The 41,470-nt window shown below is 58.9% G+C and carries 38 protein-coding genes and 4 pseudogenes; 12 read left to right on the top strand and 30 right to left on the bottom strand.

Annotated features, from left to right (window positions below; translation table 11 throughout):
* Window positions 1-765, bottom strand: a 765-nt coding sequence (locus RHIBUN_RS34145; RefSeq protein ID WP_280949586.1) for an AarF/UbiB family protein, incomplete at its 3' end; no start/stop codon positions are given.
* Window positions 762-917 carry an AarF/UbiB family protein gene (locus RHIBUN_RS37950; RefSeq protein ID WP_280949585.1) on the bottom strand — a complete coding sequence of 52 codons (156 nt, stop codon included), beginning with the start codon at window positions 915-917 and terminating at the stop codon, window positions 762-764. The genes RHIBUN_RS37950 and RHIBUN_RS34145, both read right to left, overlap by 4 nt.
* 23 nt (window positions 918-940) lie before the next feature.
* Between RHIBUN_RS37950 and RHIBUN_RS37620 the strand changes: the two genes are divergently transcribed.
* A complete protein-coding gene (locus tag RHIBUN_RS37620) occupies window positions 941-1,573 on the top strand; it encodes a hypothetical protein (protein ID WP_245271738.1) in 633 nt (210 codons plus the stop codon).
* 400 nt (window positions 1,574-1,973) lie between these two features.
* Here RHIBUN_RS37620 and RHIBUN_RS0127765 read toward each other — a convergent pair whose 3' ends face one another.
* Complete coding sequence (locus tag RHIBUN_RS0127765; protein WP_025662085.1) at window positions 1,974-2,807, bottom strand: universal stress protein; 834 nt, start codon at window positions 2,805-2,807, stop codon at window positions 1,974-1,976.
* 374 nt (window positions 2,808-3,181) lie between these two features.
* On the opposite strand from RHIBUN_RS0127765, the gene RHIBUN_RS0127760 reads away from it, so the two are divergent.
* Entirely contained in the window at window positions 3,182-3,877 is a 696-nt protein-coding gene (locus tag RHIBUN_RS0127760) for a VIT family protein (protein WP_025662084.1), read from the top strand.
* Window positions 3,878-4,062: 185 nt separating this feature from the next.
* On the opposite strand, the gene RHIBUN_RS0127755 is transcribed toward RHIBUN_RS0127760, so the two are convergent.
* The 5 genes from RHIBUN_RS0127755 to RHIBUN_RS0127735 form a co-directional block, all read right to left on the bottom strand.
* Window positions 4,063-4,452 carry a DUF302 domain-containing protein gene (locus RHIBUN_RS0127755; protein WP_025662083.1) on the bottom strand — a complete coding sequence of 130 codons (390 nt, stop codon included), beginning with the start codon at window positions 4,450-4,452 and terminating at the stop codon, window positions 4,063-4,065.
* A 269-nt stretch (window positions 4,453-4,721) separates the two neighbouring features.
* A complete protein-coding gene (locus tag RHIBUN_RS0127750; RefSeq protein WP_037217738.1) occupies window positions 4,722-5,642 on the bottom strand; it encodes an FAD:protein FMN transferase in 921 nt (306 codons plus the stop codon).
* 1 nt (window position 5,643) lies between these two features.
* Window positions 5,644-7,842: a PepSY domain-containing protein gene (locus tag RHIBUN_RS0127745; RefSeq protein WP_025662081.1), complete on the bottom strand. Its 2,199-nt coding sequence runs from the start codon at window positions 7,840-7,842 to the stop codon at window positions 5,644-5,646.
* Window positions 7,843-7,860: 18 nt separating this feature from the next.
* Window positions 7,861-8,331 carry a DUF2271 domain-containing protein gene (locus RHIBUN_RS0127740; RefSeq protein ID WP_025662080.1) on the bottom strand — a complete coding sequence of 157 codons (471 nt, stop codon included), beginning with the start codon at window positions 8,329-8,331 and terminating at the stop codon, window positions 7,861-7,863.
* A 35-nt stretch (window positions 8,332-8,366) separates the two neighbouring features.
* A complete protein-coding gene (locus RHIBUN_RS0127735) occupies window positions 8,367-8,681 on the bottom strand; it encodes a hypothetical protein (protein WP_025662079.1) in 315 nt (104 codons plus the stop codon).
* Between the two features lie 156 nt (window positions 8,682-8,837).
* Between RHIBUN_RS0127735 and RHIBUN_RS0127730 the strand changes: the two genes are divergently transcribed.
* Window positions 8,838-9,497: a response regulator transcription factor gene (locus RHIBUN_RS0127730; protein WP_025662078.1), complete on the top strand. Its 660-nt coding sequence runs from the start codon at window positions 8,838-8,840 to the stop codon at window positions 9,495-9,497.
* Window positions 9,494-10,858 carry an ATP-binding protein gene (locus RHIBUN_RS0127725; protein WP_025662077.1) on the top strand — a complete coding sequence of 455 codons (1,365 nt, stop codon included), beginning with the start codon at window positions 9,494-9,496 and terminating at the stop codon, window positions 10,856-10,858. Before RHIBUN_RS0127730 ends, RHIBUN_RS0127725 begins: the two co-directional genes overlap by 4 nt.
* 132 nt (window positions 10,859-10,990) lie before the next feature.
* Here the strand turns inward: RHIBUN_RS0127725 and RHIBUN_RS0127720 are convergent, their stop codons facing one another.
* On the bottom strand, window positions 10,991-12,313 hold the full coding sequence (locus tag RHIBUN_RS0127720; protein ID WP_025662076.1) for an NRAMP family divalent metal transporter: 1,323 nt from the start codon (window positions 12,311-12,313) through the stop codon (window positions 10,991-10,993).
* Between the two features lie 164 nt (window positions 12,314-12,477).
* Here RHIBUN_RS0127720 and RHIBUN_RS35830 point away from each other — a divergent pair.
* Window positions 12,478-12,801: pseudogene (locus RHIBUN_RS35830) on the top strand (ISNCY family transposase); the annotation flags it as partial.
* A 423-nt stretch (window positions 12,802-13,224) separates the two neighbouring features.
* On the opposite strand, the gene RHIBUN_RS37615 reads toward RHIBUN_RS35830, so the two are convergent.
* The gene (locus tag RHIBUN_RS37615) at window positions 13,225-13,446 is read right to left on the bottom strand and encodes a hypothetical protein (RefSeq protein ID WP_245271737.1); all 222 of its coding nucleotides are present in this window, start codon (window positions 13,444-13,446) and stop codon (window positions 13,225-13,227) included.
* Window positions 13,447-13,524: 78 nt separating this feature from the next.
* Here RHIBUN_RS37615 and RHIBUN_RS37610 point away from each other — a divergent pair.
* Window positions 13,525-13,755: pseudogene (locus RHIBUN_RS37610) on the top strand (IS110 family transposase); the annotation flags it as partial.
* A 402-nt stretch (window positions 13,756-14,157) separates the two neighbouring features.
* Here RHIBUN_RS37610 and RHIBUN_RS0127695 read toward each other — a convergent pair.
* The 6 genes and pseudogenes from RHIBUN_RS0127695 to RHIBUN_RS0127665 all read right to left on the bottom strand — a co-directional run bounded on the left by RHIBUN_RS0127695 (window position 14,158) and on the right by RHIBUN_RS0127665 (window position 18,486).
* Window positions 14,158-14,640, bottom strand: coding sequence for a CBS domain-containing protein (locus RHIBUN_RS0127695; RefSeq protein WP_025662072.1), 483 nt, complete (start codon window positions 14,638-14,640; stop codon window positions 14,158-14,160).
* A gap of 252 nt (window positions 14,641-14,892) precedes the next feature.
* Window positions 14,893-15,135, bottom strand: a pseudogene (locus tag RHIBUN_RS37605) (IS110 family transposase); the annotation flags it as partial.
* 188 nt (window positions 15,136-15,323) lie between these two features.
* The gene (locus RHIBUN_RS38070; protein ID WP_348626003.1) at window positions 15,324-15,602 is read right to left on the bottom strand and encodes a sodium-independent anion transporter; all 279 of its coding nucleotides are present in this window, start codon (window positions 15,600-15,602) and stop codon (window positions 15,324-15,326) included.
* A gap of 518 nt (window positions 15,603-16,120) precedes the next feature.
* Window positions 16,121-16,513 carry a sulfocyanin-like copper-binding protein gene (locus RHIBUN_RS34130; protein ID WP_084659837.1) on the bottom strand — a complete coding sequence of 131 codons (393 nt, stop codon included), beginning with the start codon at window positions 16,511-16,513 and terminating at the stop codon, window positions 16,121-16,123.
* 204 nt (window positions 16,514-16,717) lie between these two features.
* Window positions 16,718-17,167 carry a DUF2267 domain-containing protein gene (locus tag RHIBUN_RS0127670; protein ID WP_025662067.1) on the bottom strand — a complete coding sequence of 150 codons (450 nt, stop codon included), beginning with the start codon at window positions 17,165-17,167 and terminating at the stop codon, window positions 16,718-16,720.
* Window positions 17,168-17,220: 53 nt separating this feature from the next.
* Entirely contained in the window at window positions 17,221-18,486 is a 1,266-nt protein-coding gene (locus tag RHIBUN_RS0127665; protein WP_245271736.1) for a DUF2254 domain-containing protein, read from the bottom strand.
* Window positions 18,487-19,129: 643 nt separating this feature from the next.
* On the opposite strand from RHIBUN_RS0127665, the gene RHIBUN_RS0127660 reads away from it, so the two are divergent.
* Window positions 19,130-20,047 carry a hypothetical protein gene (locus RHIBUN_RS0127660; RefSeq protein ID WP_156932762.1) on the top strand — a complete coding sequence of 306 codons (918 nt, stop codon included), beginning with the start codon at window positions 19,130-19,132 and terminating at the stop codon, window positions 20,045-20,047.
* A gap of 53 nt (window positions 20,048-20,100) precedes the next feature.
* Here the strand turns inward: RHIBUN_RS0127660 and RHIBUN_RS0127655 are convergent, their stop codons facing one another.
* From RHIBUN_RS0127655 to ftsH, 7 genes are all read right to left on the bottom strand, one after another.
* Window positions 20,101-22,476, bottom strand: coding sequence for a phosphoketolase family protein (locus RHIBUN_RS0127655; protein ID WP_025662064.1), 2,376 nt, complete (start codon window positions 22,474-22,476; stop codon window positions 20,101-20,103).
* Window positions 22,461-23,669, bottom strand: a complete 1,209-nt coding sequence (locus RHIBUN_RS0127650; RefSeq protein ID WP_025662063.1) for an acetate/propionate family kinase — start codon at window positions 23,667-23,669, stop codon at window positions 22,461-22,463. Before RHIBUN_RS0127650 ends, RHIBUN_RS0127655 begins: the two co-directional genes overlap by 16 nt.
* Window positions 23,670-23,692: 23 nt before the next feature.
* Window positions 23,693-23,983, bottom strand: coding sequence for a hypothetical protein (locus RHIBUN_RS0127645; protein ID WP_025662062.1), 291 nt, complete (start codon window positions 23,981-23,983; stop codon window positions 23,693-23,695).
* On the bottom strand, window positions 23,970-25,595 hold the full coding sequence (locus tag RHIBUN_RS0127640; RefSeq protein WP_025662061.1) for an MBL fold metallo-hydrolase: 1,626 nt from the start codon (window positions 25,593-25,595) through the stop codon (window positions 23,970-23,972). Before RHIBUN_RS0127640 ends, RHIBUN_RS0127645 begins: the two co-directional genes overlap by 14 nt.
* A gap of 90 nt (window positions 25,596-25,685) precedes the next feature.
* Entirely contained in the window at window positions 25,686-26,408 is a 723-nt protein-coding gene (locus RHIBUN_RS0127635) for a CBS domain-containing protein (RefSeq protein ID WP_025662060.1), read from the bottom strand.
* 109 nt (window positions 26,409-26,517) lie between these two features.
* Window positions 26,518-27,537 (bottom strand): lysylphosphatidylglycerol synthase transmembrane domain-containing protein, encoded by a 1,020-nt coding sequence (locus RHIBUN_RS0127630; protein WP_037217735.1) that lies wholly within the window; start codon window positions 27,535-27,537, stop codon window positions 26,518-26,520.
* Window positions 27,530-29,371, bottom strand: coding sequence for an ATP-dependent zinc metalloprotease FtsH (ftsH, locus tag RHIBUN_RS0127625; protein WP_025662058.1), 1,842 nt, complete (start codon window positions 29,369-29,371; stop codon window positions 27,530-27,532). Before ftsH ends, RHIBUN_RS0127630 begins: the two co-directional genes overlap by 8 nt.
* Window positions 29,372-29,566: 195 nt before the next feature.
* Here ftsH and RHIBUN_RS0127620 point away from each other — a divergent pair, with 195 nt between their 5' ends.
* Both RHIBUN_RS0127620 and RHIBUN_RS0127615 read left to right on the top strand, forming a co-directional pair.
* Window positions 29,567-30,004 carry a universal stress protein gene (locus RHIBUN_RS0127620; protein WP_025662057.1) on the top strand — a complete coding sequence of 146 codons (438 nt, stop codon included), beginning with the start codon at window positions 29,567-29,569 and terminating at the stop codon, window positions 30,002-30,004.
* 38 nt (window positions 30,005-30,042) lie between these two features.
* Window positions 30,043-30,426, top strand: coding sequence for a hypothetical protein (locus RHIBUN_RS0127615; RefSeq protein WP_025662056.1), 384 nt, complete (start codon window positions 30,043-30,045; stop codon window positions 30,424-30,426).
* 61 nt (window positions 30,427-30,487) lie between these two features.
* On the opposite strand, the gene RHIBUN_RS0127610 is transcribed toward RHIBUN_RS0127615, so the two are convergent.
* The 5 genes from RHIBUN_RS0127610 to RHIBUN_RS0127590 form a co-directional block, all read right to left on the bottom strand.
* The gene (locus RHIBUN_RS0127610; protein WP_025662055.1) at window positions 30,488-31,429 is read right to left on the bottom strand and encodes a hypothetical protein; all 942 of its coding nucleotides are present in this window, start codon (window positions 31,427-31,429) and stop codon (window positions 30,488-30,490) included.
* 182 nt (window positions 31,430-31,611) lie between these two features.
* Window positions 31,612-34,236, bottom strand: coding sequence for a magnesium-translocating P-type ATPase (gene mgtA, locus RHIBUN_RS0127605; protein ID WP_025662054.1), 2,625 nt, complete (start codon window positions 34,234-34,236; stop codon window positions 31,612-31,614).
* A 44-nt stretch (window positions 34,237-34,280) separates the two neighbouring features.
* Window positions 34,281-34,592 (bottom strand): DUF5335 family protein, encoded by a 312-nt coding sequence (locus RHIBUN_RS0127600; protein WP_025662053.1) that lies wholly within the window; start codon window positions 34,590-34,592, stop codon window positions 34,281-34,283.
* A 79-nt stretch (window positions 34,593-34,671) separates the two neighbouring features.
* Window positions 34,672-35,037: an SPW repeat protein gene (locus tag RHIBUN_RS34125; RefSeq protein WP_025662052.1), complete on the bottom strand. Its 366-nt coding sequence runs from the start codon at window positions 35,035-35,037 to the stop codon at window positions 34,672-34,674.
* A gap of 392 nt (window positions 35,038-35,429) precedes the next feature.
* Window positions 35,430-35,954, bottom strand: a complete 525-nt coding sequence (locus tag RHIBUN_RS0127590) for an Hsp20/alpha crystallin family protein (RefSeq protein ID WP_025662051.1) — start codon at window positions 35,952-35,954, stop codon at window positions 35,430-35,432.
* Window positions 35,955-36,407: 453 nt separating this feature from the next.
* Between RHIBUN_RS0127590 and RHIBUN_RS0127580 the strand changes: the two genes are divergently transcribed.
* The gene (locus RHIBUN_RS0127580) at window positions 36,408-36,752 is read left to right on the top strand and encodes an ATPase inhibitor subunit zeta (RefSeq protein ID WP_025662050.1); all 345 of its coding nucleotides are present in this window, start codon (window positions 36,408-36,410) and stop codon (window positions 36,750-36,752) included.
* Between the two features lie 368 nt (window positions 36,753-37,120).
* Window positions 37,121-39,508: a phosphoenolpyruvate synthase gene (gene ppsA, locus RHIBUN_RS0127575; RefSeq protein ID WP_025662049.1), complete on the top strand. Its 2,388-nt coding sequence runs from the start codon at window positions 37,121-37,123 to the stop codon at window positions 39,506-39,508.
* A 365-nt stretch (window positions 39,509-39,873) separates the two neighbouring features.
* On the opposite strand, the gene RHIBUN_RS37600 is transcribed toward ppsA, so the two are convergent.
* A complete protein-coding gene (locus RHIBUN_RS37600) occupies window positions 39,874-40,350 on the bottom strand; it encodes a hypothetical protein (RefSeq protein WP_245271735.1) in 477 nt (158 codons plus the stop codon).
* Here RHIBUN_RS37600 and RHIBUN_RS37595 point away from each other — a divergent pair.
* Complete coding sequence (locus RHIBUN_RS37595) at window positions 40,344-40,508, top strand: hypothetical protein (RefSeq protein ID WP_245271734.1); 165 nt, start codon at window positions 40,344-40,346, stop codon at window positions 40,506-40,508. The two genes, RHIBUN_RS37600 and RHIBUN_RS37595, sit on opposite strands and share 7 nt — an antisense overlap.
* Before the next feature lie 444 nt (window positions 40,509-40,952).
* On the opposite strand, the pseudogene RHIBUN_RS34120 reads toward RHIBUN_RS37595, so the two are convergent.
* Window positions 40,953-41,470, bottom strand: a pseudogene (locus RHIBUN_RS34120) (AarF/ABC1/UbiB kinase family protein); the annotation flags it as partial.

Raw genomic sequence — 41,470 nt, 5'->3', positions numbered from 1 at the left:
AGGATCGAGGATGCGCACGGTGTGTTCGGCGAGAAACATCGCCCGCATTAGAATGAGAAGGTCAAGCGGGACAAAGACATTCTGCGCCTGTCCGAGCCGCGTCACTCGCAGGAAAGCTTCGGCCAGGGACCAGTCCTTGAGCGGCAGTGCGGTATAGTCGCCAATGATCTCCACAAGGCCGCGGCGAAACTCGCTTCGGTCCAGGTCTCCCCCCAGGATGCCAAGATCTATTGCGGCCTCAAGGAGCCAGTCGGCGTCCTGGCGAACGAAGGCCAAAGCAAAGGCGGCAAGCTTGCGGCGCATGGCCTTGTCAAGAAATCCGACGATCCCGAAATCGTGGAGGCAGAGCCGCCCGTCTTCAGTGATAAGGATGTTTCCCGGATGAGGGTCGCCGTGAAAGACGCCCAATACGAAAATTTGATGCAGATAGGCGTCGACGAAGTTTGCTGCGAGGCGAGGACCGGCCGATTTCAAAGATGCGTCGTCGATCCGCAGCCCGCTGCTCCGCTGCTGTACGATCACGGTCTCTGCGACCAGGTCGTCGACCACATCTGGAATTTCGAGCGCCGGCCAATCGGCGAAGGCCGCCACGAAGTGCCTGACGCTTCTTGCCTCGCGGCAAAAATCAATCTCCTTCAGGAGGTTGGTCCATATCTCCGTGATGATGCGCAGCGGCTGGTAGTGGCGCAGGCGCGGCATGATCACCGTAGCCACGCGCGCCAGCCAGAAGAGTGAACGCATGTCCTGATTGACCTGGCGTTTCAGGCCAGGCCGGCGAACCTTGACGATGACGCTTCGTCCGTCGTGCAGGTGTGCGGCGTGCGCTGCGCGACGGACGCCGCTGCAAGTGGCGTTTCCTCGAACTCTGCAAACAACTCCGCTAGGGATTTGCCGAGGCCGTGCTCGATTTCTAGCACGGCGACGAGAGGAGAATGCCCTGATGATCACTGCATTGCTGCGTCCGGCCACGCTTGCCACTTTTGTTGCTGTCGCCAGCACCGTCGGCGCCGCCGCACAAACGACCGCGGTCGATCCGCATCATCCCAATCCGACGCTCGCCTGGGCGACGCCACCTTCCGGAATTCAAGGAATGTCATGGCAAGGCGGGCAGCGGAAGGCCCAAAAACATGGATCCGACGGCGCCGGCCCACAGACTTTGATCCTGATCAAAGAACTCTGTCATTGTTCGCCTAGAATTCAATCGTTCTGGATCAGCGCCGTTGCTGGATGTCACAAGAGCGCTTGGCTCGTCCAAGTTAGACGGGGCAGTCGGCGGCAGGAGGTTGTTAACATGTCCGTCAGATTTCTCACCGCGTTTCTCAAATCCTCCGGCGAAAACGGCATCGTGATGCTCGAAAGCGGGGGCGAGCAAAAGACGGTGCTGGTCGATCGAAAGGCTCTGATGGCGCTTGGATCGCCGCCACGCGCGGATGAAACACGTCTCCAGGAAAACGTGCAGACATTGTGCGATATCGCGGAGGCGAAGCTTCTGCACCCGGTCACTATGGGGCGGTCCATCCGGATTAGTGAGGCCGACGTGACTGATTGGAAGCGGCGGCACCATTTGCGCTGACATCCCAACGCCTATCTTTCGAAGATGTTATGGGCGCATATTTGCCCGTGCCAATAGGACGGCGAGACAGTGCCCGAGGAAGTCCAATTATTCATACCTCTGGCCGTTGCCGCCTGTGGCGGAATTCGGCACGACCTATTGCAGCCGCCGCACCCCCGCGATCAATTTCGCTTGAGGGGCGACGTAACCCGGCGTTGTACAGACGTCGCGCGCAATCTCGACGAACCATTTTGCGAGAGGGCTGTCGAGACATGCGGTGGGTTCAAGCCGGTTCCCGATCGCGACTTTCCATACGCGAGGTCATATGAGGCTAGGTTTGGGACCACTCCGATCATTCGGACCACCCATTCAGGCGTAGATGCGTTGGCGGCAATGGCGGAGAAGAAATCGTCACAGTTCGTCAATGTGACATGAGGACAGGTAAAAGAGGTTCGTGCAAGACGCCATCGGTTGCTCCTCCAAGGACAAAATCCCGCAACCTCGAGTGCCCAAATCCTCCCATCACCAGAATATCGGCGCCAAGTTCCAACGCGGCCTGCTGAATGCTGAGGCCGATGGATGACGAGGTGAACCGAGCTACCGTGGCGCTGGCATTGACACCGCCCGAAACCAAGATCTCAGCAAGATGCGCCCCGGTCGTCTCCGGCAGCGGCTTTTCGCCCGTCAGAGACAACACCGAGACACGCCGGGCCATGCGAATGAGCGGCCTTGCATCGTTGACCGCCCGAGCGGCTGCTCGGCTTCCGTCCCAGGCAATAACCAAATGGTCGATTGGGCCTGCAAGGGTCTTGTGGGGAAAGATGATGGCCGGCCGGCCGGAGCCGAATATCACCGCTTCTGCAATGGTACGGGTATCCGGAACGTCCGGGATACATTCGAGAATAGTCAGATCGAAAAACCGTGCTTCGGCGGCCGCCGTCTCGTGCAGTAGAGGCAAGCTGATTTTGACTGTTCGGCAAAATAATCCGATCTTGGCATTCGCTCCGAGGTTGGTCGCCGCTTCAACCAGTTTTGCGGCGCGATTTCCGCTCAAAGCTTCGGCCTGCTCGATCATCTTCGGGGTATCCAGCAGCAACGACGACCATTCCTTGGGAATGTGCGGGATCGCGACTCTTAATGCGCATACGTGAAGATTTGCGCCACAGTACCCCGCAAACGCTACAGCGTTGGAAATGATCAATTCAGAACTTGAATCGGGATAGGTCGCTAGCGGAAGAAAATACTGTGCCTTCATGTCCTACTGCACCTCTCGGAGACCGCAACTTTTATAATTATCTATCTGTTTTCGCAGCTCGGCATTGATGTAACGCAATTGCGCGAATGCGGAAGAAGCCGACAGGAAGTTCGCACAGGCTGCCTTTTGACTGGAAGTCTTCGTAAGTTGATTGTAGTCAAATCCTTGATGGCCGAGGTCCAGTATTGAATTCGGGAGGACGAGCCTTTGACAATGGGAGCGCGAAGTGAATCAACCACGGCCGAAACCGCGGGGATGCAGCCCAGACTCGCACGCACGCCAAGCTTGGCGCACGCCGTGCTCGTGATCGACATTATGCTCTTCCGTTAATCTCGCACTCATCACGTCAAATCGGCTTTGTCTTGGAGACACTCATGGGCAGACTGCATTCCGAACATCACCTGATCTCCCGCATCGGCTGGCTCCGGGCAGCCGTCCTCGGCGCAAACGACGGAATCGTCTCGACGGCGAGCCTGATCATGGGCGTCGCCACCGCGTCGGCGGAACCGTCACAGATCCTGGTGGCGGGCGTCGCGGGTCTGGCCGCGGGCGCGATGTCGATGGCGGCCGGCGAATATGTGTCGGTGAGTTCGCAGGCGGATACTGAGGAAGCCGATCTTGCGCGGGAGCGAATGGAGTTGGAGACGCAGCCCGAAGCGGAGCTCGAGGAACTGACGCAAATCTATGTCAAACGCGGTCTCACCCAAGAGCTGGCCAGGCAAGTCGCGACCCAACTGACCCGTGATGATGCTCTCGACGCGCATTCGCGCGATGAACTCGGTATTGTTGATCACACGGCGGCCCGGCCCGTTCAGGCAGCGCTGACGTCGGCTGCCACGTTCGCGGTAGGGGCCGCATTGCCCCTTCTTACGGTCGTCCTTTCACCCGCCTCGATGCTCATCTACACCGTTGCAGCCGCTTCTTTGGCCTTCCTCGCGCTGCTGGGCGCAATCGGTGCGAAAGCGGGCGGCGCGAACGTCTGGCGAGCCACCACCCGCGTCACTTTCTGGGGTGCCTTCGCCATGGCATTGACGGCTGGAATCGGTGCGCTGGTTGGCACTGCGGTCTGAGAGGCGGCCTCAACCCACTGTACCTTTCTGCACGCCTGGCTTGTCGGACGAAGTGAGCTTCTTCCGATGCTGCGGTTCTCGTCGCGCAATGAACGAGAGGCCGATCCAAGTTCGCTGCTCGGCGCAGGCTGTTTGGATCCACAATCAGAACGGCTTGGGAAAGCCGGCTCTCGCAATATCCGATGTCAAACCTCCGCCACCGCGTCGGCGAGCATCGAGCGGACCTTGCCTGCCAGAAGGCTCAGCCTTTCATTGTCGATCGAGTGCATTGACGCAACCGGATCGATGGCGCTCACCACGATATCGCCGCCACCGACGTCGCGCACGATGACATTGCACGGCAGCATGGCTCCGATCTTCGGTTCCAGTTTCATCGCCTCGAACGCCATGTGCGGATTGCAGGCTCCGAGGATGAGGTAGTCGTCGATGTCGACCTCGATTTTCTTCTTCATGGTTGCCTTGACATCGATCTCCGTCAGAACACCGAAACCGTGCCTGGAAAGAGCGGATTTCGTCCTGCGGACGGCATCGTCGAAACTGGTTGCCGACAAGGTTCTATCCAGCGTGTAGGTCATACGATATCTCCTTTGGCAGTTGGACGTCTCAACATAGACTTTCCGCATCTCTCCTTGAGCCGTTATCCTCGCCGAGCATGGAACTGTTTTTTAGGATACGATGAATGCCGGGTTCAAACGTTGCGATGGATCAAACCACAAGCCGCAATGCCGAAGAAATGCTGAGGATCGAGCCGCCCGACCCGAGAGCAAGGGTTCTTTCAGTGCGATCGGCTCATTTCAGGGCTCATAACCGTTAAGCTTTTGAGCTGGCTGTTTCGCGGCGCCGATCAGCGCGCAAACAGGCCGCATCCGATCCCTTTCGACTGGCCGTGCTCGATGAAGAGAACCGGCAGACCAAACGTTTCGGCGAGCGCAAGACCACGTTCTTCGCCAAGAACCATCATCGCCGTCGCCCAGGCGTCGGCGCTCATACAATCGCAGGCGATCACAGTAGCGGACGCGGGCGGATGCCTGAGCGGCATGCCGAGGTGCGGGTCTATGGTGTGCGACAGACGGCGGCCGCCGACATCGATCCAGTGCCGGTAGTCGCCGGATGTCGCAACGGCGGTATCTTCTAGCACGAGGACGGAATGCGCGGCACGCGTTTCCAGGCTTGGCATTTCGACGGCGACGGTCCAGCCGCGACCGTCGGGCTGTGTGCCGAGCGCTCGCAGTTCGCCGTCGATGGCGAACAGACCGGCTTCGATACCGTGCTGGCGCGCAGCCCGGGTCAGTTGATCGACGCCATAACCCTTAGCGATGCCATTGAGATCGAAGCACATATCTGAGTGCTTGCGGGCGCGTCCGGCGGCCTTGTCTAGCTCCAGAACATCATGGGCCGGGCTGCGTCTCGCTAGACGTGCGGCCTTGATCCGGTCCTCGCTTGCGTCCGCCGGGCCGAAACCCCAGGCGGAGACGGCGTCACCCAGGCCGATATCGAAGGCGCCGCCCGAAGCTTGACCGATTTCAAGACCCGTTCCCAGCACAGTAAGCAGACTTTCAGGCATAAAAACCCATTCACCGGGCTTTGCGGCGTTCAAGCGGTTGAGGTCGCTTTCAGGCCGCCAGGTGGACATTTGTTCGTCGACTTCCGTCGCGGCGTCGGCCATCGCCTTGCGGGCGCGTTGGACATCGAAATCCGATGGCATGTGAAAGAGGGCTGACCAGCGCGTGCCCATAGTCGGGCCGTTCATCGCGTAGCGCGTCATGTCAGTACACGTCCTCGGCATAGCGACCATTGGCTTTCAGGAGCGCGAGGTTGAAACCCTGTGGCGCGAGAATGTCGGCGAGCACGGTTGCAACAGCCTCCGCCATGTCCCTACTCCCGCAGATGAGAACCTGACCGCCCGCAGCGATAAGCTTGCCGATATGCTCGGCATCCTTGCACAGGATATCCTGCACATAGGCCGGGTTCGCGGTTCGCGAGAAAGCGGTCGAGACCGAGGTCAGCCGGCCGTCCTTGTTCCAGTTGGAAAGTTCCTCCGCGTAGAGTGCATCGCTAGCTGGATGGCGGGTTCCGAAATAGAGATGCATGGGACGGCATCCCCGGTTTCCGCGGGCAAAGCCGGCTAGCGGACCGATCCCCGCGCCGGCGCAGATGAGGATGACGGGCTTGCGTCCGCGCGCCGGACGGAACGCTGGGTTTGGACGCACGAAGGCCGCAATAGTCGCGCCCGGTTCCAGCGCGGTGAGTTGGTTGGAGCAAAGCCCTCCCACTTGCTTGCGGACACAGATTTCCAGAAAGCCATCTTTCATACCGGAAGCAAGCGAGTAGAATCGCGGCAGATCCGAGCCTTGCGGCACGATGCCGACCAGGTCTCCGGCCTCAAATCGCGAGAAGCCGTTGCCCGTCAGACGCTGCCAAAGCGATATCTTAGGAAGGGCAAAGCGCAGGATGGCGGTTGGCGCCTGTACGCTTGCTCCATAATCGCGGCGAGATATGACCGGCAATCTCCAGGTCTTCGGAGCGGTCGGTTGGTGGTTCAGCTCGAAAACGAGGCCAAGCGTTTCAGCCAGGCGCCGCCCCCAGCGGGCGAAATCCTGCGGCGATTGTCGATCTACCGTGTCGAAGGGGCTAAGGACGGCCCAGCCCTTGTCCTCAGCGATCCTCGCGATCTCGGTGGCGAAACCGCAGAAGGCTGGGAAGCTGCGATCGCCGAAACCGAGCACGGCGAGCGGCAGGCCGGGCATTGCCGGCACGCGCTCGAAGCGTTCGACGAATTCCTTGGAGGCTGCAGGCGCCATCCCATCGCCATAGGTGGCGGCGAACAGAATGACACGCCGCGCCTTCGGCCAGTGGGCCGGCTCGAAATTGGACATCGGGCCGACATGAACGCAAAGACCCTGTGCGGAAAGAGCAGTCTGCAGCGTATTGGCGAAGCCCCAGGTCGTTCCGTTCTCACTGCCGACTAGCAGGATCGTATCGGCCTCGTCGGCGGCAACCGAGGCTGCCTTGGGGTTGCGGCGCCTCCTCAGCCAGACAATCAGGCCCGTCCAGCCCAGGACGGGCACCGCAAGCGCAGAGAACCCGAGGATGAGCCCAAGCCACGCCACGCCGCGCCCGGTGTGCAGCATGGTGATGAGGCGCGTGAGCTTGTCGACCCGGCCCGCGTCAGACCAAGCCAGCAGCGCACCGTTGCCCTGGTCGATGTAAGCTTCTCCTCCTGTTATCTTGAGTGTGAAAACGTCCGTTGAGTCGCCCGTGGCAGGGAAGTTAAGCGAGAGCAGGTCATCGACCATAGTCTCTTGAAGCAGGGCGACAGAGGTAAGGGCCACGCCGGTCTTGCCGCTGACGTTGGCCGGGAAGGCCGGCGCATTCGCGCCTTCCGGCAATAGCCCGAAAACAGCAGCCGTCATCCAGAACGCGGTGAGCGCGGAGAGGACGAGGCCGGGCAGGGCAAGGCGTGAGACGACGGCGTGTAAGCGTCCATCGCCGTAGCCGCGAACGGATGTCAGGACGGACCGCCAGCCGCCGGCGCGCCGCGCCATCAGCAACAGCCCGGAGATTGCAAGGGCAAGCACAACCGCTGCACTGCCAGCAGTTATGAAGCGTCCGGGATCGTCCAAGAAAAGCGAACGATGAAGATTGATCAACCAACGCTCCAGCTCCGAGGTGCCGGCGCTGCCGACCGGCTGGCCAGTGGCAGGGTCGATGACAGCGGAGGCGGGTTGGTCGCCTTCGTAGTAGTAGGCGGTGATCCGCCCAGACGGCGCGCGCCTGATCTGTTCGACCGTAGGTTCTGACGCCTGGACTCGCATGGCGAGTTCCGCGACGCTGATACGCTGCGCCGCAGGTGTGGTGAGCGCCTCTGCGGCTGGGAAGATCGAGAGTGCGGCGCCGCTCAGCGCGACGACGGTGAGAAGGACGGTAGCGATCAGTCCGAAGCAGCGGTGGAGCGAGCGACTCATAACAGGCGTCCCTTCTCCTCAACGCACGTAGGTGAAGGCGGCGATGTAGCGCGTACCTTTCACGTTCTGGCCCGAGCCGCCCGACGTCAGCGGCACCACGATCTCATTCGGACTGTCGCGCATGTCCTCCACGGCGGAATCGATGTGAAGCTGATAGCCGGCATCGAACAGCGTATCGGCAAGGTCGACCGTGACCTTAAGCGAACGACCCGCCCCAACGCTGGCGCCCGTAATGCCGTTGATCTCGCCGATGTCACCGCCGGTGGCACGGTACCAGCCGCCGAGATGCTCGTAGTATCTAGTCTTGCCGCCCGCCATCCAGAGACTGCCGACATACTTGCCTTGCGCATCGGTGACGTAATAGGCAACGTAGGCGCCATCGCCGCCGTAGCTGCGCATGTTGGTGGTGAAGGTCACCTCGCGGGCCATGGCCAGGCCGGGAACGGTAAGAGCCGTTGTGACAGCAAGCAGGGCAATGAAGGACTTCATTCTCATCGATCGTCTCCTTGGTCGGACTTGGCGGTTCAGTTCGTCTGGGCGCGCGGCTTGGAGCCAGGCGTGAACAGGCCGTTGCTAGGCGGGGTGGCGTTCTGCTGCTGCAAGACGCCGCCTCGACCGCAGGAATTTTCATCCTCGTCTTCGCAGTCGTCGGCGGCGTAGCGGCCATTGTCGTCGTGACGGAGGCGATGTTCCTGGTGATCATCGTCCTCGTTCTCTTGATACCCGGCCAGTATGGCCCCAGCGGTCTTCGCTGCGGGGAACGGCATCGCGAGAGTGCCGAGGGGGGCGAGAAAGCCTATCCCGGCGCACGCGGCCAGAAGAAGTTTGCGGTATGTCATAAGTGATCTCCAGTTGGGCATCTGACGGGGATTTCGGGCTGATCAATTGCGTCCTAAGCTGACCGCCACCTGACAATTGGCGCGACACCGCTTCAGGTTCCCGTAAGCTGGCGGGTGGACTAAGGGGCCAAAGAGAGGCAGAGAGGAAAGATTGCGATGCGGGTTCTGCTGATCGAGGACGATACGGCGCTTGGTGCGGCCATTCGCGACCAGATCGCCGCCGATGGGCATTCCGTCGATTGGGTCAACCGGCTCGACCAGGCAGGCGATGCGATCGTTGCGGCTGCCTATGATCTGGTGCTGCTCGATCTGATGCTGCCCGATGGGCTCGGCGTTCCCTTCCTGAAGGGATTGCGCGGGCGGGGCGACGTGACGCCGGTTATGATCCTGACAGCGCTCGATCAGGTCTCTGACCGTATTGCCGGACTGAACGCCGGCGCTGATGATTACATGGTGAAGCCCTTCGACCTTGCAGAACTATCGGCCCGCATCGGATCGGTGGCGCGCCGTTATGCCGGCAACCCAAATCCGAACATCACGCTCGGTCCTCTCGCCGTTGATCTCGCTGCCAGAAGCGTCGCGTTGAATGGCAAGCCCGTTGCTCTTACGGCGCGAGAATGGGTCCTGTTTGAGGCCTTTCTGCAACGTCCCGCCCAGCTCCTATCGAAGGCACAGCTCGAGGAGCGGCTCTATTCGTTCGATACGGAAATCGACAGCAACGCGATCGAGGTCCATGTCAGCCGGTTGCGCAAGAAACTCGGCGCTCATGTGATCGAGACCGAACGCGGCCTCGGTTATCGGCTGGGGCAACCGTGAAGGCCGGCGCTTCGCTTCAGACGCGCCTGGCACTTGCCATTGGGCTTTCGGTAACGCTTCTGTGGTTGGCGGCGGCAGCGGTCACGGCGCACCGCCTTGGCGGGGAAATGCAAGAGGTGTTCGACGACGGGCTGAAGGCCACTGCACTGCGCGTTTTGCCAATTGCCCGGCACGACCTGCATGAAGGCGACGGACGTGGCGATCCTGTCGAACATGATGGGAACGAGGACGGCGACGATGGCGCGAGGCGCATCGGCCGCGAGGCGCGATATGGCGAGGACGTAACTTTTGTCGTGCGCGACCGCAACGGTAAGGTTCTTCTCGCCTCCGCAGGTGCGGATGCCTCCATCTTTCCGCCGTTTGTCAAGCCCGGTTTTCTGCGCACCGAAACGCACCAACTCTATTACGATGCTAGCGTCGATGGCGGCCTGACGATTGCCGTTGCCGAACCGCTCGATCGTCGCACGGAGCTTTCCCGCAAGATGCTGCTGGGGCTTCTGCTGCCGTTGATCGTGATGATCCCATTCAGTCTTCTCGCAATCGTTCTGGCGGTGCGCCGTTCCTTGCGCCCTGTACGCTTGCTTCGACAAGAGCTTGCCCGCCGCGGTGCGCAGGACCTGTCGCCCCTGCCAGATGGCGGTCTGCCAAGCGAGCTTCGCCCGATCTCGGCGGGCGTCAATCAGTTGCTGGACCGTCTGACGGCGGCGTTCGATGCCGAGCGCGCCTTTGCAGCGAACGCAGCGCACGAGCTGCGCACGCCGGTTGCAGGCGCGATCGCGCAGGCTCAGCGCATTCGGACTGAAACCGGCGAGGAATTAACGGGCCAGCGGGCAACGGAGATAGAGACCACGCTGAAGCGACTGATGCGCACGTCGGAAAAGTTGATGCAACTCGCCCGAGCTGAGGGAGGACGGCTGCAAACTGATGAGCCTTCCGATCTGAGACCCGTCCTGGAGATGATAGTTGAGGGTTTCACGCGGACTGGAGAGGGACGGATCTTGCTGACCCTTCCCGAAGAACCGGTTCTTTCCAGGTTAGACCCCGACGCCGTTGGCATTCTGTTTCGAAACCTGATTGAGAATGCGCTGAAACACGGAGCCCAGAATGGTCTAGTTGAGGTTACGTTGCAGGCAGATGGCTTACTTTGCGTCGCCAATGACGGCGCGGTCCTGCCCGCCGATGCCACGGAGAGGCTGGCGAAGCGGTTCGAGCGCGGTAGAGGGACGGTCGGCGGTAGCGGCCTGGGGTTCTCCATCGTAAAGGCCATCGCCGACCGCACGGGCATGAGTTTGAAAGTCGTTTCCCCGAGGCCGCTCAAGAATGAAGGCATACAGGTTCAGGTAAAGCTGCCTCTCACCTGACGCGCGCGAGAACCAACAAAGAGAGACGAATAGAAGATCTACCAACCCCTGATTGGGTTTCGAGCTCCTGGAGGAAGTGAAGACGATTGTTGCGATGATGGTTCACAAACGCGCGTTTCCATGATCGCAGATCTAGCTCAGGATGAACATCGTGATGGCTGCGGCCGCCATGCACGTGGTGGCGAACCATCCCATTACGCGCAATCCAAATGAGGCGGCGAACTGCCCCATTTCGTCCTTGCGGGAAACCACTATCATCATTGCGACCATCAGCGGTACGGAGATCACACCGTTGAGGACTGCGCTCCAGAACAGCGCCCGTATGGGGTCGAGGTTCGAATAGTCCACCGCGAGGCCTATGAGGGTGGCGAGACTGATCACAGTATAGAATCCGACTGCCTCCCGCGGCTTGTGCTCGAGCCCGATTGCCCAGCCGCGGGACTCACATACGGCATAGGCCGCCGAGCCCGCCAGGACTGGAACAGCAAGCAGACCGGTGCCGATAATGCCTAGGCTGAACAGCGCGAACGCTAGATCGCCAGCAATCGGCCGTAGCGCCTCGGCGGCGTCGGCGGAGGTCTCAATCTCGATCCGGCCATGCAAGGTGACCGCGGTCGTCAAGATGATGAAGAAGGCGACAAGGTTGGCGAAAGCCATGCCGATATGTGTATCCCAGCGGATGCGACTGAGTTGGACGGGCGCTTGCTCAGGATGGTTGATGAGCGGATCGGTCGTCGGGTCGGCCTCGTCGTCCTCCACCTCCTCTGACGCCTGCCAGAAGAGGAGATAGGGGCTGATTGTGGTGCCGAAGACCGCCACGACCATGGTCACTGTCTCTCCCGTCAGGTCGAGGTGCGGCGTGACCGTCTGTAGGGCAACTTCGAGCCAGTTGATCTCCACGGTAAGGACGACGCCAACATAGGTAAAGAGCACCAAAGTCAGCCACTTCAGATAGCGGACGTAGCGGTGATAGGGTAAGAGAACTTGAAGGGTCAGTGACGCGACGGCGAACAGCAGTGTAAAGAGATGGCGCCCCCACCCAAGCACGAGTTCCCCCGCAGCACCCATGGCGGCGAGATCGGCGCCGATGTTGATGGTGTTGGCAATAAACAAGAGCGCCACGAGGCCAGTCACGGCCCAGGAGGGAAAGATCCGGCGCATGTTGGCGGCAAGGCCATGCCCGGTGACGCGGCCGATCCTGGCGCTGATCATCTGCATCGTGGACATCAGTGGATAGAGAAAGAACATCATCCAGAGCATATTGGCCCCGAACTGGGTGCCGGCCTGCGAGTAGGTGGCTATGCCGCTCGGATCATCGTCGGCCGCCCCGGTGATTAGTCCAGGCCCCAATTTCTTGAACAGCGCAGCACGGCGCATCCGATGAACTACCGGCTTCGGCAAGATTCGCGATTGAGCGCGATCACCATGGTCGGTATGCTGAGATTTGCTGCGCATTCCGGGAGCCTCCATGCCGATTTCGACACCACGGATTGTGGTCCGTCCTGCCGGCAAGTAAAGTATGGTTTCAGCGACCCGTTAGAGCCGTGCGCACTCGATGCCGGAAACAGGACTGAGTGGTCCCGCCGCCGGCCATGCGCACTGACGGGGTAGCTTAGCCGATCGACGTTTTCCTCGCGAGTTTGCGGACGGCCTGGAAGGACGGAGCTACCCGGCCGACGGATCGTCCGATTGCGAAAGCCAAAAGAGAACGGCGGCGTCCTGACCTCTCATCACGCCGACCGCCGACTGAAGCAGAACCATGGCGAACGGGCAGTGAGCTTCTGTCACGCCTGCAGGCCGAGTATCCCGGCGATTACCCCGACAAGCCGCTTCGAACACTTCAGCGTCGGCTGAAGGTCTGGCGTAGCGAACAGGCGGACGCGCTGCTGTTTCGCACCTTGAACAAGGAGCCGCTGATCCACCAAATCGCAAAACCGCACTGAGGTGCCGTGGAGCTCACGAAGGAGGCCAGGCGCTGCGAAACCCCTGCCATCTCCGCGCCCGGCCTCCTTCGCCTCAACCGGGGAGCAAAATGGATGAGGCAACGTTCATACCTCAGGGAGCATCGTTACGTACGGCAATACGTGATCTCAGCAGATTGTCGCTCTACATGACGCCCTGCGCATCTTCCAATGCTCTCTGATATCGCAAAGACTGATCCCGCCTACACGGCCGCGCACATTCTTGTCGCGACGCTTGGTACGACTATCATAATGCCGATTGGAGTTCCCCTTGCAGCACCGGATCTGCACGCCGGCGCCGGTGTCATTGCTCGCCCCCTTCTTGTGCTTGACATCGCTCCCTTCGGCGTCGGCATAGTCGTTCGTTGGTTTTCGATGAAGTGGGCTGATAGATTCGATCCCATGCTAAGGAAACTGGTCGCCGTCAGTAACGTCGTTCTTCTGACGGTTGCGCTCCTTCAGAACTGGGATCTTTCGTTCGGATTGTCTCGCGACAAGCGAGGCGTGGTGGCTATGGGGGTGGCGACGAGAAACGTCGGAGCAGCGCCCGCGCCCTTGTGTTGTCCAGCGTCGCCGCCTGATGTCGTCACCGATCATCAGATCAACCTGTCGAAACTCGTTAGACATAAGCCTATCCTCAAGCCTGTTCTTGAGCCTTTCTGCTTATGCTGAGTGTCCGGTCGAAAATTGGGGGCGGTTCACAGTGGGAAGCAGGTGCTAGGCCGAACGCATAAGATGGGCCAGCGCGACATCCGACGGCTTCTTATCATCGGGGCGATGACGGTGATCCGATGGGCAGGCCGCAAAGCTCCCCCCGAGAACTCATGGTTGGGACAGATGTTAGCGCGTAAGCCGCGCATGCTCGCCGCGATCGCTCTCGCCAACAAATGGCTCGGTCGATTCTGGGCGATGATAACGAAGAACGAGAAATACAGGGATTCGGGTCTGGCTGCGGCTAGCAAAGCACTAAGCTGCGGCGAGGGTGGATCGTCGGCGTGTGAGGAGGTCAGCGAACGGTAAGGACAAAGATCGGTGAGAATGGGTCTGGGAACGCATCCGGGTCAGTGAGCCACGAGCTCGCAGAAGTGATTTGCACTAGATCCGCGTAGCTCCATACCGGCCAGCGGTCATAGTAGAACCGCAACAACAGGCCCGATACATGACCGCACCCGATCACACGTTCAAAAACCGCTCGAAGAACTGCTTGCATGAAGGGGGGCATCCATACATGAGGCTTAAGCCGCAAACTGAGCTGGAAACCCGTTTCGTCCAAAGCCCAGAAAGTCTCAGATCATTCGACGACGGACAGATGTGGCCCGGCCACCCAACTTCCGGCGCTTAGTCCGTCGGCTCAAGCAAGTCATCCAGTTTTTCGACTACGGCCCGAACCACATCGGCGCGGCTGACAATGCCAACTAACACGCCGTCACGTAGGATAGGGACGCGCTTGATCTGATGTTTCAGCATCAGATCGGCCAACTCCGCAAGAGAGGCTTCCTCATCAGCAGAGATGATCGCAGTGTGCATAATCTCCCGGACGTGTTGCTGGTTGAGGCGGATTTCGGCGAGGAACTGCGGGGCGAGTGTCTCGCCTTCCGCCAGCATGCGTAGCCATTGCGCTCGCTTACTTTGAAACTGCGAACCAAAGTGGCGCATCACGTCGCCTTCGCTGACCAATCCAAGCGGCCGGTTATCGGGATCCACCACTGGTACGGCGGTGACGTGATGGATCAGCATGCGCCGGGCGGCCTCCGCCACGGTCGTATCAGGCGACACCGTAACTAAATCCGTTGTCATCACCGACTTGGCGGGAATCGTCATGTGTATGGCTCCAGCTAGAAAGCATGCACAATACCGGATCGGCTTGGCGGCCGCCTTCGCAATTTGCGATCGCGCGGTTGCCACCCTTCGCGAGGATCGCGCCCGACGGCGTTGTTGTCAATTATCATTGTGAAACGCACCGATGCGGTGACGCCGATCATCGGGCGCGTCATCCTTCGCCGCGCACATTCGGTCCGACAGCGGGCCGGAGTTGATCGCCAAGGCATTACGGGAATGGATCGCGGTGTTTTGGCGGACGTACTGTGGCGCGATCAATCGTACTTCGTGGCTGAATTTCCTCATCTCACGTGCCCAATAATGAACTCTCCCGCAAGCCTCCGTCACGACGATAGAAGAGCCTTGCTCGGCCATAAATCTCCGAAAATGCTGCCGGGATAGCGTGCGCCTAAACTTGACCCCTCCGGAAAGCAAAGCTCCATGTACCTGGAAAACGCTCTTTGCCAGATCGACCCCGATCATCGTCTCGTATGTCATGCTGCCATCCTTCCACCCGTTGGATTTAACCCGACAATCATCCAGCAAGGCGGGTCAGCTGGCTAGGGCGGCAACCACTCCATCTATTAACTCCCCGAGCCGCCCAGCCCTTGCGAGTCGGGCGTCCGGAGCCAGGCTCAAATCCTCCTATGCACCGGTCGCAATGTCAGAACCTGTTGCGCATAGTTTCAGTACTGCTCTATTGCCACTTCGGCGTTGAACAGCATTCGCTCCCGTCCGAGCCGAGGGTCCAGTTTTGCCCGTCGCACGACATCCAGTACGCTTGGGTTTAGACCAGCAAGCCAAACCGTCGCATTCTGCTCCTTTGCCCGCTTCTCGCCCTCCATGATCATCTGAAGCGCCGAGTACTCGACATCCGGCACTCTGCTGAAATCCAGCACGAGCACGCGTGGCCTATATTGCGCCACGAGGCTGGTGATATGATCCGCAACGTTCTGCGTATTCACGAAAAACAGCCGCCCTTCAGGGCGTAGGATCAACAGCCCAGTGAAAGTTTCGTCATCAGGATGCTCGCTCGAGACTGGCCGCAGCACATTCGTGCCCCGTTTTCGGCCGATCACGTATACCGGCGGATAGGCGGTCTGGCCCGCTAAACCGATTTAGCGACACGATAATCGCGATGACAATACCCTGCAGCGTGCCGAATGCGAGTACAACAATTGCAGCCACGATTGACCAACGAAACTCCATTCGACGGATCTGTCGGATGGCAAGGAACTCGTCTAGCATCGGACGTTTCCCAAGTCGTGGCGAGCCGGGCGCAATTCAAGCGGCGTTGATGTTGCAGCAGCCAGCAGGGCATCTGCGGTGCGCATTTGCAACCGATATTAATGACAAACGAGGCCGACGCGACCGACTTCGTATGGGGGCTCGGCGAGTGCAAAGATGGCCGCAGTACATCTTAACAGCGCCGAAGCGTTTCATACTGACAACGGCCACCTGCTCTTCTCGATAATCAGAGCGATCACTCTGTGACCGTGAGAGCTATGTGCATGCCGGCCTCGTAATGGCCGCTGATGTTGCAGAATAGAAGATAAGAACCCCGTGTCAGCGTGGCCTTCAGCTTGCCGTCGGCTCCAGGTTTCAGATCAGAAACCTCTCCAAGGCTCTTCAACTTCTTCTCATCAATGCGATGCTTTCCCTTCAAAACGGGAATTGGTTGATCCGCTGACTTCAGCTTCACAAGTACCATTTCGTGCTCTTCAGTCATGGCCATGTTATGAAGTTCCCTAGGCACTTGAGGAACAGCCGACATAATTCCGTTGATACGCGCCCGGATCGAAGCTTCCCAAGTCGCGAATCCGAGCGCTTTTGCGACTACTGCAGTTCTTGGTGGTCCAGACTTCCGGGCTTCCAGCCAAGCGCGGACGTCGGGGTCATCCAGCAGGGTCACCAACTGCTGAATCTTTTGATCAGTTATAGGTTCGGCCACCGCGGAGTGAGCCACGGAGCCCAGCGACGCGAACAAGGCAACGAACCCGACGATAATCCTTCATTGCAAAAACCTCACACGGCTCGTCGCCGCGCGTGATTGGGTCGGCGGCTACGAATGAACCTCGCGCTACAGAGATTTGCTGACGTCACCAACCATGCCCCCAGGGTCAGGTGGGACACTGCAGAGTTTCAGTGCGACATCGAGCTTGGTCGGCTTTTTGTGGTGATGACGATCCTCAAATAGCTGCAGGATCTTTGAGAACACGTCCGGATCCGCAGAGACGGAGGGTGGCAACGCCGACCGGAGCAAGGCAGGCAGATCGTGGAGATCATCGTGCCCTTGATACTTCATAGGGTTCCATGCCTCGAAGTAGAGCCCCCTGAGGACCATCGGTAGCTCATTGCCAACTTTGGCATTGTCGTCCACAGACAATCTGTCGCGCACCAAATGGAGCGTTGTCCGCAGCACTTCAAACGCGACCCGCTGCTCGCAGCCGAGCAGCTCTGCGAGCGCCCGGACCCACACGGCTGCCTCTTGAGCGGCATCCGGAAACGTTAGGATAGGACTATAGCGCATGCGACCTCCCGTTAGGCTTGGCGCGTATTGGTCGACTGGCTTCGAAACCAGTCTTAAGCTCGATCCGAGCCAGCCTTTCCCGACCGTCTCTCCGAGCCGCCGAGCCCCTGCGAGTCAGGCGTCCGAGCCAGGTTCAAATCTTCCGGAAAAACGTAGATCCTCTCTAGCATTCGATCGAGCAGATCGAGTTCCCTAAGGAGAGCTGGGCGGTGGTCGCTAGGCAGAATCTGTGATGCATATTCGATCACCGCGCGCAATCGACGGGCGATCTGGAAGTTTTCAGCGCCATACAGGCGGATCTCACTGAAGGTCAACTGAACGAAATCCTCCCAGTTCGGCGTTCTGCAGATGAGCCGCAACTTGCCGGATTTGCCCCTGACTTCATCGCTGAGCAGGTGCCTTCCACCGACGAAACACAGGAGACGTTGAAGCTGGTCGATCGCAAGGACAGCTGTCGTGGGATCGTTGATAGCCTTTGATAGGGCCTTGATGCCGATATCGACGATTATCCTGAACGCAAACGTTGAATCCTGTTCGAGGGTACGCTCAGGTCCAAGAGCAACCAGAGCTTTCAACCTGCGTTCATCTGGCAGGTTTTGACCGTATAGGCGGAAAAGAACTTCGTCGGTTCCAACAAAGTCGCCGACCCTCGGCACAAGTTCGATGATCGAGTCGGTCCGTTCAGCCAGGGCTACGAGGGCTTTCATATTGACAGCGACGACGACAGCAGGGTTCGCCTGTTGGTACACGAGTTTGTCAGGCACAGAAGTGAACGGGAGGCTATCGTCATGCGAGCCTCCGTTACCTGCAAGATCCGGATACACTTCCTCGATGACTGCATGCCCTCGTTCGCCGACCCTTAAAATGATACTGACGGGACGCAGCAACCGCGCCGCGTAGTCTATCAGGTAGAGAAAGGCTGCAATCGACAAAAAGCCTAGTAGGCCAGCTATCCCAGAAACACCGTGAGGAACCGTCGTATCCAGTCTTGAAAGGGCGCCGGTCGCGAAGAGAAGCGTAAAGATGAACAGGCCGACGGTAAACCGGATGGCGTTGTCCCGCAGAAGGGTTGTCGCGATGATCCTCGGCGTCAACTGACCGCCGGCAACTTGAATCGCCACGAGCAGCGATCCGAATGTGAAGACGACGAAAGTCAACGTCATGGTGATGATCGTCTCCAGCATTCGTTGTGTCCCCGCCACTCCCCAAGGCCCTACGTCGAGCCATGGGGTCCAATCTCCGAAAGCGTAGACTAGACGGATCGCGGCGACATAAAGGAGCAGGGCGATGAACGGAACGATCCACAGAGAGGATCTCATGTAGCTTCTAAAGCTATACCACTGGTTCCAACCCATCGGCATATCTCTCTGTTGAAGACTCAAACGAACGTGCCCAGGAGATAACCTAGTCGCCCGGAATGGACATTGATGCTGATCAAGATGAGCACGTTTTTAGTTTGATCTAGCTCAATGTCTCCGGGTGGTCTGCTGCTAGCGTTCTTCCTCACTCCCCGTCCAGTCCGTCGAGCCGACGGTGAATCTGATGAAAAAGAACTCCGAGGAGGCGGGGACCGAAACCGATGCTGGCAGCCATGACAAACAATGCGCGATACGTTTGCGTCCCCACACGTTACGGCCTCTTCAACGTGGTTGATACTGCCACCGGCTCGCCCGCTGAAGTTGACGTCACGTCGGTTCTCCTCACCCGGAAGGAGGCTCGGCAGCTGATCGTCTGGCTGAACGGACGTGGCGCGGGCGTTCAGGTCGGGCAGGAGATCATTGGATCGGACAAATCCAGGGCGGATCGAGAGTATGAGGGGCGAGCGCAATGGCAAGAGCAAAAGACTTCAATCAAGCTGCCGAGGCGCCTTCAAGATCGGACGTGCAGGCTCAGCTAGAGCGGATACTGGCAAGCGGCGATCTCCGCCTTCCGGACCGAGCAAGACGCTTTTTGCGATACGTCGTGGAGGAGACGCTCAGCGGACGATCAGAATCCCTAAAGGCCTACAGGATTGCACAGACCATTTTTGGAAGACGGAATTTTGATCCTCAAAGCGACCCGGCCGTACGCATCGAGGCGGGCCGAATAAGGCGAGAGCTTGAAAGGTTCTATCTTCTGTCGCGGCAGCGCGAACCCATCCTGATCACAATTCCGAAAGGTGGCTACGCTGCCTCATTCAGCGTCAATGCGGAATGTGACAGAAAGGCCGCAGCCCAATCTGCGCGGAACGAAGTTCAGTCTTCAGGCGCTCGCAGACCATCGGTTGGCTTCATGGCCACTGTCGTTAGCCTGTCGCTAATAGGGATCACAACGATGGTGTTGTTCGTGCGCCCCGGCTTTTCGCCTAGGACGCTAGGCACCCTTCACAACGAGCTGCAAGCCCCGACGGTGGTCGTGGAGCTCTTCGACAATGCGGGCCGCAATGGCCCGGCGGCACAAGCTTCTCGCTTCCTGAGAGATGAAATCATCGTCAAACTCGTCGCGGCTCGAAAACTGACCGTCGTAATGGATCCTAGTGCGCTCAACCCTTCGGCGGATGGGCGCTATATTCTGCAGGGGAGCGTACGGGCAAACGCAGAGCTCATTCGATTGACTGCTCGCCTCGTTCGAGAGGCGGATGGGGCGGTTTTGTGGTCCGACAATTACAACCTGGACTCTCGTTCCACGATCGGGTCGGAGGAGGCGGTCGCAATCCAAGTTGCCCAAAGCATTTTTCGGCCGCTCAAGATCAGTTACCCTTCGCCGCCACCTAAAATGTCGCCCGACCGAGAGATACGGCCGGAAAACAATGGCGCGCGCGTGTCAGGGGTGATGAACGGGGAGCCTCAGTCTCTAGCACGCAACATGAGGCGCGCTGCGATCCTCGACCGGCCCTACTAAAATGCTGTGAGCAGGCACGACGGAGGAACAGCATCGCTGCCGGCCATCGTTCCTCACGCCCGTCGCCATCGCCAGCCAGTGATTTCGGCCATGTCCTCTCCGCTTTCCGTGATGAACGCTGTGTGTTCGGCGAGCTTGTCTTTCAGCTTCTCGGTCACGTCCGGCACCCTCGCAGCCAAACCCGGAACCCGTTCGATCGCCTCCAAAGCGAGGTGATACCGGTCGAGCTGATTCATCACCGTCATGTCGAACGGAGTCGTGGTTGTGCCTTCCTCCACGAAGCCTCTAACGTGGATGTTCTCATGGTTCGTTCGCCGGTACGTCAGGCGATGGATGAGGCTGGGATAGCCGTGGTAGGCGAAGATCACCGGTCTGTCTGTGGTGAAGATTTCGTCGAACGTCTGGTTGTCCAGGCCATGGGGGTGTTGATCCGGATCCTGCAGAGCCAGGAGATCAACGACATTGACGGTCCTGATCTTCAACTCTGGGATCGCTTCATGAAGAAGCATGACCGCCGCGAGCGTTTCCATGGTCGGCACGTCACCCGCGCAGGCCATGACGACATCGGGCGAGACCGTGTCGCCCTCGAAGCTCGCCCACTCCCAAACGCCTAGGCCGGCTTCGCAATGTCTGATTGCTTCGTCCATCGACAGGTACTGCGATTCCGGTTGCTTTCCCGCAACGATGACATTGACGCGGTTAAAGGTCCGAAGGCAGTGGTCGCCGACCCACAGCAGTGTGTTGGCGTCGGGGGGCAGGTAGATGCGAACGATGTCAGCCTTCTTGTTGGCAACAAGGTCGACAAAGCCCGGATCCTGATGCGAGAAGCCGTTATGATCCTGTCGCCAGACATGCGACGTCAGCAGATAGTTGAGCGAGGAAATCGGCTTCCGCCATGCCAGCTCCCGCGAAACCTTGAGCCACTTTGCATGCTGGTTAAACATCGAATCGACGATGTGGATGAAGGCTTCGTAGCAAGAAAATAACCCATGCCGACCCGTGAGAAGGTAGCCTTCGAGCCATCCCTGACACAAATGTTCGCTGAGGATTTCCATGACCCGCCCGTCTCGAGCGAGATGGACGTCGTATTCCTCGATCTTCTGCAACCATACCCGGTTGGTCTCCTCGAAAACGCTCCCGAGGCGATTGGATTCGGTCTCGTCCGGTCCGAAGATTCGAAAGTTGCTTCCGCCGGCATTGAGCTTGAGGACGTCGCGCAGGTATCTTCCGAGAACCTCGGTCGACTGGACTTGGAGTGACCCGCGCTCGCCCACTTCAACTGCATGTTCGGAAAGCTTCGGCAGGATCAGTTCGGTTCGAAGGCGACCGCCGTTCCCGTAAGGAACCGCGCCCATTCTCTTGTCACCTTGTGGAGCAAGAGCGCGCAGTTCCGCTTTCAGGCGGCCGTCCGCATCGAAGAGGTCCTCTGGTTCGTAGCTCCGCATCCAGTCCTCGAGGATCTTTCGGTGGCGCTCGTCGCCCCGGCAGTTTGCAACAGGAACCTGATGAGCCCTCCAGAAGTCCTCCACCTTCTTGCCGTCTACCTCTTTGGGGCCCGTCCAGCCTTTAGGGCTGCGCAATATGATCATCGGCCACCGAGGCACGTCGCGGTACTCGGGCTTGGAGCGCGCATCGGTCTGGAATTCCTCGATCAGATCGAATGCCTCATCGAGCGCCTCTGCCATTTTCCGATGCATCTCGGCTGGCTCGTGGCCTTCGACGAAGATCGGTTGATAGCCGTACCCCCAGAACAGACTTTCGAGATCGCCGTCGCGCGTTCGTGCGAGAATCGTCGGATTGGCGATCTTGTAGCCATTCAGATGGAGGATCGGCAAGACCGCGCCGTCGCGCTGGGGATTAAGGAATTTGTTCGAATGCCACGCCGCCGCCAGAGGTCCGGTTTCGGCCTCCCCATCGCCAACGACACAGGCGACCACCAGACCGGGATTGTCGAAGGCGGCTCCGAAGGCATGGACGAGGGCGTAGCCGAGTTCTCCACCTTCGTGGATCGAACCGGGCGTCTCGGGTGCTGCATGGCTTGGAATTCCACCCGGAAATGAGAACTGTTTGAAGAGCTTGCGCATACCTGCGATGTCTTCTGACACCTCGGGATAGATCTCGCTGTAGGTGCCTTCGAGATAGGTGTTGGCCACCATTCCCGGCCCGCCATGACCGGGGCCGCAGATGTAGAGAACGTCGACGTCACGGTGCTTAATAATGCGATTCAGGTGGGCGTAGATGAAGTTGAGCCCGGGTGTCGTCCCCCAGTGGCCGAGCAGCCGCGGCTTGATGTGCTCGGGTTTGAGCGGCTCTCGTAGGAGCGGATTATCCATCAAGTAGATCTGGCCGACCGACAAATAGTTGGCGGCGCGCCAATAGCGGTCTGTCAGCTCTAGGTCCTGTCCCCGCAGGGTCACATTGTCTGCCATTGTCGCTCTCCTCGATGAAGGCCATGTTGGCTGATGACGGTGAGCGCCTCGTCGGCGATCACCTGCTCCTCGTCAGTGGGGATGACAAACGCTTCGATGGTACTGTCTTTGGAGCTCAGGACTGTCGCATTTGTCTTGTTGGCGGCCTCGTTCAGCGAAAGTCCCATCCATGACAGGTGCCTTTCGATGCCTTTGCGTATCTCCGGCTGATGTTCCCCGATGCCCCCGGTAAACACCAGCGCATCGACGCCGCCTGTTGAAACGGCCAGACGGCCAACCTCGCCGGCAATTCTGAAACAGAATAGATCGAGTGCCTCCTTAGCGGCAGGGCGGAAATCTTCCAGCAGCGCTTGAGTGTCGCCACTTATTCCCGAAACCCCCAGAAGGCCGCATTGGTGATAAAGGAAGTCTTCCAGTTTGTCGGCATCCGCAAACTCGGATCTGAGCAGGCGGATCAGCACCCCAGGATCGAGCGTGCCCGGCCGTGTCGCCATCGGGATACCGTCGAGAGCAGAAAATCCCATGCTGGTATCGATGCTGACGCCGTCGACCATGCCACAGAGACTTGCGCCGTATCCGAGGTGAGCGCAGACCACCCTGGCGCCGCCGATGTAAGGTGCGAATCTTTGAAGGTAGGTGGCTATGTACTTGTAGGATAGGCCGTGGAAGCCGTATCGGCGTATTCCTGCGTCGTGCATTGCGCGGGGAATTGCCAGCCTTGTCGCGAGACTGCATTGCGAAGTATGGAAGGCCGTGTCGAACGATGCCGTCTGAATAACGGACGGATAGAGGGCGAAGACGGCATCGATCACGTTTAGCGCTTCAGGCTGGTGAAGCGGGGCCATTGGCGTCAAACTTCTAATTTGCGACATGGCGCCGCCGGTGAGAAGCGTCGGACCTTTGAAAATCAGCCCACCATGCACGACGCGGTGGCCGACAAAGTCGATATGGCAATCGCCGTGCAACAGCCGATCAAGGACGCTTGAGATGACCCGGATGCTAAGGCCATCGGAGGCGGCGGGCAGATCGATCTCCTGGATTTCGTCATCGCTGCCGTACTTGAGGCGAGGTCGCTCGCCGAGGGAGACGATAGCGCGGCCGAGACGCTTGGCGGCGCCGGAACCGATGTCGAAGAGGCCGATTTTCAAGCTCGACGAACCGGCATTGAAGGTAACTCCAACTTCCTTGCTCATGATGACCTCGCTCGGCCTTTAGCCTATCGGGAGCCGGCCTCTTTCACCGCAGATTCCAACATCTGTAGCGCATAATCTGCAGTCGCCTTCTCGTCATCAGAGCAGAGCTTCAGGGCGTGGCATCGATGCTTCAAGTCCCGCAGAATGTGACGCCGAACTCTTTCCACGACCGGTGCATGCTCCTTCTTCAGGAGCTCCTGCAAACAGGCGACGGCGACCAGCTCCGAGACCATGAGCTTGCCTTCCACTTCGCCTTGACTGGGGACCGCGAAATGTTCGCCGCCGGGTTTGTAATCCCGATCAGTGGACAGCATTTTCGTTCTCCTTTGCAGCGACTGTATCTTGCTCCGGTTCCAGGGCCCGTTTGACCTTACGGAGAATGACGGCCCGACCCTTCCGGTCGGCGGCCCGGTTCAGACGGTCGGACAGATCGAGGACGAAGCTCTGGAAGTCGTTGTGCCAATCGGGGCGGCCAAGCTGCTCCGGCGCAAGCCGAACACGTGCCGCATCCTCGAGCAGACGGGCGCCGTCCCCGGTCAGGACGAAACTATCATCGAGCCGAGGCTCCATCACGGGAACCTTCAGGGTCTTCGACAGTCGTCTCGTCAGAGCGCTGCGCGCTGCGGGCTCGCCGTGAACGAGGAACACTCCTTTTTCAATCGGCGCCCGCGCCGAAACCCATTCCTCAAGATCACTGGCGTCTGCATGCCCGCTGTAGGCATCGAAGGCTATGATTTTCGCGTGCACCAGGATCTCGTCGCCCTGGATCCGCACCACGCGGGCGCCGTCTTGGAGGATTCGACCGAGGGTTCCTGCTGCCTGGAAGCCTACCAAGAGAACCGTGCACTCTGGTCGCCAGAGCCAGTTGCGCAGCCGGTGCCGGATGCGTCCTGCTTCACACATGCCGCTTGCCGCAATGATGATATGGAAGCCAAGTACGAGATCGAGAGCCTTCGACTGCTCTGCGGATTCGGTAAATCGGACATTCGGCGCGTTGAGTGCACGTGTGAACGCGGCAGCGTTTGCCAGCTCTCTGGCCTGAGCTTTGAACACTTCGGTCGCTCTGGAGGCCAGCGGCGAGTCGATCATGATCGGCGAACGAGGAAGACTGCCGTCGTCCATCAATGCAACCAAGTCCGTTAGCACTTCCTGCGTGCGCTCCACGGCGAAGGAGGGGATCAGAAGCGCGCCGTTCGGATTGTTCGCCTTGGCTACGATCTCTCTCAAGCGGTTGCGGCGAGCGTCCTGCGTGTAGTCCTCGCGCTCGCGGTCGCCATAGGTGGCTTCGCAGACGAGGTAGTCGACGCCCGCAGGAGCCTGAGGCAGCCCTTCCAGCATCTTGTAACGGGTGCCGATATCGCCCGAAAAGAGAAGACGCCGCGGACCGCCGGCAACAGTCACTTCGATCTCGATCGAGGCAGATCCGAGCAGGTGGCCAGCGTTCCAGAAGCGGAACTTGACCCCGCCCACCGTTTCTCGCCACTGCTGGTATGGCACGGACACGAATTGGGGCATCACCATGCGGGCGTCGTCAGCCGTGTAGATCGGCTCGACAGGCTCACGTGACCGCCTGCGGTTGCGGCGGTTGAGCTGTTTGACTTCCGATTCCTGGATATGTCCGGAGTCCTGCAGCATGACCCCGCACAGTTCCATCGTTGGCCGGGTCGCGTAGATCGGTCCACTGAACCCTTCCTTTGCGAGCTTGGGGAGCAGGCCGGTATGATCGATATGGGCGTGCGTCAGGAGAACGGCGTCTATTTCTCCCGGATCGAAGGGGAAGGGCCGATAGTTCAGCTCTTTCTCGCTTTTCGAACCCTGGAACATGCCGCAGTCGATCAGAATCCGGGAATCAGCAACCTCGAGGAGGAAGCACGAACCGGTGACAGAGCCGGCCGCGCCGTGGAAGGATAACTTTGGTTCCTGCATGTTCCACCTATAAGCTTTGACTAGAGCATAAAGGAGGGAGGCACCGCTTCCTTGATGGAGATCAATCTGGCCCCAATCCAATCGGAAAACTCAGATGCGATCTTCGTCGCCAACCAGCGGCGGCAGAGCCACTCCGTAGTACGGATCAATCCAGGTGAGATGGTCCGTGATCGCTCTGACCCCTGGCACATTCTCAGCGGCAACCTTCGCGGCGAGACGCTCCCGTTCGTCGAAGATGGTACCGGAGAGCTCGGCTACTCCATTCTTGACCTGGCAGCGGATGAAGCCATTCCTGCTCCAGCTTTGCTTCGCCAGTTCGGCATCGACCGCCTCCTGGATTTGGGCGTCCTGAGTAGATGGTGCCGAAGGCTTTTCCACTTTGGTCAGGGCGCGCAGCAGGTCTGAACGCGCTATTATGCCGACTAGTCTTCCGTCCGAGATCACGGGAAGTCGCTTCACCTCGTATCGCTCCATCAGGCGAATGGCCTCGGAAAGCGCCGCGGTCGGAGGCACGACGACGAGGTGCGAATTCATTATTTCGTCAACACGCCGTCCGTGAGAGCGCACGTATTCGTCGGCGATCTTACCGGGGCTTGCAAGCCAGCTTTGCAACCAGGACCGTCTGCGGTCGGTGTTGAGCTCGTATCGCCGCAGGAAGTCGCCTTCGGTAATCATGCCGACCAGCACTCCGTCGTCATCGACGACAGGAAGGCCACTGATCCGGTTGGCGAGCATTATTTCGGCCGCATGTAACACCGTGCAGGATGCACCGACGGTGATCGGGGACGAGGTCATTGCGCTCTCGACTATCATGCGTGTTTCTCCGATCCAGAACCTCTTTTCAAGCCGTTCGATCCACAACATCGGCTGAGAAGGCACGGCCGATACAATCATACATCTGCCCGACGCACATTGACGGAGGTCAAGGATCCGCCTGTGCCTCCTGGTGGGTCAGCCACATTCCCGGAAACATGGGCATCCAGAACGACATTCCTCGGAAGATCAGCGTGGCAGCAAGAGCGACTTCGATGCTGACTCCAAGCAAGTGGAGGACCGCGACGCAGCCTCCTTCGAACGAACCCAGGCCGAGCGGGATAGGTGAGACGGTAGCAACGACCGACGCGAGAACGAAGGCCAGAAATGCAGGAGTGGGGCCGATACTTGCGCCGAGAGCTCGCACGGAGAACCAGAGCGTGGTGGCATCCAGAACGAAAATCGCCAGTTGAAAGAAGATTGTCGGGCCTAATACTTTCGGATCGCTAGCGATGTCGGTCCGAACCTGTGCAAGCGCTTTTGCAAGGCGTGCCATCAGCGGCGTGCGCAGCAGAGACCTTGGGATCCAACGGCCCTTCGTAACCGTGACGGCGACCAGGCAAACGGTGATCACGATAATGATCGCGGCAAACATGATCGAGAGCCATTCCCACGTGTCGCTGAGATCACCGGTCGACCACAACAGGGCGAAGGCAAGCCCCGCCATCAGAAGGTAGGCAGCGTAGTAGGAAAGGGCGGCGACCAGCAAGGCGGTTATGGCGATGGACGAGGGGATCCGTCGCCGCACTAGGCCGCGGGCAACCAGCAGACTTCCGCTCAGACCGCCTGTCGGGATCGCCTGATTGGCGAAGAGTTCCATGACAGCCAGTTTGAGAAGGTCCGCGAGTCGAAGCTGAAAACCTGCGCGCCTCGTGACCATCTGCCAGACGGCGGCGGCGCAGGCGTAGGTCCCAAGCTGACAGGAAAAAGCCGCGGCGATCCAAAGCGGACTCGCCGCCTTCAACACAGCCAACAATTCGGCGATATCGGCGAAATGCAGCAACAGTCCCATAACGCTGGCAAATATCAGCGCGCCAGCGAACCAACCGACGATCGTACGTGCGGAAGATTGCTCAGGTTTCAGAAGCAGGTCGTCCGACCCCGCCAAATGTCCCTTCGCGTTAGCCAACGGTCGCCTCCGTGGTCGCCGCCGTCTTGGGATCGCCAGCCTTGCGTTGAAGTGGCGGAAAATCCTCAGGCGTGATCGTCTCGTGCTCGAGCAGCAGGTTAGCACCGGCGGTCAGGTCCTTCATTCTCGTTGACAAGAGCTTCTTGGCGTCTTCGAACGCGCCATCGATCATGTCGTGGATGGCGACGTCCACCTGACGGGCCGTAGCCTCCGAATAATCCCTGTCATGCAAACTGGGGTGGCCGTCGTTCAGCCATTGAAGTTGGCGAGGCTCCAAAACGGCTTGCCCGACCTCGCTCATGCCGAACCGTGTGACACATTCTCTGGCTATATCGGTCGCCTTTGCAAGATCGTCAGCAGCGCCCGTCGAAACCTCGTCGAAGACCAGAGCTTCCGCCGCCCTCCCGGCGAGCAGCGCGATCATCCGTTCCTTCAGTTCGCTCGCGGTGATCAAGAAACGATCTTCTGTCGGCCGCTGCAGCGTGTAGCCGAGAGCGCCGATCGACCTCGGGATGATCGACACCTTTTGAACCGAATCCGTCTTCACGAGCGAGGCCGCAGCCAGGGCGTGCCCCATCTCGTGATAGGCGACCCGTCTCCTTTCGTCCGGCGTGAGCATTCGACTTCGGCGTTCGGTTCCGACGATGATCCGCTCAACCGCCTGTATGAAGTCCGCCATGGTAACAGCGGCCGCGTTTCGGCGCGTAGCACATATGGCCGCCTCGTTGACGAGGTTTGCCAGGTCCGCTCCTGTGAAGCCGGGCGTCAGGCCGGCGACGTCGTCCATGTGCAAGCCGGGCTCGATTGTTACCTTCTTCGCGTGCACCGACAGGATTGCCGCCCGCCCCTTACGATCGGGTCGTTCAACCACGACTTGTCGGTCGAAGCGTCCTGCCCGAAGAAGTGCCGCGTCAAGGATCTCGGGGCGGTTGGTTGCGGCCAACAGCACGATGCCGACGCGCGGGTCGAAGCCGTCGAGCTCGGACAGAAGCTGGTTGAGGGTCTGCTCCTTTTCATCGTTCCCGCCAAACCCGCCGACCTGGCTTCGAGCACGTCCAAGTGCGTCAAGTTCGTCGATGAATATGATGCATGGCGCGGCCTGACGAGCCTGCTGAAAGAGATCGCGCACCCGCGCGGCGCCCACGCCGACGAACAATTCGACGAACTCCGATCCGGAGATCGAGAAGAAGGGGACGCCGGCCTCTCCCGCGATCGCGCGAGCCAGAAGCGTCTTGCCCGTTTCGGGCGGCCCGACGAGCAGGATGCCCTTTGGAATGTGAGCGCCGAGACGCCCGTAGCGCTCCTTGTCCTTTAGAAAAGACACGATCTCCTGCAACTCGGCCTTTGCTTCGTCCGCACCGGCCACATCGTCGAAGGTGACGCCGGTTGCGCGTTCCATATACACCTTCGCCTTCGACTTCCCGATGCTGACGAGGCCTCCCATGCCTTGCTGTTCGGCGATCCCACGAAAGATGAAAAGCCAAACACCGAGCAGCAGGAGCGTCGGGACTGCCCAGGAAAGTATCATAGTGATCCAATTGTTGTCGGTGCCACCAGAGACCTCGACGCCGGCTTTTTCGAAGACTTCGGCGGCAACCGGATCGACGCGAGCGGAGACGAAATGAGTCTTGCCGGACTGCGATTCCTTGAAGACGCCTTCGATCGTGGTTTCCGTCACTGTCACCGACCGAACCTTGCCTTCGGCGACCATCCGCATCACGTCGCTGTAAGGCACATGCGCAACATTGCGCGAGGCCAGCCAGAATGCGACCGATCCCCAGATCGCCAAGGCAGCGACCAGATATGCGATCCGTATCACCCTCTCGCGTTTCATCGCGGTTCCGCCTAGCTGTTTCCTCACGGCCTCTTTGCATATCCGCTCCATGAATTCCTTGATCTTGGTCAAGGTAGGGCCGCCTTGCGAGCAATTGGCGAGAGGTGACGACCGCAGTTTCCTCGCCGAATATTGACACGGATCAAAGACGGGCGAGCGACCGGCCGTAATATTTCTGCGAGGAGGAAGTGTGTCATGTTTGCAAAGATTCTCATTCCAACGGATGGATCCAGACTTGCGGTCACGGCCGCGGAGAACGCGGTGGCGTTTGCCAGAGACGCGAACGCATCGGTCGTATTCGTCTGCGTCATCGAACCATTTCGCATCTTCACAACGGACAGCGATAAGCTGGCGGCCAGCCGGGAAGACTATGACCGGTTGTCGGATGAACAAGCCGTCCAATTCCTTAACGAGGTCGAGTTGCGCGCTCGTCATCAGGGAGTTACCTGCTATACTGCCAAGCTCCGGAGCGATGAGGTGCACCAAGCCATCATCGAAACAGCCGTTCTTCATGGATGCGATCTGATCGCAATGGCATCGCATGGCCGCGGAGGTGTCGCTGCGTTGATCCTCGGCAGCGTTACGAACAAAGTCCTCAGTCATTCGCGTATCCCCGTGCTCGTATATCGATGAAGGGATCGGGGATTTTATCCGCTAACGGGAGAACCGAAATGATCCAAGACGGTGACCATATCCATCCCATCCCCTCACATCTTCCCGCTATTGCGGCTGCGGAGGCGCTTCTGGAGGCAGGCGTCGGCTTCCAAGTGCAGGTTTTGAACGCGACGTCGCGCCTCCAGATCGAGTCCTTCAATTTTCTGATGCGCCGTTACCAGCAGCAGGTGAGGCTCGTTGGTGATCTCGTCGGCAGCGCAGGGAGCAACGACGCTCTTGACGTCATGGGCGATTTCGTTCGAGTTGCTAAAATCGACTACGCCGCCGAAGTGAGCAATATGCTCATGATTGCTTCGAAGCTGGCCTCCGAGGCAGCACATCGCATAAATGAGGAAGCTGACTCCGAATTCGAAGACATGGCTGCTCGAACTGTCGCCTAATTTGGCCTTCCTTTGTATTGACGACATGTCAGGAGGATGCCCATGCAACGACCTCGCAGGCCTAATTCGCCGGGGTGGTGTTTGGCTGGCGAGCATTTACGGTGCTCGCGTCGCGGATAAGCTCGTACTTCACTTGGGTGACCTTCAGGTCGCGATACCAGTCGACGAGCGCTCCCCAAGGATCCGACACTTTATTGAGGCCCGCAATGAAGGCGACGACTGTCCCAATCTCGATCTTGCCCGTTATGACGTAGTAACCGCCGAGCGCGAAGATTCCTGCATAACCGAGCTGAAACATCAGGTTCATCAGGAAATTGAGCGCGTACTTCAGCCTGTAGATGCTCATGTTGGTCGAAAACAGGCGCTGGACGCGGGCTGCCTGATGCCTAGGCGATTTTGGAGAGGTATGGTCGACCATCTCCTCGCTAAGGTGGCGCATGACAGTAATCTTCGTCTTGACCCGCTGATTGATGAGCCCTTGGAGAACAGGGACCAGGACGGACTGCGGGACGAATACGGCGATGACGGCCAGAGCGAGAAGGGGCTGGAGATAGATCATGTAGCTGCCGACTGCGAGGAGGATGCCTGCCTGGAGAATCGGCTCGGAGATGCTGGTGCCGACAAACCCGCCCACAGGTTCCGCCTCCGCGAGCACGATCGACATTTCGACGCCTTCGGCCAGGGTCGTAAGCTCCTCAGGATGACACTCTGTCGTATCAATGACCGTCATTCGAAGCCATCGAACGGCGACCTCTCCGATCCAGCCGCGGTAGATGTTCAACACGAGCTTGATCCCGCCTTCGCTGAGGACGAGCGCCAGGTAGACAAGCACGAAACCGAGGATCGTCCTCAGGGTTGCCCCCTGCGTCGCGCCGTTTACGATCCGCCGTTGAACCTCGAGCGGCAGAATTCCCACGGCGAACAAGAGTACCGATAGTAGCACCAGCAACGCCTGATGGCCCCGTCCCATCATCAAGATGAAACCGGAAAGTCTCCGCGGCATAGGGTCTTCTTTGCGAGATCGCATATCCGCCTCCATGTCTTCCTGTGCGGCTGCCTTGTGTAGTCTGCCCTCAAATCCCATCGCGCGTCCTCCTGAGAGGGCATTCAGCCAGATCTTGGCCTTCGTTTCATTGACCCACCGCAATTTCGTTGCCGACCCGCTGTTCATGCCGAAATCGGTATCTACCAGCCCCATCGTCTGACAAACCAGACCTTCGCCAGATGCGCGAGGGTTACATAGACAATGAGGATTGCCGCCAGCATTGGCCAGTACAGAAGTGGCAGGGACACGAAGCCCAGCGCGCTTCCGGCGCCAGTAAAAGGCAGGAAAATACCGGCGCCCGCGATGAGGAGGCTCGTCGTCGCCAGGGCCGGGCTGGCTGAACTTTCGATCATTGGAATGCGGGAAGTCCGTATGACATGTATAATCAAAGTCTGCGTCAGCAGCGACTCCACGAACCATCCCGTTTGGAACAGGGCGGGGTTCGCCCAGGCCTTGAACACGACCAGCATCATGGCGAACGTGAGATAGTCGAAGATCGAACTGACTGGGCCGAGCACTAGCATGAACCTGAAGATACCAGCTATGTCCCACCGCCGCGGCGATGCAACGTATTCCTCGTCGACGGTATCGGTCGGAATAGCAGTCTGCGAGAGGTCGTAAAGCAGGTTGTTGGTGAGAACCTGGATTGCTGTCATTGGCATAAATGGCAGGAAGATGCTGGCACCAAGGACGCTGAACATGTTTCCGAAATTCGAGCTCGCGCCCATTCTGATGTACTTGGTGATGTTTGCGAACACCTTGCGCCCTTCGATGACGCCCTCTCGCAGCACCAGCAGGTTCTTCTCCAAGAGGATGATATCGGCCGACTCCCGAGCTATATCCACGGCGCTGTCGACCGAGACGCCGACGTCCGCGCTCTTGAGCGCCGGTCCGTCGTTGATGCCGTCCCCGAGGAACCCGACCACGTGACCGCTCGCCCGTAGGAGCCGGACGATGCGCTCCTTCTGACTTGGAGTGAGCTTCGCAAAAACCGTTGCAGACGCTGCCCTGACCGTAAGCTCGACGTCCGTCATTGCGGCGAGATGCGGGCCGAGAAGGATGTCCTTGGCCGGGATTCCGACGTCGCCGCAGATCTTCCGTGTGATGACCTCGTTGTCTCCCGTGAGTATCTTCACGCGGACGCCGCTGGCTTCCAGCGCGGCGATAGCCTTTGAGGCGCTCTCCTTTGGCGGGTCGAGGAACGAGATGTAGCCGAGCAGAACGAGGTCGCTTTCGTCTTCGACGCCGTAGTCCGGCTTCGTCTCGCTGATTTCCTTGTAGGCAACCGCGACAACACGAAAGCCGCTCTTGTTCAGCAATACGGTCTCCTCCTTGGCCGTCTCCAGGTGCCCCGCGTCCAGGATTCCGATGTTTCCGGCATCTTCGTACCGCGTCGAGACCGCGAATATCTCCTCGATTGCCCCTTTGCAGATGAGAATGTGCTTGTCGCGCCTGTCGGAGACGATCACAGACAGCCGACGACGAGAGAAGTCGAATGGGATCTCGCCGATCTTTTGGAAATGCTCGTCGACTCCAAGAGCTTCGTGGACGTCGCCGTGCTCCAGAACGGCGACATCAAGGAGGTTCTTCAGTCCTGATTGAAAGTAACTGTTGAGGTAGGCGTAGTGCAGCACGCGCGGCGAATCCACGCCATGGATATCGACGTGCTGCTTCAGGATGATCTTGTCCCGCGTCAGCGTCCCGGTCTTGTCGGTGCAAAGCACATCCATCGCGCCAAGGTTCTGGATCGCGTCCAGACGCTTGACGATCACCTTGGATCTGGCCATCGCCAGCGCGCCCTTGGCAAGGTTGACGGTCACTGCCATCGGGAGCATCTCGGGCGTCAGCCCAACTGCGATCGCCACGGCAAAGAGCAGAGCCTGCAGCCAGTCTCCCTTCGTGACCCCGTTAATGAGGAATACCGAGGGGCCGAGAACGAGGGTCACGCCAACCATCAGCCAGGTGAAGCGCCTGATCCCGCGATCGAATGCCGTCTCCTCCTGCTGCGCCACGACCTTTTCGGTCAGCGCTCCAAAGAAGGTGCTTGCCCCTGTTCGGATCACCAAACCTCGACCGAACCCGCTGACGACGTTCGAGCCCATGAAGCAAAGATTGCTCCGGTCAAGGGGACCCTCTATCAGATCGTGGGAGGGAGTAGCTTGCTTTTCGACTGGCATTGCCTCGCCAGAGAGCGCCGACTGATTTACATGGAGGTCCGTGGCCTCGAGGAGGCGGAGATCGGCAGGTATGAGATCGCCCGCCGACAGTGCCACGACGTCTCCGGGTACGAGGTTTTCTACCGCGATATCTTCAGTTCTGGGATGTGTCTTGCTTGGACGCAAAACGCTTACTGTTGTCCTTACCATCGCACGGAGTTTCGCGGCGGCCTGGCTGGAGCGATGCTCCTGGACGAATGCCATGCCCACGGAAAGAACGACGATCGCAGAGATGACGATCGCAGCCCGGATATCTCCGAGGGCGTACGACACCAGGGCGAGTGTCAGCAGTAGGGCGTTAAGAGGGCTCTTGGCACGTGACCAGATCTCGCTGAGCAGTGGCACGCGCTGCTCACGACTGACCACATTCCGGCCGTATTGCTCTCGCCGAAGTCGAGCTTCAGCGGACGAGATGCCAGAATGGCCCGAACGAAGCAGCTCGCAAGCTTTGTCCTGCTGGCACTCGCTCATCATCCCAAGGTCTTCGAGAGGAGGTGCGGGCGAGGAGATCGCGTCGGCAATCCGCCTTCCCGCTCTCACATTCATCATGCCGCTCGAGCCTCCAATTTCTTCGCGAGACCGCTAGCCGGAAACTAGTCAAAGGTCATGAGCTGATGTCTGTCCCCGGCGTCGATAACTTCGATGGCGAAGACCTTTCCATCGTCATCCTGTATCGAGATCTTCTGCGGATGATCGACGACGTGGGTCATACCCTTGACCGATATTTCAAGAGCGTCTTCCTTCGGTTCATAGGTGGCACCAAGTAGGGGTGCCGATCTCACCAGGACCTGGTCGCCAATCGTTGCACCGAGGACTTCGACCTTGATTTCCTTGCCTTTCACTTCCTTGTGAAGGCGCGAGAAATAAGCGGCCCATTCGGATTTTGGGAGCACCTTAACGCCCATTACTTCATCTCCTTCTGTTAGGTATCCTGCTGCCGAGAGTAGAGCTTCTGTTGTGCGCGATGTGTGAAGGGGCATCATCTTACTCTTGCCTCGAGCGACGCCCGCGTCCTGAGAAAGCGGAAACGCCTGAAAGAACGACCATGATGCCCCCCACGACAACGGCGGCCCCGGTTGCTGCAGTCGGGTCTGTGGACGGCTCGACGACCCACGGCAAGACCATGAGCCAGATCCCGAGTGCAAACTCAACAAGGGCTTCCCATTTCCCAGGAAGCAAAATGCCTGCGACTGCGGTCGCCCCGGTTGCCAGGCCGGTCAGAAGAAAAGCCCACGCCGTCGTGTCGCCCGCCATGGGGTCCCCGAATGTCGACGGTAACAACCACGGGACTGCGAACACCAATGTTCCCAGGGTAACCATTATCGGATCCTGCCAGCCTGGTCCGTCCATTGAATTCTCCCACGGCCGAGTTTGTGACCGGGTCAGGATAGAACTCCTAGCTCATAGTACATTGCGCTCGATCAAAATGAGGAATCTATGTGGGAAAATCCGAGCGCGCCAAGGGCACTGCGCGCCAAACACCACGGTCGACGCAGTGGATTGAGTAATGTCGTGCTTGGGAATTGGCGCCGCTGCTTTTCAGGAGAACCGATCTGAGTAAACGTCGCACGACGCGGACCGTCATTCTGTTGGCGTACGCGCAAAAGAAGGCCCCGCGGACGCGGGGCTGAGTTGTTTGGACATATGAAAAGGCACCGCTGGCCACAACAGGAGTGCAAGCGTACCAACCATCTAAGTACGATCGCCTGGTTCGGTTCCAAAGCCAGGACGCATTTCTCTTCTCAACCCGCCGTGATCTCGATCTTCCGATCGTTTCTCTTGGCATTAGGCGTCTTGGGCAGCGTCACCTTAAGGACACCCTTCCCGAAGGCGGCGCTCACCTTGTCTGTATCGACGTATTCCGGAAGCTGGAAGGAGCGCTGGAAGGAGCCGTAGTGACGTTCAGAAACGTGATACGATTTATCCTTCTCCTCCTTCTCCTCGGTCTTCTCGCCGCGGATGGTCAGTACGCCGTTTGCGAGCTTGACCTCGATGTTCTTCTCGTCGAGGCCGGGGACTTCCGCCGTGATTTCAAGGGCGTCTTCCTTTTCGACGACATCAACGGCGGGTGACACCACCCATCCGCCGTTCGATCCTCCAGGTGTGCGTCCCAGCAATGGCCGGGCCAGAGGGCGCCACAAGGAGGGACCAAAGTCATCGAACAGGCGGTCGATTTCCATGCGAAGGGACTCGAAGGGCGACCAGATGCCGCCTTGAGCCGGAGCGGGGGTCTTGGATTCTGTCTTAACGGGGAATTTGTCAGGCATGATCATCTCCTGTCTTCCAAGGTCCGGAAGCCGGATCCCACTGCAGTTGCTTGTGCTCGACATCGAGCGCGATGATCAAAGCACGTTCTACAGCTTCGAACTTTGATTCCGGTCAAAGAACGAGCTAGCTGTGTTCCGCGGACCATAATTGTTGTGTCCAACCCAATGCTCAGCCCATACTCGAAGCGACGTCAGGCAGGTTTGATTGCTGCATTTGGTTGATCCTGTGGCGCTTTCGGGCAGTCCGCTTCCGCTCTGATAGCCTCAACGACAGCCAAGCTGCGAAGGGGTGAATCCACGATCTTGCTGGTCGCTGCCTCTGGGAGCATCGCGGCCCATTGAACATTGACACATGTCAATGCGCACCTGTTCTTCAATGACCAATAAGGGGCTTTGTAGAGAAGTGACCTTGACGGATCAGTGGACCTACCATGGAGATTGGAGGACCAAACGATGCAATACGACGATAGACGCAGACTACTCGAGGATCGATACATTCTTGATTTTGAAAGGCTGTTGGAGGTGCGGTCGCGTCGAAATTGGCTCCTGGCGCAGTGGGTATGCAGTTTGATCGGACGAAATGACAGGGATGCTTATGTTGCCGAAGTCATGGAAGCAGGCAGTTCGGCGGCGGGCGACGAAATCGTTCTGAAAAAGGTCCTGAAAGACCTTACAGAAGCTGGCGAGGACGTCGGGGAGTCGGCCGTACAGACGAAGATGCATGAACTGATGTTTGCAGCCGCCGAGGATATGGCGCGCGAAAGCGGAAAGGCTGGAAAATCGCGCTCGCCCGCGTAACGCCCATGTGGGGTTACGGATGGACGGCGAGGCCCGCAGCCTTGATCTGGTAACTCGGACACGAGGCGATTACAGGCGCAAGGTGCCATTGGCGGCGGCAGGAATCTCATGAGCGCGGCTATATGGCATCAACGACAGAAGCGTTCAAAAATAATCCTTGTGGTCTGAATGACTATTGGGTTCTTGATCTCCGCGCTTATTGCGGGATATCGCGGCAATCTTCCGGATTTCTGCACTCTCGGCATTGACGAACATCAATGTCGCATCGTGCAGTTGGCATAAGCTGCCGATGGTTTCGCGTGAGCTTGAGGCAATACGGACGGTCCGATCGTGACTCGAGCGAATCCACCTGGATGGGAGGAGACACAATGGACGGCGTTTCAATCATCTGGCTTGAGGATGTGAAACGAGGCGACATTGCCAGCGTAGGCGGCAAGAATGCGTCCCTCGGGGAAATGATTGCCACGCTCTCTCCCTATGGCATCAGGGTGCCAAGCGGCTTTGCCACGACAGCTGAGGCCTACTGGCGCTTCATCGACGCCAATAATTTGCGTGCGACGATCAGCACGTTCCTGGAAGAATGGGAAGCCGGCAGGAAATCGCTGGCGGAGACCGGCGTCGCAATCCGTGGGATCATTCTCCAGGGCCGATGGCCTCCTGAAATCGAGAGGGAGATCGTTGATGCCTATCGCAGCCTTTCGCGCAGGCTCGATGTTGAATCACCCTCGGTCGCTGTCCGTTCCAGTGCCACAGCAGAAGATCTACCGACGGCCAGCTTCGCCGGCCAACAGGAAAGCTTCCTCAATGTCGTCGGAGAGCAGGCGCTGATGATTGCCTGTCGGCGATGCTATGCCTCGCTCTTTACTGATCGCGCCCTCAGCTATCGCAGGGCAAATGGCTTCGACCATATGAAAGTTGCATTGTCGGTGGGTATCCAACAGATGGTTCGCTCCGATGTCGGTGGTGCAGGGGTAATGTTTTCGATCGAAACGGAAACAGGCTTCGACAAGGTCGTTCTGATCAATGCGGCCTGGGGGCTTGGCGAATATGTCGTCAAGGGTGTCGTCGATCCCGATGAATATCGCATTTTCAAACCGCTGCTCGCCGACCCGGCCCTCGTGCCGATCATTCAGAAGAAGCGCGGCTCGAAAGCTCGCAAGCTCACTTTTGGCGACACCTTCGAGCCTACCCGAGGCGTGTCGACGTCAAAGGAGGAACAGGCGACGTTGGTGCTTGCTGACCCTGAGGTGCTGACACTTGCGCGCTGGGCAGCGGCAATCGAGGAACACTACGGCTGTCCGATGGACATCGAATGGGCGAAAGACGGCCGGAACAACGAGATTTACATCGTTCAGGCAAGACCCGAAACTGTTCAGGCAAGAGCCGCCGCCGGACTGTTTCCTGCCTATTATCTTGGCAGGAAGGGGCGCCTGCTGACAAAAGGTCTTGCGATAGGCAATGCGATTGCGGTGGGTCCTGTTTGCCGCATCGAGCGTGCTGCCGATATCAACAGATTTACCGACGGTGCTATCCTCGTCACCACTACCACCGATCCGGATTGGGTCCCGGTGATGAAACGGGCCTCGGCCATTATTACCGATCATGGAGGGCGGACCTCGCATGCGGCGATCGTCAGCCGGGAGCTTGGTGTTCCTGCGATCGTCGGCGCGGAGAATGCAACGAACCTGCTTCGGACTGGCGAAATCGTGACCGTTTCCTGCGCCGAAGGTGACGAGGGCTTCGTTTACGAAGGCCGCGCGGAATTCAAGGCGGAGATGATTACCCTTGCGGATATTCCGGCAACACGGACCAAGGTTATGCTGAACCTTGCCGATCCGCTGTCCGCCTCCCGGTGGTGGAAACTTCCAGCGGATGGGATCGGGCTTGCGCGCATGGAATTCGTGATCACCAACGCCATTCAGATCCATCCTATGGCGCTCGTGCAGTTCGACCGCCTCCGCGATCAATCGGCAAGGCGAAAGATTGCCGAATTGACATCGGGTTACGCGGACCGGACTGAGTATTTCGTGGAGCAACTGTCACGTGGCCTAGCCCGCCTGGCAGCCTTCGCCTACCCCAAACCCATCATTGTCCGCATGAGCGATTTTAAGACCAATGAGTATGCTGGTCTTTGCGGCGGAGCCGAGTTCGAGCCCAAGGAAGAAAATCCGATGATCGGCTTTCGCGGTGCGTCTCGCTACTACTCGCCAAAATACCGCGACGGTTTTGCGCTTGAATGCCGTGCGATAAAGCGCCTTCGTGAGACGATGGGCTTTAGAAACGCCATTGTCATGGTCCCTTTCTGTCGCTCGATAAAAGAAGCTGAAAAGGTCTTGAAGGTAATGGCCGACAACGGTCTCGAGCGGGACGTGGACGGACTTCAGGTCTATATGATGTGCGAGATACCATCAAACGTGATTCTTGCGACGGATTTTGCGAAGCATTTCGACGGGTTCTCTATCGGCTCCAATGACCTCACTCAATTAACCCTCGGCATCGACAGGGACTCGGAAGATCTCGCATCCTCCTTTGACGAACAGGACGAGGCTGTGAAATGGATGATTGCCAAGGTCATTGACGATTGTAAGAAAGTCGGGACAAAAATCGGACTTTGCGGACAAGCACCAAGCGACCACCCTGAATTTGCGGCTTTCCTGGTCAATTGCGGAATTGGTTCCGTTTCGGTTACACCCGACAGCTTTGTGGCTGTGAAACGGGCGGTGGCGACTGCGGAAAAAAATGCGGGGGCACTTTAGAAAGGGCATCAATTCTTTCTTGACACGGACTCAAGTTGAGTTGCTTTGCCGCCACAATCAGTAGTGCGCGCGTTACACCTGTCCGCCAATAAAGCACCGCAGTATATTACAAATGAGGTTGTCATCACGCCCGCCTTCGCTCTTCCGGCGGAAAACATCTCTTCCACATATGCAACCGCCAGGCCTGGCAAAAGCCCCGAGACTTGACGACTTGACATGAACCGCCTTAGGTCGAACCATGCCGAAAGAGCCATGAATATCGCTAGGCGGGTCCATTCCATAACTGCATACCGATCCACGGCCCAACGCCTCCTCGCGGTGATAGCAGCCGTGCTCTGGGTCCTTGGAACGGTAACCGGCCGCACTCAGGATTTGACGATCCGGTCGGTCATTTCCCGAATGTAACGCACGCTCAGGCGCTGGTTGCCAGGAACTTCGAGCGGCATGGTCGCAATTGGTTCGCCGATCGGCTTGGCGCCAATGTCCACATCGATTGGTATGCCTATAATGCCGGCTCCAGCGCGATGGAGGCGATCTTTGCGGAAAGCGTCGATCTCACTTATGTCGGGCCGAACCCTGCGATCAACGCATACGCCCGCTCGGGAGGGCGGGAAATCCGCATCGTCGCCGGCGCAATGAACGGAGGGTCGGCGCTCGTCGTTTAGCCGGACGAACAGCTTGCCGAACCAACTGATTTCCGTGGCAAGCGGATCGGCACACCGCAATTCGGCAATACGCAGGATGTCGCCGCGCGGGCGTGGCTTTCGACAGGCGGGCTGCGAGTCACTCAGGCGGGCGGTGACGCGCATGTCGTGCCGACGGCAAATCTGAGCAATTGTCACTCTTCAAAGCCCGGCAACTTGATGCGGTCTGGACGGTGGAACCATGGGTCTCACGCCTAGAAATGGAGGCGGGCGGCAAGGTTCTGGTCGAGCAGAAGGAGGCGGTCGCGACGGTGCTTGTCGCATGGATGGACCTTTCGGCGCACTCGACGCAATGACGCGAGTACACCTCTATGATGACGTTCAGCGCATTTGGAGCCACAGCCACAGGACAATCGTGTTCGTCACGCACAATATGCGCGAGGCGGCGTGTCTGGGTGATCGTGTGCTCTCGCGACCTTCAAGTGCAGCACCGACGGCCGATCCATCCAGTCTCCAATGTGGCCCACAATGATGCATTGGGCGGCATCCACGCCTGGGACCGCGTTGGCGATGGCGGCCGCGATCCACTGAGCGAGGACAGTGAAGATTCTTCCGGTGTGCGTAGCGGAATTTTTGCCCGCCGCCGCCTCGATGCTAATGGTCCGACAAGGTGTAATCAGGCCCGTTGGCCCGGCTTGCCTCGCCACACCTGGCCGTCGTCTGCGGGCTCAGCAGCATGGCTGATGTTCTTTCTGGGCCGACGTCGTCCACGCATTCAACTTCCTCTCACCATCTGGGCTTCAGAGCCTCCCGGACCGGGCGATTGCGCGCACGAGGAGGAGCGTAAACCAAAGCGCGAGAGTAAAGGCGAACGCCGCAAATATCGGGATATCACCAAAAATACGCGGTCCCGCGGCATCCATGAGTAACGATCCGGACACAAAGAGGCTCGACGCTATAAGGCCGAGCACGAGCCGGTTGCTGCTCCTGTCGAGGTGCTCGTGCAGGCCCTTCAGTTCGCGCACATGCAGGCTGAAACCCAGGTCGCTGCCTTCTCGAGCAAGCTGGTGGACCCATGTGCTGAGCATCGACGGCAGGTCGCGCGCGGTGGAGGAGGCATCGAGCCTCAGGCGATTGATCGTGGTTGTCCAGTCGGCCTGCTTCAATGCCGCTTCTAATACGCCCGGAGCCTTGGTCTGCAGGGTCTCAAGAAGTTGGAAATCAGGATCGAGGATGCGCACGGTGTGTTCGGCGAGAAACATCGCCCGCATTAGAATGAGAAGGTCAAGCGGGACAAAGACATTCTGCGCCTGTCCGA

Source organism: Rhizobium sp. IBUN, from assembly GCF_000510625.1.
Taxonomy (GTDB): Bacteria; Pseudomonadota; Alphaproteobacteria; order Rhizobiales; family Rhizobiaceae; genus Rhizobium; species Rhizobium altiplani.
Note: the sequence above shows the minus strand (reverse complement) of the source record. Positions and strands in the feature narration are given on the sequence as shown.

What these genes read in the sequence shown, in the direction of transcription:
- RHIBUN_RS0127615 (WP_025662056.1), top strand. Translation starts at nt 30,043, where the DNA reads ATGATCCAAGACGGTGACCATATCCATCCCATCCCCTCACATCTTCCC.
- RHIBUN_RS0127765 (WP_025662085.1), bottom strand. Translation starts at nt 2,807, where the DNA reads ATGAAGGCACAGTATTTTCTTCCGCTAGCGACCTATCCCGATTCAAGT.
- RHIBUN_RS0127650 (WP_025662063.1), bottom strand. Translation starts at nt 23,669, where the DNA reads ATGAGCAAGGAAGTTGGAGTTACCTTCAATGCCGGTTCGTCGAGCTTG.
- RHIBUN_RS0127730 (WP_025662078.1), top strand. Translation starts at nt 8,838, where the DNA reads ATGCGGGTTCTGCTGATCGAGGACGATACGGCGCTTGGTGCGGCCATT.
- RHIBUN_RS0127735 (WP_025662079.1), bottom strand. Translation starts at nt 8,681, where the DNA reads ATGACATACCGCAAACTTCTTCTGGCCGCGTGCGCCGGGATAGGCTTT.
- RHIBUN_RS0127745 (WP_025662081.1), bottom strand. Translation starts at nt 7,842, where the DNA reads ATGAGTCGCTCGCTCCACCGCTGCTTCGGACTGATCGCTACCGTCCTT.
- RHIBUN_RS0127695 (WP_025662072.1), bottom strand. Translation starts at nt 14,640, where the DNA reads ATGACGATTCCCGCCAAGTCGGTGATGACAACGGATTTAGTTACGGTG.
- RHIBUN_RS34125 (WP_025662052.1), bottom strand. Translation starts at nt 35,037, where the DNA reads ATGGACGGACCAGGCTGGCAGGATCCGATAATGGTTACCCTGGGAACA.
- RHIBUN_RS0127590 (WP_025662051.1), bottom strand. Translation starts at nt 35,954, where the DNA reads ATGCCTGACAAATTCCCCGTTAAGACAGAATCCAAGACCCCCGCTCCG.
- RHIBUN_RS0127655 (WP_025662064.1), bottom strand. Translation starts at nt 22,476, where the DNA reads ATGGCAGACAATGTGACCCTGCGGGGACAGGACCTAGAGCTGACAGAC.
- RHIBUN_RS0127610 (WP_025662055.1), bottom strand. Translation starts at nt 31,429, where the DNA reads ATGCCGCGGAGACTTTCCGGTTTCATCTTGATGATGGGACGGGGCCAT.
- RHIBUN_RS0127665 (WP_245271736.1), bottom strand. Translation starts at nt 18,486, where the DNA reads ATGAGATCCTCTCTGTGGATCGTTCCGTTCATCGCCCTGCTCCTTTAT.
- RHIBUN_RS0127600 (WP_025662053.1), bottom strand. Translation starts at nt 34,592, where the DNA reads ATGGGCGTTAAGGTGCTCCCAAAATCCGAATGGGCCGCTTATTTCTCG.
- RHIBUN_RS0127635 (WP_025662060.1), bottom strand. Translation starts at nt 26,408, where the DNA reads ATGATAGTCGAGAGCGCAATGACCTCGTCCCCGATCACCGTCGGTGCA.
- RHIBUN_RS0127750 (WP_037217738.1), bottom strand. Translation starts at nt 5,642, where the DNA reads ATGACGCGCTACGCGATGAACGGCCCGACTATGGGCACGCGCTGGTCA.
- ppsA (WP_025662049.1), top strand. Translation starts at nt 37,121, where the DNA reads ATGGACGGCGTTTCAATCATCTGGCTTGAGGATGTGAAACGAGGCGAC.
- RHIBUN_RS37620 (WP_245271738.1), top strand. Translation starts at nt 941, where the DNA reads ATGATCACTGCATTGCTGCGTCCGGCCACGCTTGCCACTTTTGTTGCT.
- RHIBUN_RS0127620 (WP_025662057.1), top strand. Translation starts at nt 29,567, where the DNA reads ATGTTTGCAAAGATTCTCATTCCAACGGATGGATCCAGACTTGCGGTC.
- RHIBUN_RS0127755 (WP_025662083.1), bottom strand. Translation starts at nt 4,452, where the DNA reads ATGACCTACACGCTGGATAGAACCTTGTCGGCAACCAGTTTCGACGAT.
- RHIBUN_RS0127640 (WP_025662061.1), bottom strand. Translation starts at nt 25,595, where the DNA reads ATGCAGGAACCAAAGTTATCCTTCCACGGCGCGGCCGGCTCTGTCACC.
- RHIBUN_RS0127760 (WP_025662084.1), top strand. Translation starts at nt 3,182, where the DNA reads ATGGGCAGACTGCATTCCGAACATCACCTGATCTCCCGCATCGGCTGG.
- RHIBUN_RS0127645 (WP_025662062.1), bottom strand. Translation starts at nt 23,983, where the DNA reads ATGCTGTCCACTGATCGGGATTACAAACCCGGCGGCGAACATTTCGCG.
- mgtA (WP_025662054.1), bottom strand. Translation starts at nt 34,236, where the DNA reads ATGATGAATGTGAGAGCGGGAAGGCGGATTGCCGACGCGATCTCCTCG.
- RHIBUN_RS0127580 (WP_025662050.1), top strand. Translation starts at nt 36,408, where the DNA reads ATGCAATACGACGATAGACGCAGACTACTCGAGGATCGATACATTCTT.
- RHIBUN_RS0127740 (WP_025662080.1), bottom strand. Translation starts at nt 8,331, where the DNA reads ATGAAGTCCTTCATTGCCCTGCTTGCTGTCACAACGGCTCTTACCGTT.
- ftsH (WP_025662058.1), bottom strand. Translation starts at nt 29,371, where the DNA reads ATGAAACGCGAGAGGGTGATACGGATCGCATATCTGGTCGCTGCCTTG.
- RHIBUN_RS0127720 (WP_025662076.1), bottom strand. Translation starts at nt 12,313, where the DNA reads ATGCGCAGCAAATCTCAGCATACCGACCATGGTGATCGCGCTCAATCG.
- RHIBUN_RS37615 (WP_245271737.1), bottom strand. Translation starts at nt 13,446, where the DNA reads ATGTCTAACGAGTTTCGACAGGTTGATCTGATGATCGGTGACGACATC.
- RHIBUN_RS0127670 (WP_025662067.1), bottom strand. Translation starts at nt 17,167, where the DNA reads ATGCGCTATAGTCCTATCCTAACGTTTCCGGATGCCGCTCAAGAGGCA.